The sequence below is a fragment of the Streptomyces avidinii genome (genome assembly GCF_014650695.1).
In the GTDB taxonomy this organism is placed as follows: Bacteria; Actinomycetota; Actinomycetes; order Streptomycetales; family Streptomycetaceae; genus Streptomyces; species Streptomyces avidinii.
This window is the reverse complement of record NZ_BMVL01000007.1, coordinates 452992-508044: the sequence shown is the minus strand read 5'-3', so window position 1 is coordinate 508044 and position 55053 is coordinate 452992. Positions and strand designations below refer to the sequence as shown.

General features: G+C 72.3%; 57 protein-coding genes and 1 pseudogene (1 of these 58 only partly in view). 29 read left to right on the top strand and 29 right to left on the bottom strand.

Translation table 11 applies throughout. The features are described from left to right. The first annotated feature begins 14 nt into the window (after window positions 1-14). From IE257_RS21565 to IE257_RS21545, 5 genes are all read left to right on the top strand, one after another. Window positions 15-845, top strand: a complete 831-nt coding sequence (locus IE257_RS21565) for a phosphatase (protein WP_189970964.1) — start codon at window positions 15-17, stop codon at window positions 843-845. Window positions 846-959: 114 nt separating this feature from the next. Continuing rightward, on the top strand, window positions 960-1169 hold the full coding sequence (locus tag IE257_RS21560) for a helix-turn-helix domain-containing protein (protein ID WP_008738568.1): 210 nt from the start codon (window positions 960-962) through the stop codon (window positions 1167-1169). A gap of 142 nt (window positions 1170-1311) precedes the next feature. Next, window positions 1312-1410, top strand: coding sequence for a 30S ribosomal protein bS22 (locus IE257_RS21555; protein ID WP_003948845.1), 99 nt, complete (start codon window positions 1312-1314; stop codon window positions 1408-1410). Window positions 1411-1505: 95 nt separating this feature from the next. Then, a complete protein-coding gene (locus IE257_RS21550) occupies window positions 1506-2591 on the top strand; it encodes an NAD-dependent epimerase/dehydratase family protein (protein ID WP_189970962.1) in 1086 nt (361 codons plus the stop codon). Continuing rightward, entirely contained in the window at window positions 2591-3571 is a 981-nt protein-coding gene (locus IE257_RS21545) for a lysophospholipid acyltransferase family protein (RefSeq protein WP_189970960.1), read from the top strand. Before IE257_RS21550 ends, IE257_RS21545 begins: the two co-directional genes overlap by 1 nt. Before the next feature lie 93 nt (window positions 3572-3664). On the opposite strand, the gene IE257_RS21540 is transcribed toward IE257_RS21545, so the two are convergent. The 3 genes from IE257_RS21540 to IE257_RS21530 all read right to left on the bottom strand — a co-directional run bounded on the left by IE257_RS21540 (window position 3665) and on the right by IE257_RS21530 (window position 7247). Further along, complete coding sequence (locus IE257_RS21540) at window positions 3665-4870, bottom strand: DUF5667 domain-containing protein (RefSeq protein WP_189970958.1); 1206 nt, start codon at window positions 4868-4870, stop codon at window positions 3665-3667. 228 nt (window positions 4871-5098) lie between these two features. After that, on the bottom strand, window positions 5099-5911 hold the full coding sequence (locus tag IE257_RS21535; protein WP_189970956.1) for an ECF subfamily RNA polymerase sigma factor, BldN family: 813 nt from the start codon (window positions 5909-5911) through the stop codon (window positions 5099-5101). 361 nt (window positions 5912-6272) lie between these two features. Beyond that, window positions 6273-7247 carry an HAD family hydrolase gene (locus IE257_RS21530; protein WP_189970953.1) on the bottom strand — a complete coding sequence of 325 codons (975 nt, stop codon included), beginning with the start codon at window positions 7245-7247 and terminating at the stop codon, window positions 6273-6275. 106 nt (window positions 7248-7353) lie between these two features. On the opposite strand from IE257_RS21530, the gene IE257_RS21525 reads away from it, so the two are divergent. The 5 genes from IE257_RS21525 (at window position 7354) to IE257_RS21505 (ending at window position 13077) form a co-directional block, all read left to right on the top strand. After that, window positions 7354-7632 (top strand): glutaredoxin family protein, encoded by a 279-nt coding sequence (locus tag IE257_RS21525; RefSeq protein WP_189970951.1) that lies wholly within the window; start codon window positions 7354-7356, stop codon window positions 7630-7632. A 273-nt stretch (window positions 7633-7905) separates the two neighbouring features. Then, window positions 7906-8712 carry a redox-sensing transcriptional repressor Rex gene (locus tag IE257_RS21520; protein ID WP_189970950.1) on the top strand — a complete coding sequence of 269 codons (807 nt, stop codon included), beginning with the start codon at window positions 7906-7908 and terminating at the stop codon, window positions 8710-8712. Next, window positions 8709-10448 carry a glutamyl-tRNA reductase gene (locus IE257_RS21515; RefSeq protein ID WP_189970947.1) on the top strand — a complete coding sequence of 580 codons (1740 nt, stop codon included), beginning with the start codon at window positions 8709-8711 and terminating at the stop codon, window positions 10446-10448. Before IE257_RS21520 ends, IE257_RS21515 begins: the two co-directional genes overlap by 4 nt. Continuing rightward, on the top strand, window positions 10445-11413 hold the full coding sequence (gene hemC, locus IE257_RS21510; protein ID WP_189970945.1) for a hydroxymethylbilane synthase: 969 nt from the start codon (window positions 10445-10447) through the stop codon (window positions 11411-11413). Before IE257_RS21515 ends, hemC begins: the two co-directional genes overlap by 4 nt. Next, a complete protein-coding gene (locus IE257_RS21505) occupies window positions 11410-13077 on the top strand; it encodes a bifunctional uroporphyrinogen-III C-methyltransferase/uroporphyrinogen-III synthase (protein ID WP_189970943.1) in 1668 nt (555 codons plus the stop codon). Before hemC ends, IE257_RS21505 begins: the two co-directional genes overlap by 4 nt. Before the next feature lie 76 nt (window positions 13078-13153). Here IE257_RS21505 and IE257_RS21500 read toward each other — a convergent pair whose 3' ends face one another. Further along, the gene (locus IE257_RS21500; RefSeq protein WP_189970940.1) at window positions 13154-14107 is read right to left on the bottom strand and encodes a GlxA family transcriptional regulator; all 954 of its coding nucleotides are present in this window, start codon (window positions 14105-14107) and stop codon (window positions 13154-13156) included. Between the two features lie 125 nt (window positions 14108-14232). Here IE257_RS21500 and IE257_RS21495 point away from each other — a divergent pair, with 125 nt between their 5' ends. Both IE257_RS21495 and hemB read left to right on the top strand, forming a co-directional pair. After that, on the top strand, window positions 14233-15294 hold the full coding sequence (locus IE257_RS21495; RefSeq protein ID WP_189970938.1) for a saccharopine dehydrogenase NADP-binding domain-containing protein: 1062 nt from the start codon (window positions 14233-14235) through the stop codon (window positions 15292-15294). A gap of 76 nt (window positions 15295-15370) precedes the next feature. Continuing rightward, window positions 15371-16372, top strand: a complete 1002-nt coding sequence (hemB, locus tag IE257_RS21490) for a porphobilinogen synthase (protein WP_030869723.1) — start codon at window positions 15371-15373, stop codon at window positions 16370-16372. 216 nt (window positions 16373-16588) lie between these two features. Here the strand turns inward: hemB and IE257_RS21485 are convergent, their stop codons facing one another. Genes IE257_RS21485 through IE257_RS21475 form a run of 3 tightly spaced genes read right to left on the bottom strand, consistent with a single transcriptional unit; the run spans window position 16589 to window position 19059 of the window. After that, entirely contained in the window at window positions 16589-17380 is a 792-nt protein-coding gene (locus IE257_RS21485; RefSeq protein ID WP_189970936.1) for an ABC transporter permease, read from the bottom strand. Next, complete coding sequence (locus tag IE257_RS21480) at window positions 17377-18381, bottom strand: ATP-binding cassette domain-containing protein (protein ID WP_189970934.1); 1005 nt, start codon at window positions 18379-18381, stop codon at window positions 17377-17379. The genes IE257_RS21485 and IE257_RS21480 overlap by 4 nt, the downstream gene beginning before the upstream one ends. Window positions 18382-18393: 12 nt before the next feature. Then, complete coding sequence (locus IE257_RS21475; protein WP_189970932.1) at window positions 18394-19059, bottom strand: DUF4097 family beta strand repeat-containing protein; 666 nt, start codon at window positions 19057-19059, stop codon at window positions 18394-18396. Window positions 19060-19309: 250 nt separating this feature from the next. Between IE257_RS21475 and IE257_RS39485 the strand changes: the two genes are divergently transcribed. The 4 genes from IE257_RS39485 (at window position 19310) to IE257_RS21455 (ending at window position 21716) form a co-directional block, all read left to right on the top strand. Next, a complete protein-coding gene (locus tag IE257_RS39485) occupies window positions 19310-20041 on the top strand; it encodes a GbsR/MarR family transcriptional regulator (RefSeq protein WP_189970930.1) in 732 nt (243 codons plus the stop codon). A gap of 102 nt (window positions 20042-20143) precedes the next feature. Next, a complete protein-coding gene (locus tag IE257_RS21465; RefSeq protein ID WP_189970928.1) occupies window positions 20144-20743 on the top strand; it encodes a hypothetical protein in 600 nt (199 codons plus the stop codon). A 20-nt stretch (window positions 20744-20763) separates the two neighbouring features. Continuing rightward, the gene (locus IE257_RS21460; protein WP_189970927.1) at window positions 20764-21339 is read left to right on the top strand and encodes a hypothetical protein; all 576 of its coding nucleotides are present in this window, start codon (window positions 20764-20766) and stop codon (window positions 21337-21339) included. A gap of 104 nt (window positions 21340-21443) precedes the next feature. Then, the gene (locus IE257_RS21455; RefSeq protein ID WP_189970925.1) at window positions 21444-21716 is read left to right on the top strand and encodes a DUF1876 domain-containing protein; all 273 of its coding nucleotides are present in this window, start codon (window positions 21444-21446) and stop codon (window positions 21714-21716) included. A 48-nt stretch (window positions 21717-21764) separates the two neighbouring features. On the opposite strand, the gene IE257_RS21450 is transcribed toward IE257_RS21455, so the two are convergent. Then, on the bottom strand, window positions 21765-22520 hold the full coding sequence (locus tag IE257_RS21450; RefSeq protein WP_189970923.1) for an ABC transporter permease: 756 nt from the start codon (window positions 22518-22520) through the stop codon (window positions 21765-21767). Next, window positions 22517-23452, bottom strand: coding sequence for an ATP-binding cassette domain-containing protein (locus IE257_RS21445; protein ID WP_189970921.1), 936 nt, complete (start codon window positions 23450-23452; stop codon window positions 22517-22519). Before IE257_RS21445 ends, IE257_RS21450 begins: the two co-directional genes overlap by 4 nt. 101 nt (window positions 23453-23553) lie before the next feature. On the opposite strand from IE257_RS21445, the gene IE257_RS21440 reads away from it, so the two are divergent. Next, window positions 23554-24315: a TetR/AcrR family transcriptional regulator gene (locus tag IE257_RS21440; protein WP_189970919.1), complete on the top strand. Its 762-nt coding sequence runs from the start codon at window positions 23554-23556 to the stop codon at window positions 24313-24315. A gap of 18 nt (window positions 24316-24333) precedes the next feature. Here the strand turns inward: IE257_RS21440 and IE257_RS21435 are convergent, their stop codons facing one another. Next, window positions 24334-24513 carry a DUF397 domain-containing protein gene (locus tag IE257_RS21435; protein WP_189970917.1) on the bottom strand — a complete coding sequence of 60 codons (180 nt, stop codon included), beginning with the start codon at window positions 24511-24513 and terminating at the stop codon, window positions 24334-24336. Further along, a complete protein-coding gene (locus IE257_RS21430; protein ID WP_189970915.1) occupies window positions 24510-25334 on the bottom strand; it encodes a helix-turn-helix domain-containing protein in 825 nt (274 codons plus the stop codon). Before IE257_RS21430 ends, IE257_RS21435 begins: the two co-directional genes overlap by 4 nt. 113 nt (window positions 25335-25447) lie before the next feature. On the opposite strand from IE257_RS21430, the gene IE257_RS21425 reads away from it, so the two are divergent. The 3 genes from IE257_RS21425 to IE257_RS21415 all read left to right on the top strand — a co-directional run bounded on the left by IE257_RS21425 (window position 25448) and on the right by IE257_RS21415 (window position 28694). After that, a complete protein-coding gene (locus IE257_RS21425) occupies window positions 25448-25846 on the top strand; it encodes an ATP-binding protein (protein ID WP_229920552.1) in 399 nt (132 codons plus the stop codon). A gap of 68 nt (window positions 25847-25914) precedes the next feature. Next, on the top strand, window positions 25915-26283 hold the full coding sequence (locus IE257_RS21420; protein WP_189970913.1) for a hypothetical protein: 369 nt from the start codon (window positions 25915-25917) through the stop codon (window positions 26281-26283). After that, complete coding sequence (locus tag IE257_RS21415) at window positions 26283-28694, top strand: ATP-binding protein (protein ID WP_189970911.1); 2412 nt, start codon at window positions 26283-26285, stop codon at window positions 28692-28694. The genes IE257_RS21420 and IE257_RS21415 overlap by 1 nt, the downstream gene beginning before the upstream one ends. A 195-nt stretch (window positions 28695-28889) precedes the next feature. On the opposite strand, the pseudogene IE257_RS39480 reads toward IE257_RS21415, so the two are convergent. From IE257_RS39480 to IE257_RS21400, 3 genes and pseudogenes are all read right to left on the bottom strand, one after another. Then, window positions 28890-29147: pseudogene (locus IE257_RS39480) on the bottom strand (DUF3995 domain-containing protein); the annotation flags it as partial. A gap of 82 nt (window positions 29148-29229) precedes the next feature. Next, window positions 29230-30027, bottom strand: coding sequence for a VOC family protein (locus IE257_RS21405; protein WP_189971057.1), 798 nt, complete (start codon window positions 30025-30027; stop codon window positions 29230-29232). Window positions 30028-30181: 154 nt separating this feature from the next. Beyond that, entirely contained in the window at window positions 30182-30529 is a 348-nt protein-coding gene (locus tag IE257_RS21400; protein WP_189970909.1) for a DUF6247 family protein, read from the bottom strand. Window positions 30530-30711: 182 nt separating this feature from the next. On the opposite strand from IE257_RS21400, the gene IE257_RS21395 reads away from it, so the two are divergent. Both IE257_RS21395 and IE257_RS21390 read left to right on the top strand, forming a co-directional pair. Next, complete coding sequence (locus IE257_RS21395; RefSeq protein WP_189970908.1) at window positions 30712-30954, top strand: type II toxin-antitoxin system VapB family antitoxin; 243 nt, start codon at window positions 30712-30714, stop codon at window positions 30952-30954. Continuing rightward, the gene (locus IE257_RS21390) at window positions 30951-31355 is read left to right on the top strand and encodes a PIN domain nuclease (protein ID WP_189970906.1); all 405 of its coding nucleotides are present in this window, start codon (window positions 30951-30953) and stop codon (window positions 31353-31355) included. The genes IE257_RS21395 and IE257_RS21390 overlap by 4 nt, the downstream gene beginning before the upstream one ends. A 63-nt stretch (window positions 31356-31418) precedes the next feature. Here IE257_RS21390 and argS read toward each other — a convergent pair whose 3' ends face one another. Then, window positions 31419-33188: an arginine--tRNA ligase gene (gene argS, locus IE257_RS21385; RefSeq protein WP_189970904.1), complete on the bottom strand. Its 1770-nt coding sequence runs from the start codon at window positions 33186-33188 to the stop codon at window positions 31419-31421. 141 nt (window positions 33189-33329) lie between these two features. Here argS and lysS point away from each other — a divergent pair, with 141 nt between their 5' ends. Next, window positions 33330-35096, top strand: coding sequence for a lysine--tRNA ligase (gene lysS / locus IE257_RS21380; protein ID WP_189970901.1), 1767 nt, complete (start codon window positions 33330-33332; stop codon window positions 35094-35096). Window positions 35097-35180: 84 nt separating this feature from the next. Here the strand turns inward: lysS and IE257_RS21375 are convergent, their stop codons facing one another. The 3 genes from IE257_RS21375 to IE257_RS21365 all read right to left on the bottom strand — a co-directional run bounded on the left by IE257_RS21375 (window position 35181) and on the right by IE257_RS21365 (window position 38362). Next, window positions 35181-36491, bottom strand: a complete 1311-nt coding sequence (locus IE257_RS21375) for a DUF2637 domain-containing protein (protein ID WP_189970899.1) — start codon at window positions 36489-36491, stop codon at window positions 35181-35183. 152 nt (window positions 36492-36643) lie between these two features. Further along, window positions 36644-37405, bottom strand: a complete 762-nt coding sequence (locus tag IE257_RS21370; RefSeq protein ID WP_189970897.1) for a DUF3558 family protein — start codon at window positions 37403-37405, stop codon at window positions 36644-36646. 114 nt (window positions 37406-37519) lie between these two features. After that, the gene (locus IE257_RS21365) at window positions 37520-38362 is read right to left on the bottom strand and encodes a DUF3558 domain-containing protein (protein WP_229920551.1); all 843 of its coding nucleotides are present in this window, start codon (window positions 38360-38362) and stop codon (window positions 37520-37522) included. A 190-nt stretch (window positions 38363-38552) separates the two neighbouring features. On the opposite strand from IE257_RS21365, the gene IE257_RS21360 reads away from it, so the two are divergent. Beyond that, the gene (locus IE257_RS21360) at window positions 38553-39746 is read left to right on the top strand and encodes an RtcB family protein (RefSeq protein ID WP_189970895.1); all 1194 of its coding nucleotides are present in this window, start codon (window positions 38553-38555) and stop codon (window positions 39744-39746) included. A gap of 78 nt (window positions 39747-39824) precedes the next feature. On the opposite strand, the gene IE257_RS21355 is transcribed toward IE257_RS21360, so the two are convergent. Then, complete coding sequence (locus IE257_RS21355; protein WP_189971063.1) at window positions 39825-40655, bottom strand: hypothetical protein; 831 nt, start codon at window positions 40653-40655, stop codon at window positions 39825-39827. Between the two features lie 211 nt (window positions 40656-40866). Between IE257_RS21355 and IE257_RS21350 the strand changes: the two genes are divergently transcribed. The 3 genes from IE257_RS21350 to IE257_RS21340 all read left to right on the top strand — a co-directional run bounded on the left by IE257_RS21350 (window position 40867) and on the right by IE257_RS21340 (window position 44326). Beyond that, on the top strand, window positions 40867-42366 hold the full coding sequence (locus IE257_RS21350; RefSeq protein ID WP_189970893.1) for a glycosyltransferase family 39 protein: 1500 nt from the start codon (window positions 40867-40869) through the stop codon (window positions 42364-42366). A 65-nt stretch (window positions 42367-42431) separates the two neighbouring features. Continuing rightward, on the top strand, window positions 42432-43523 hold the full coding sequence (locus IE257_RS21345) for a glycosyltransferase (protein WP_189970891.1): 1092 nt from the start codon (window positions 42432-42434) through the stop codon (window positions 43521-43523). Window positions 43524-43654: 131 nt separating this feature from the next. Continuing rightward, window positions 43655-44326 carry a polysaccharide deacetylase family protein gene (locus tag IE257_RS21340; protein WP_189970889.1) on the top strand — a complete coding sequence of 224 codons (672 nt, stop codon included), beginning with the start codon at window positions 43655-43657 and terminating at the stop codon, window positions 44324-44326. Between the two features lie 43 nt (window positions 44327-44369). Here the strand turns inward: IE257_RS21340 and IE257_RS21335 are convergent, their stop codons facing one another. After that, on the bottom strand, window positions 44370-45134 hold the full coding sequence (locus IE257_RS21335; RefSeq protein ID WP_189970887.1) for an SDR family NAD(P)-dependent oxidoreductase: 765 nt from the start codon (window positions 45132-45134) through the stop codon (window positions 44370-44372). Between the two features lie 210 nt (window positions 45135-45344). Here IE257_RS21335 and IE257_RS21330 point away from each other — a divergent pair, with 210 nt between their 5' ends. Beyond that, complete coding sequence (locus IE257_RS21330) at window positions 45345-45824, top strand: hypothetical protein (protein ID WP_308278985.1); 480 nt, start codon at window positions 45345-45347, stop codon at window positions 45822-45824. Here IE257_RS21330 and IE257_RS21325 read toward each other — a convergent pair. Further along, complete coding sequence (locus IE257_RS21325) at window positions 45821-46549, bottom strand: Mut7-C RNAse domain-containing protein (RefSeq protein ID WP_189970882.1); 729 nt, start codon at window positions 46547-46549, stop codon at window positions 45821-45823. The two genes, IE257_RS21330 and IE257_RS21325, sit on opposite strands and share 4 nt — an antisense overlap. A gap of 42 nt (window positions 46550-46591) precedes the next feature. Next, window positions 46592-47008 (bottom strand): winged helix-turn-helix transcriptional regulator, encoded by a 417-nt coding sequence (locus tag IE257_RS21320; RefSeq protein ID WP_189970880.1) that lies wholly within the window; start codon window positions 47006-47008, stop codon window positions 46592-46594. A gap of 142 nt (window positions 47009-47150) precedes the next feature. Here IE257_RS21320 and IE257_RS21315 point away from each other — a divergent pair, with 142 nt between their 5' ends. Beyond that, window positions 47151-48047: an NADP-dependent oxidoreductase gene (locus IE257_RS21315; protein WP_189971053.1), complete on the top strand. Its 897-nt coding sequence runs from the start codon at window positions 47151-47153 to the stop codon at window positions 48045-48047. Here IE257_RS21315 and IE257_RS21310 read toward each other — a convergent pair. From IE257_RS21310 to IE257_RS21280, 7 genes are all read right to left on the bottom strand, one after another. Next, window positions 48031-48597, bottom strand: a complete 567-nt coding sequence (locus tag IE257_RS21310; RefSeq protein ID WP_189970878.1) for a GNAT family N-acetyltransferase — start codon at window positions 48595-48597, stop codon at window positions 48031-48033. The two genes, IE257_RS21315 and IE257_RS21310, sit on opposite strands and share 17 nt — an antisense overlap. A 39-nt stretch (window positions 48598-48636) precedes the next feature. Continuing rightward, on the bottom strand, window positions 48637-50067 hold the full coding sequence (locus IE257_RS38505; RefSeq protein ID WP_229920550.1) for an NADase-type glycan-binding domain-containing protein: 1431 nt from the start codon (window positions 50065-50067) through the stop codon (window positions 48637-48639). 5 nt (window positions 50068-50072) lie between these two features. Continuing rightward, on the bottom strand, window positions 50073-50636 hold the full coding sequence (locus IE257_RS21300; RefSeq protein ID WP_189970876.1) for a phage tail protein: 564 nt from the start codon (window positions 50634-50636) through the stop codon (window positions 50073-50075). Beyond that, entirely contained in the window at window positions 50633-52603 is a 1971-nt protein-coding gene (locus IE257_RS21295; protein ID WP_189970875.1) for a putative baseplate assembly protein, read from the bottom strand. Before IE257_RS21295 ends, IE257_RS21300 begins: the two co-directional genes overlap by 4 nt. Further along, entirely contained in the window at window positions 52603-53025 is a 423-nt protein-coding gene (locus tag IE257_RS21290) for a GPW/gp25 family protein (RefSeq protein ID WP_189970873.1), read from the bottom strand. Before IE257_RS21290 ends, IE257_RS21295 begins: the two co-directional genes overlap by 1 nt. Then, complete coding sequence (locus tag IE257_RS21285) at window positions 53025-53342, bottom strand: PAAR domain-containing protein (protein WP_189970871.1); 318 nt, start codon at window positions 53340-53342, stop codon at window positions 53025-53027. Before IE257_RS21285 ends, IE257_RS21290 begins: the two co-directional genes overlap by 1 nt. Window positions 53343-53468: 126 nt before the next feature. After that, window positions 53469-55053, bottom strand: the 3' portion of a protein-coding gene (locus IE257_RS21280) for a VgrG-related protein (RefSeq protein ID WP_189970869.1). Its footprint extends 233 nt past the window's final position; 1585 of the gene's 1818 nt are visible here — the last part of the coding sequence; its start codon lies off the right edge, out of view — the gene reads right to left on this strand; it ends in the stop codon at window positions 53469-53471.

Below are 55053 nucleotides of genomic sequence, written 5' to 3'. Positions count from 1 at the left end.
GGCAGCATCGGAGGGTGTTGAGCACCGGCGCGTTGCGTGCGCATCTGCTGGCCGCCCGGTTGGCCGGGCCCGTCGCGACCTCCCGGGAGGAGAGCCTGCGCAGTTACCGGCTGTTCGCTGCGCGGGATCCGCGGGTGATGCTGGGGCTGGATCCGGAGTGGGGCTGGGGCGAGGGTGATCTGCTGAGGCTGATGGCGGACAAGTGCGGGGTCTCGGCGGATCCGGCGCATGTCAGCGGGCCGGACGTGATCGACCCGGAGCGCACGGTGGCCGCGCTGGAGGCCTTCGCGGGGCGGCTGTGCGAGGCGGCGCGGGCGCGGTCGCCCGTGCTGTTCGGGACGGGGCATCCGCATCGGCTCCTGGGCTTCTACGCCGGTTTGGCCGAGGCGATGTCGGCGGCGGGATGTGTTGTCCTCACTCCGGCGCAGGGGGTGCGTGTCGACATGGCGACCCGGTTCGGCGTACGCACGCACAGCATCGAATACGTACGGGGGGTCGCATTGGTGCGGGAACCCGGCGTGCGGGTGCCGGGGAGTGCGACCGGCGTGCACACCCATTCGCCGCTGCCGGTTCGGATGGCGCTGGGGGCCCTCGCGGAGGCCGGCGGGCCGTTGCCGGAGCTGGTGGTGGGGGACCACGGGTGGGTCTGCGGTGCAGGTCAGCTGGGTGTGGAGGCGATCGGGCTGGCTGACACGGATGATCCGGCGCTGTTCGTCGGGGAGGCCGAGGGGCGGGTCTCGGTGGCCGTTCCACTTGATGACGCGGTGCGAGCGGACTACTACCGACCGCTTACGCGCTATGTGCTCGGCCGCGCAAGTCTGACGGGGCGGCAGGAGTGGCCGTAGCTCCTCTTCCCCACTCGTATCACGCGCCCCTACTCTGGGGAGTGAGCGTGCGACGACGAGGAGTAACCGGAGGGGAAGCCGGTGCCCGTCATGCGCGGAAGGTCAAGGTGTGTCATGGCTGCTGGCGAGAGGCCTCTCAGTGAGGTTCAGTTCCTGACCGTGGCGGAGGTCGCCTCGGTGATGCGAGTGTCGAAGATGACCGTGTACCGGCTGGTGCACAACGGTCATCTGCCCGCAATCCGGGTGGGCCGGTCCTTCCGGGTCCCCGAGAACGCGGTCCACGAGTACCTCCGAGAGTCCTATGTGGGGGTGGAGTCGGCCTGAGACTGAGGCTCGGGAAACCCCTGGCTACAACGCGGAAGCGCTCGGATTACAAGCTCAGAGCTCGGGCGGGTAGGCTAGGCCGACGTAGGTCGTGTGGGCCCAGACGCCCCGCACCAGTGAAGAGAAGTGAGCGAGGGTAGTCGTGGGCTCTGTTATCAAGAAGCGGCGCAAGCGGATGGCTAAGAAGAAGCACCGCAAGCTGCTCAAGCGCACCCGCGTCCAGCGCCGTAACAAGAAGTAAACGGCAGCTGTACGTGTTCTCCGCAGCCCCTCCACCATCCTGGTGGAGGGGCTGCGGTGCAGCCGGGGGACTTCTTCGAGGGAGGCGCTGAGCTCGTGGGGAAGGTCGTACTCGTCACCGGGGCAGCCCGGCAGTTGGGCGGCCGCTTCGTGCGCCGGATCCAGCGTGACCCGGACGTCGAGCGGGTGATCGCGGTGGACGCGGTGACACCGCCGCACCGGCTCGGATCGGCGGAGTTCGTCCGTACGGACATCAGGCAGTCGGCGATCGCCAGGGTGCTGGCCGAGCACGCCGTGGACACGGTGGTCCATCTGGCGGTCACCGGAGGCAGCGCGGGCACGGGCGGCGCGCACAGCACCGTCAAGGAAACGAACGTCATCGGGACCATGCAGCTCCTCGGGGCCTGCCAGAAGTCGCCGACGGTCCGACGGCTCGTGGTGAAGTCCAGTACCAGTGTGTACGGGGGCACCTCCCGGGATCCCGCCGTCTTCACCGAGACCACGGAGCCGAAATCGCTGCCGGCGGGCGGGTTCGCGAAGGACGCCGCCGAGGTCGAGGGCTACGTACGGGGCTTCGCGCGCAGACGGCCGGACGTCGCGGTGTGCGTGCTGCGGTTCGCGAACATCCTGGGGCCCTATGCGGACTCGGCGCTCGCCGAGTACTTCTCGATCCCGGTGATGCCGACCGTGCTGGGGTACGACCCGCGGCTGCAGTTCGTGCACGAGGACGACGTCCTCGAAGTGCTGCGGCTGGCGGCGCGGGAGCCGAGGCGCGGGACGTTGAACAGCGGGACCTTCAACATCGCGGGCGACGGCGTGCTGCTGCTGTCGCAGTGCTCGCGGCGGCTCGGGCGGCCCACGCTGCCGCTGCTGCTGCCCGCGTTGAACTGGGTGGGATCCGCGCTGCGGGCGGTCGGAGCCACCGATTTCTCGCCGGAGCAGATAAGGCTGCTCACCCACGGCCGGGTCGTGGAGACCACGCAGATGCGCGAGGTCCTCGGCTTTGAACCGCTCTACACGACCGCGGAGACCTTCGCGGACTTCGCCCGGAGCCGGGGGAGCGGTCTGCTGCCGCCGGAGCGGGTCGGACGGGCCGTGGACCGGGTGGCGGCCATGCTGGACGCAGACGGGCTCGACGGGCTCAAGGACGACGCCTACGCGGCTGAAGGAGCGAAGCGATAGTGGCGGACGCCAAGGTCATTCCCTTCGACGAGGACCGGCCGCGGCGGCGGATCCCCCGCCGGGTGCGGGCGGTGCCCGCTGCCGATCCGGTGGTGGAGCCGCCGGCGGGCCCCGAGCCGGCGCCGGCGGCGGCGCCGGGCGACAGCTGGGACCGGCGGATCGCCGGCGGGCTGGCCTTCCTGCGGCGGCGGGTCACCGGGGATTACGAGGTCGACGACTTCGGATACGACAAGGAACTGACGGACCAGGTCCTGATGTCCCTGATGCGGCCGCTGTACGACAAGTACTTCAGGGTCGAGGTCAAGGGCATCGAGAACATCCCGGCGGAGGGCGGCGCGCTGATCGTGGCGAACCACTCCGGGACGCTGCCGCTCGACGGGCTGATGCTCCAGGTCGCCGTGCACGACCACCACCCGGCGGAGCGGCACCTGCGACTGCTGGCGGCGGACCTGGTGTTCATGCTGCCCGTGGTCAACGAGCTGGCCCGCAAGGCGGGGCACACCCTGGCGTGCGCGGAGGACGCGCAGCGGCTGCTGGAGGCCGGAGAGCTGGTCGGTGTGATGCCGGAGGGCTTCAAGGGGATAGGGAAGCCGTTCGGGGACCGGTACAAGCTGCAGCGGTTCGGGCGGGGCGGGTTCGTGTCGACGGCGCTGCGGGCGGGGACGCCGATCGTGCCGTGCTCGATCGTGGGGGCGGAGGAGATCTACCCCATGGTCGGCAACGCGAAGACGCTGGCGCGGCTGCTGGGGGTCCCGTACTTCCCGATCACGCCGACGTTCCCGTGGCTGGGGCCGCTCGGGGCGCTGCCGTTGCCGACGAAGTGGACGATCCAGTTCGGCGAGCCGATCCCGACGGACGGGTATGCCGCGGAGGCGGCGGAGGACCCGATGCTGATGTTCAACCTCACGGACCAGGTGCGGGAGCAGATCCAGCACACGCTCTACAAGCTGCTCGTGCAGCGGCGGTCCGTGTTCTTCTGAGGCGTGCCGGAGCAGCGCCCGAGCCGGAGCGGGCCGGGGGCGGGCGGGGCGAAGGAAAGGGCGGGGCCGCCTGGGCGGCCCCGCCCTTCCTCCTTACTCGGCGTCCTCCGTGCCCAGGCCCAGGCCCGGGAGGAGGCCCGGGAGCAGGGGCGGGATGGTGATGTCCGGCTGGGGGATCTCCGGATTGCCCGAGGCGGGCGGTGCCGATTGTCCCGCGGGCGGGTTGAGCAGCTCGCCCGTACCGCCCAGGAGGCCGCCGGCGGGAGGCCGGGAGCTGCCCGAGGGGGACGGCGCCGTGGGGCTGCCGGAGGGCGTGCCGGCGGCGGGGGCGGAATGCTGTGTGCCGCTCGGGGTGCCCGGCTTGGCGGACGAGCCGGGGGTGCCTCCGGTGCCGCGGGACTGCTCCGGGGGCTTCGGGAGCAGGCTCTGGAGCGGCGCCACGTCTTCGTCTATGGCCTGGAAGACCGACTCCACCTCTCCGCCGACGTCGGTGAGCTGCGCCGGGAGCTTCTCCCGGAGCTTGCCCCACGCGTCGCGGTGCGAGCGGGAGAACGACGACAGCTTCTGGATCGGGCCGAGCGAGCCGTCCCGTTCGTACGCTGCCTGGAGGAGGCGGTGGCCTGCCTCCGCGTCGTGCTTCACACCCGCCAGTGCCCGGCGGATCGCGCCCAGGGACTCGTGGTCCAGGTCGCCGAGCCGGCCTCGTTCCATCAGCCTGCGGGCTTCCGACAGGCGACTGGATGCCTGGTCGAGATAGAGCTCGCCCCGGTCCGCGTCGTCGTCGGCCATCCCCAGCTTCAGGTCCTCCATGCCCCGCTTCACGGGGTAGAGGTGGTCACCGGGCAGGGCGTCGGAACTGGCAGCGGCCACTCCGCTGAAGGCCCCTGCGGCCACACCCACGGTGAGGCCGCCCGCTGCGATGCCCTTGGACCAGCGGGAGCGGGGCCGCAATTTCCGGAGCGGGGTCGCCCGGTGGGCGCCGCGGCCGGTCCGCTGTTCGGGCACCTGAGGGTCCGAGGCGGCACCGCCCCCGGCCCTCTCCTCCAGCACCATGGCCTCCATGGCGGCAATGAGCTGGGCTCGTTGCACCACTTTGACCTCGGGGTCCAGCACTGGGCGCGGCATTCTTTCGCCGAGCACGCTCGCCAGGGCCAACAACCGGTCGTGGTCGGCAGGTTCGGCAGGTGCCTCGGACTGCTCGGCCGCCGAGTCCGGTTCCGAAAGGTCGGACGGGGTCCGATCCTCCAGGGCCTGGGCGAAGGCGTTCGCCCGCCGGTGCGGGGTCACGTTCGCGATCACTGGCGGCACCTCCTCTCGTCATGACGATCGACTCCCCAAGGTGTCCGGAAGGTTGCCTTCCTTGAGCGCATCCACACTTTCGAGTGAGCGGCTTCGGGCAAAGCGTGTCCACAGGGAGCCTGCATTCCGCACAACGAGCGTCGCGGCACTTGGGTTACGGACGAAGGATGATCTGACCACAGCGTCATCGAGGGGTCACCGAGTGTGAGGTTGTGTGGTGTCGGAGGGTCAGCGGGCGTCTTCGGGAAGGAGGCGGGCCAGGGTGCGGACCGCCCGGTACTGGAGCGTCTTGATGGCGCCCTCGTTCTTCCCCATCACCCGGGCCGTCTCGGCGACCGAGAGGCCCTGCAGGAAGCGCAGGGTCACGCACTCCTGCTGCTGTGGATTGAGCTTGCGCACGGCTTCCAGCAGGGCCGCGTTGGAGAGGGACTCCAGGACCGAGTCCTCGGGGCTGCGCTCGACCTCGTTCGCGTCGAGCATCTCGCCGGTGGTGACCTCCAGCCGGAAGCGGCTGGACTTGAAGTGGTCCGCCACCAGGTTCCGGGCGATCGTCACGAGCCAGGCGCCGAAGTCGCGGCCCTGCCAGGTGAAGGTGGAGATCCGGCGCAGGGCGCGCAGGAACGTCTCGCTGGTGAGGTCCTCCGCGGTCGCCTTGCCGCCGACGCGGTAGTAGATGTACCGGTAGACCGTGTCGCTGTACTGGTCGTACAGGCGGCCGAAGGCATCGGCCTCGCCCGCCTGGGCGCGTTCGACCAGGTCCATCATGCGGGCCTGGTCGCTGTCCGCCGTGGGACGGCGGTGGGTGGCCTGGGTGGCGGTGCCGGCGGCGTTCGAGCCGCCGGCGGCGCGACCTCGTCTGCCCACCGTCGCGCCGCCGTCGGTCAGGGCATAGCAAGGACCGGCCGGGCCGAGGCCGGCAGGGACCGCGGCGGCGAAGGCGGGGACGGCGTACGCGGTGGGGACGAAGCCGCGCAGGTGGTCGAGGACCGTTGCGCGCAGCTGAGCCAGGCCCGAGGCGTCAACCCCGACAGGTGGGTACACGGGACTCCCAGAGGCAGAGCTTCCATCACGTGCAGTGCGGGACCGTTCACCCGTCGTGGCGACAGATGACCGGTGGCATGCGTTTGAGGAGAATAACGCTTCGTACAGGCAGCGCTACACCCAGTTGCTCAAATCACCGGTTCCGACACTTCTGTTGCGTGTCGAGGGCATATTCAGTCGCAGATGGTGATCGATTCTTGATCGCTTGGGTGCGCGGAATGGACGCTTCCATGGGGGCTCGCGACCGAGTCGGGCATGCCGGAGTGCCGCGCCGGGGGCGCGGGTAGAGGTGAGCGAATGCCCGTGGCAGGGCCGTGCCGGGCGGCGGCCCCGGGGCTCGCGGGCCCCGGGCCTGGGGTTGTTACTTGCGGCGGCGGTGCAGGGCGATGGCGGCGGCCGCGCCGCCCGCGATCGCGCCGACGCCGGCGGCCGCCGGGACGCCGACCTTCACGGCCTTGCGACCGGTCCGATAGTCGCGCAGCCGCCAGTCGTTGGTCCGGGCATGCTTGCGAAGTTTTGTGTCGGGATTGATCGCGTACGGATGTCCGACCAGCGACAGCATCGGGATGTCGTTGTGCGAATCGCTGTACGCCGCGCAGCGTTCGAGATCGAGCCCCTCGGCGGCGGCCAGGGCGCGGACCGCCTCTGCCTTGGCGGGGCCGTGCAGCGGCTCGCCGACCAGGCGGCCGGTGTAGACCCCGTCGACGGACTCGGCGACGGTGCCGAGGGCCCCGGTGAGGCCGAGGCGGCGGGCGATGATCGTGGCGGTCTCCACGGGGGCGGCCGTGACCAGCCACACCTTCTGGCCGGCGTCGAGGTGGGCCTGGGCCAGGGCGCGGGTGCCGGGCCAGATCCGCTCGGCCATGTACTCGTCGTAGATCTCCTCGCCGATCGACATCAGCTCGGAGACCTTGTGGCCCTTGACGATGGACAGGGCGCTGTCGCGGGCGTCCTGCATGTGCTCGGGGTCCTCGACGCCGGCCAGCCGGAACCAGGCCTGCTGCCAGGCGAAGCGGGCGAGTTCGCGGCGCCGGAAGAACTCGCGCTTGTAGAGGCCGCGGCCGAAGTGGAAGATCGCGGCGCCCTGCATGACGGTGTTGTCGAGATCGAAGAAGGCGGCGGCGAGATCGTCGCCGGCGACCGGGAAGGCGGGCTCTTCCGGGGTCGGTTCGGGGCCCTCCTCGGCGCGGGTCCCCGGTTCCGTTTCGGGCCCGGTGAGCGGTGGGGCCTCGGTCAGAGCGGTCTTGCGGGCGGCCTCGGCCGAGGCCTCGCCCGCCAGCACGCTGCGTGCGGTGGCGGAGCGCCGACGAGGGGGGAGCCATCCGAGAGCGGCCATGACGCGAGCATAGCCACTGTGTTCGGGAGTTCCCGAACCGATGGGATGCGGAGGCGTGAACTCTTCGGGGCGCTCCTGTTACGCGAGGGCGCGGGAGAATGGCCGCATGAGCCCTTTGTTTCGCCGTAAGGAAAAGAAGCGTCCCGGGGAGCGGATGGTCACGCTCATCGGGAAGCCGGGGTGCCACCTGTGCGACGAGGCGGAGGAGGTGGTCGCCCAGGTGTGTGCCGAGACCGGTGCGCAATGGGAGAAGAAGGACATCTCGCAGGACGAGGAGCTCTACCGGTTGCACTGGGAGCAGATTCCGGTGGTGCTCGTGGACGGCGAGCAGCACACCTTCTGGAGGGTGAACCCGGACCGGCTCCGGCGGGCGCTGGAGGCCTGACCCTCCTCCCGGTTACCATCATGGGCGTTTTATGGGGTCTCGGGGGCGTATCTGTGAGGAGTGTGCACGGTTTTGCCCCCTTTGGGATTTGAACGGGTTCGGCGTGCCGCTGGTTCCGGCTTTGTCTGCCGAACTCGCGTGACCCCGGTCACTTTGGTCGGACAAACCGGACACAATCTTTGTGCACGCGTTCACAAAGGCATAGCCTGCTGTCGACGGGGCGGTCCTGGGACAAGTGGCCGCCTGCAGCCCCGCTCATCCCGCAGGAGCATCGTGGCAACTGGCCGAACTCACCGACCGGCGACCCGCAGCCGAGGTATTCCCGAGGCCACTGTCGCCCGGCTTCCGCTGTACTTGCGTGCCCTCACCGCGCTCTCCGAGCGATCGGTGCCCACGGTGTCCTCCGAGGAGCTCGCGGCCGCCGCCGGAGTCAACTCCGCGAAGCTGCGCAAGGACTTCTCGTACCTGGGTTCCTACGGGACCCGCGGCGTCGGCTACGACGTCGAGTACCTCGTCTACCAGATCTCCCGCGAGCTCGGTCTGACCCAGGACTGGCCGGTCGTCATCGTCGGCATCGGTAACCTCGGCGCCGCGCTCGCCAACTACGGCGGCTTCTCCGCGCGCGGCTTCCGTGTCGCGGCCCTCATCGACGCCGACCCGGCGATGGCCGGCAAGCCCGTCGCCGGCATGTCCGTGCAGCACACCGATGATCTGGAGAAGATCATCGAGGAGAACGGCGTCTCGATCGGCGTGATCGCGACCCCCGCGGGTGCGGCGCAGCAGGTCAGCGAGCGGCTGATCGCGGCCGGCGTCACCTCCATCCTGAACTTCGCGCCCACCGTGCTGTCCGTGCCCGAGGGCGTGGACGTGCGCAAGGTCGACCTCTCCATCGAGCTCCAGATCCTCGCCTTCCACGAGCAGCGCAAGGCCGGTGAGGAAGCGGCCGCCGCTGCCGCCGGCGGCTCCTCCGTGGGCGGCGCCGCCCCCGCCGCGGCCGTGGTGCCGCCGGCCGGGCGCAGCGCCGCCGAGACGCGCAAGGGCGGGCCCGAGGGTGACGTTCCGGCGGTGATGCCGGCATGAGTCTGCTCGTCGTAGGGCTGAGCCACCGCAGCGCGCCCGTGAGCGTGCTGGAGCGGGCTTCGCTGTCCGCCGATGCCAAGGTGAAGCTGCTGCACGACACCCTCGCCGCCGAACCGGCGACCGAGGCGACCGTGCTCGCCACCTGCAACCGGATCGAGCTGTACGCGGACGTGGACAAGTTCCACGCCGGCGTCGCGGAGCTGTCCACGCTGCTCGCGCAGCACAGCGGGGTCGGGCTGGAGGAGCTCACCCCGTACCTGTACGTGCACTACGAGGACCGGGCGGTGCACCACCTGTTCTCGGTGGCGTGCGGACTGGACTCGATGGTCGTGGGCGAGGGGCAGATCCTCGGCCAGATCAAGGACGCGCTGGCGCTGGGGCAGGAGCTGCACACCGCCGGCCGGCTGATCAACGATCTGTTCCAGCAGGCGCTGCGGGTCGGCAAGCGGGCGCACTCCGAGACCGGGATCGACCGGGCGGGCCAGTCGCTGGTGACCTTCGGGCTGGAGCAGCTCGCCGTGAACGCGCCGGTGGGCGAGTGGGCCGCCGGCAAGCGGGCGCTGGTGATCGGGGCCGGGTCGATGTCCTCGCTGGCCGCGGCGACGCTGGCGCGTGTCGGTGTGGCCGAGATCGTCGTGGCGAACCGGACCGCCGACCGGGCGGAGCGGCTTGCGGAGATTCTGGTTGCCTCGGGCACCGGGGTCTCGGCCGTGGCCGTGCCGATGGCCCGCGTCGCCGATGAGCTGACACGAGTCGACGTGGTGGTGTCCTGCACGGGCGCGACCGGGCTGGTGCTGACCGCCGACGACGTGCTGGCCGCCGTGTCCTGGGGCGCCGGTGGGCTCGCGCCGGCGGAGCAGGACGAGGCCGGGGCTGCGCCCCGGGCCTCCCAGGGGCTCCGCCCCCGGACCCCCGCGCCTCGAACTCCCCCGGCTACCGCTGGGAGGGGCCCCCTGGCGGGGCTGGAACTGGCTGATGTCGTGGCTCGTCTTGCGGCCGCTGCCGAAGGCGGGAGGCGCCTGGCCGATGCCGGGGCGGCTCGGACCATCAGCGCTCCCGTGGACGACGGGTGTCCCGTCGGGCCGGACGGGCGCTCCGCGCTGACCGGGGTCGACGCCAACTCCCTCGAACTGCACGGGACCTGGGCCGACCAGGGCGAGGCCGCCGCGCAGCGGCAGCCGCGCAGGAGCACCCGTACGCAGGACCGGCCGGCCGCCGTCCGGCTCGCGCTGCTCGACCTGGCCATGCCCAGGGACATCGACGCGGCCGTGCACCGGATCCCGGGCGTACGCCTCGTGGACATCGAGTCGCTCGCGGAGGCGTCCGCCGACGCCCCGATGGCGGCCGACGTCGACGCCGTGCGCGCGATAGTCGCCCAGGAAGTGGCGGCCTTCGGGGCGGCGCAGCGGGCGGCGCACATCACGCCCACCGTCGTCGCCCTGCGGGCCATGGCGGCCGAGGTCGTGGCCATGGAAGTGGCGCGCCTCGACGGGCGGGTGCCCGACCTCGACGAACGGCAGCGTGCCGAGGTCACCCAGACCGTGCGCCGCGTCGTGGACAAGCTCCTCCACGCGCCGACCGTGCGCGTCAAGCAGCTCGCGAGCGAGCCCGGCGGCGCCGGGTACGCGGAAGCGCTGCGCGAACTCTTCGACCTCGACCCTCAGACGGTTGCTTCCGTCAGCCGGGCGGACGCGGCCGATCCGATGAACGACGACGACCCAGGACGGGCATCATGAACACACGTCCCGACCAGCCGCTGCGGCTCGGTACGCGGCGGAGCAAGCTGGCCATGTCCCAGTCGGGGCACGTCGCCGACGCGGTACGGGCCGTCACCGGCCGGGCCGTCGAGCTCGTGGAGATCACGACCTACGGCGACGTCTCGCGCGAGCACCTCTCGCAGATCGGCGGGACGGGCGTGTTCGTCACGGCCCTGCGCGACGCGCTGCTGCGCGGTGACGTCGACTTCGCCGTGCACTCGCTGAAGGACCTGCCGACGGCGCAGCCCGACGACCTCGTGATCGCGGCCATGCCGCGCCGCGAGGACGCGCGGGACGCGCTCGTCGCCCGGGACGGTCTGACCTTCGAGCAGCTGCCCGACGGTGCCCGGATCGGTACCGGGTCGCCGCGGCGCACCGCCCAGCTCAACCACCTGGCGCTGTCGCTCGGCAAGCGGATCGAGACGGTGCCGATCCGCGGCAACGTCGACACCCGGATCGGCTTCGTCCGTGACGGTGAGCTCGACGCCGTCGTGCTGGCGGCCGCCGGACTGAACCGGATCGGGCGCGGTGACGAAGCGACCGACCTGCTGCCCGTCGACAGCGTCCTGCCGGCTCCCGGCCAGGGCGCCCTGGCCGTGGAGTGCCTCGCGTCCGACACGGACCTCGTCGCCGCGCTCGGCGAACTCGACGACCCGCACACCCGGGCCGCCGTGACCGCCGAGCGTTCCCTGCTCGCCGCCCTGGAGGCAGGCTGCAGCGCACCCGTGGGCGCGTTCGCCGACCTTCTGGCGGACGGGGAGATTGTCAATGAAATGCGCCTGCGCGGCGTCGTCGGAACCCTCGACGGCACGACGCTGGTGCAGCTGTCCACCACCGGTCCCGTGCCCCAGTCGTACGACGAGGCCATGGCGCTCGGCCGCGAACTCGCGGACGAGATGCTGGCCAAGGGCGCGGCCGGTCTGATGGGGGAGCGATCGCTTTGAACCCCTCAATTCCGACCACCTCCGCCTATCCGGCCGTCGCCGCCCACGGACGCGTCACCTTCCTCGGTGCCGGCCCGGGCGACCCGGGTCTGCTGACGCTGCGCGCCGTCGAGGCGCTCGCCGCCGCGGACGTACTGATCGCGGAGCCCGAGGTGCTCGAGGTCGTACGGACGCATGCGCGCGCGAATGTCGACACGCCGCAGCTGACGATTGCTGACGAGGTGTCAGCAGCCGCCGGGGTCCCGGTGATCCGGGACGCGGCCAATCTTGTCATGGAGGCCGCACGCTCCGGCAGGCGGGTCGTACGTGCCGTCACGGGCGACCCCGGACTCGACGGGAACGCCGCCGAGGAGATGCTCGTCTGCGCCACCGCGGGCATCCCCTTCGAGGTGGTGCCCGGTGTCGCGACCGCGGTGGGCGTACCCGCGTACGCCGGTGTCCCGCTGCGCGACAAGCAGGGCGCGGACGTGCGGTTCGTCGACGCGCGAACGGCCTCGGCGCGCTGCTGGAGCGAGGTGGGCGCGAGCGACGGCATCCTCGTCGTGTCCGCGACGCTGGAGACGGTCTCGGCGGCCGCCGCCGAGCTGGTGGGCGCCGGGCGCAAGCCCGACACCCCGCTGACCGTGACCGTCGCCGGTACCACCACGCGGCAGCGGACCTGGTGCGCGACGCTGGGCACGATCGCCCAGGTGTTCAAGCAGGGCAAGGTGCTCCCCTCGCCCGAGGGCGCCCGGCCCGTCATAGCCGTGGTCGGTGAGCACAGCGCCGTCGCGCGGCGCGAGGACCTGTCCTGGTTCGAGTCGAAGCCGCTGTTCGGCTGGCGGGTGCTCGTCCCTCGTACCAAGGAGCAGGCCGCTTCGCTCTCCGACCAGCTGCGTTCGTACGGCGCGGTGCCCCACGAGGTGCCGACCATCGCCGTGGAGCCGCCGCGCACCCCGCAGCAGATGGAGCGGGCGGTGAAGGGCCTGGTGACGGGCCGCTACGAGTGGATCGCCTTCACCTCGGTCAACGCCGTGAAGGCCGTCCGCGAGAAGTTCGAGGAGTACGGGCTCGACGCGCGCGCCTTCGCGGGCATCAAGGTCGCCGCGGTGGGCGAGCAGACCGCCGCCGCGCTCGTGGAGTTCGGCGTCAAGCCGGACCTGGTGCCCAGTGGCGAGCAGTCCGCGGCCGGACTGCTGGAGGACTGGCCGCCGTACGACCCGGTCTTCGACCCGATCGACCGGGTGTTCCTGCCGCGCGCCGACATCGCGACCGAGACGCTGGTCGCCGGGCTGATCGAGCTCGGGTGGGAGGTCGACGACGTCACCGCCTACCGGACGGTGCGCGCGTCGCCGCCGCCGGCGGACACGCGTGAGGCGATCAAGGGCGGCGGTTTCGACGCCGTGCTCTTCACGTCCTCCTCCACGGTCCGCAACCTGGTCGGGATCGCCGGGAAGCCGCACAACGTGACCGTCATCGCCTGTATCGGGCCGGCGACGGCCAAGACGGCGGAGGAGCACGGGCTGCGCGTGGACGTACTGTCCCCGGAGCCTTCGGTGTCGAAGCTGGCGGAGGCTCTCGCCGAGTACGGTGCGGCACGCCGCGAGGCGGCCAAGGAGGCCGGCGAGACGGTGTTCAGGCCGAGCGAGCGACGGCCGGGGGCGCGGCGACGTCGTACGACGTGAGCGGTTTAAGGATCGACCGTCGGAGAGGGGCCCGGGTGCGGTGAGCACCCGGGCCCCTTTCCGTTTCCGGTCGCCGTCAGGCGGGGTTCGCGCTGCGGAAGGCGCGGCGGTAGCTGTCGGGCGGGACTCCGACGACCCGTTTGAACTGGCGCCGCAGGGTGGTGGCGGTGCCCATGCCGGTGGCGACGGCGACCGCTTCGATCGTCTCGTCGGTGGACTCCAGCAGCTCCTGGGCGCGGCGCACGCGCTGGGTCAGCAGCCATTGCAGCGGGGTCTGCCCGGTGACCGCCCGGAACCGGCGTCCCAGGTGGCGCGGGCTCGTACTGGCCCGGCGCGCCATGTCGGTGACGGTCAGCGGCCGGTCGAGGCGCTGCTGGGCCCAGGCGAGCAGGTCGGCGAGCTGGTGGTCGCCGCCGCCCGACACCTGGACCGGGGTGGACACGAACTGGGCCTGACCGCCGGGCCGGTGCGGCGCCATGACGAGGCGGCGGGCGATGGAGTTGGCGACGGCGGCGCCGTGGTCGAGGTGGATCAGGTGCAGGCACAGGTCCACGGCGGCGGCCTTGCCCGCGGCCGTGAGCACGCTGCCGTTGTCCGTGTAGAGGACGTCCGCGTCGACCTCGGCCCGCGGGTGACGTGCGCTCAGCTCCGCGGCGTGCGCCCAGTGGGTGGTGGCCCGCCGTCCGTCGAGCAGGCCCGCGGCGCCGAGGACGAAGGCTCCGGTGCACAGGGAGGCGACCCGGGCGCCGGCCGCGTGGGCCGCGCGTACGGCCTCGACCAGTTCGGGCGGTGGCGGCTCGTCCACGTCGGCGCAGGCGGGCACGATCACGGTGTCGGCCCGGGCCAGGTGCTCCAGCCCGTGGTCGGGCTCGACGGTGAACGGGCCGACGCGCACGGGTCCGGGGCCGCACAGCAGTACGTCGTACCAGCCCTGCGGGGCGTCGAGCGGGGGATTGCCGAAGATCTCGTAGGCCACCGCCAGCTCGAAGTGCAGCATGTGGCCGGCAGCCGCCAGGGCGACAGTGGGCATGTCCGAAAGTGTACGGGTGATGTCGTTCCGGACCATCACGGCGGGGGCCCGCCCGCCCCGAGACTGGGTTCATCGAGCCGCAGAGGACACAGCGGGCACGGCGGCCACAGGGGACGGGGAACGCGATGAGCACGAAGAGCACGGTGGGTACGACGGGCGCGACGGGAGCCGTGGTGGTCTACGGGGCGACGGGACACACCGGCCGCTTCATCGTCGCCGAGCTGCGCAGGCGCGGTATCGCCACCATCGTCTCCGGCCGCAGCGCGGACCGTTTGGAGGCGCTGGCCGCCGAGGGAGCGGCGGACGTGCTCGTCCGCCCGGCCGCCGTGGACGACCCGGCCTCGCTGGACCGGGCGCTCGCCGGAGCGGCGGCCGTGATCAACGCCGCCGGACCGTTCGCGACGACGGGAGGCCCGGTCGTCGAGGCGGCCCTGCGCGCGGGGATCCCGTACGTCGACGTCGCGGCGGAGATCGAGGCGAACGCGGCGATGTTCGCCGACCGCGCGGAAGCCGCCCGCAAGGCGGAGGTGCCCGTGGTGCCGGCCATGGCCTTCTACGGGGGCCTGGGCGACCTGCTGGTCGGCGCGGCCATGGGCGAGTGGACGGGGGCGGACGAGGTGCACGTCGCGTACGGGCTGAGCAGCTGGCAGCCCACGGAGGGCACCCGGGTGGCCGGCGAGGTGTCCCACGAGCGCCGCGGCGGCCGCCGGGTGCGGTTCGCGGACGGCGCGCTGCAGTACCACGAGGACGAGCCGGCGGAGCAGGAGTGGCTCTTCCCGGAGCCGCTGGGCCGCAGGACGGTGATCGCGGAGTTCTCCATGGCCGATGTCGTCACCGTGCCCAGCCACGTGGCCGTGCCACTGGTGCGTACGTACATGGCGGTGGAGGCCGCGCGGGACCTCGCCGGGGCGGACACGCCGGCGCCGGAGGCGGTCGACGAACTCGGCCGGTCGGACCAGACCTTCGTCGTCGACGTCCTGGTTCGCGCGGGCGGCGTCCGGCGCCGGGCCACGGCCCGGGGTCGGGACATCTATGCGGTCACGGCGCCGCTGGCGGTGGAGGCCGTGGAGCGCCTGCTGTCCGGGCGCACCCGGACGACGGGGGTGGCCTCGGCCGCCGCGATGTTCGACGCGCCGGACTTCCTGCGGGCGCTGGCACCGTACCTGTCGGTCGATCTCTCGTACTGACCACCGGGCGGGTGGCCGGGTGGCCGGGCTCTACCCTTGTCCGGACTGCTGTCGATGCTCGAAGAGGCGACTGAAGATGAGCGCGTACGGATCCTTCCCCGGTTCGCGGCCCCGCCGGCTGCGCACCACCCCGGCGATGCGGCGGATGGTCGCGGAGAACCGGCTGCACCCCTCGGACCTGATCCTCCCGGCGTTCGTCCGGGAGGGCATCAGCGAGCCCCTGGCGATCTCCGCGATGCCGGGCGTCGTGCAGCACACCCGGGACACGCTGCGGAAGGCCGCCGTGGAGGCGGTCGAGGCCGGGGTCGCCGGGATCATGCTGTTCGGTGTTCCGGCCGACGAGAACAAGGACGCGCTGGGCACGGCGGGCACCGAGCCGGACGGGATCCTGCAGGTCGCGATCCGTGACGTGAAGGCCGAGGTCGGGGACGACCTGGTGATCATGTCGGACCTGTGCCTGGACGAGTACACGGACCACGGCCACTGCGGCGTGCTCGACGAGCACGGACGCGTCGACAACGACGCGACGCTGGAGCGGTACGCCGAGATGGCGCAGGTCCAAGCGGACGCGGGCGTCCATGTGGTCGGGCCCAGCGGGATGATGGACGGCCAGGTCGGCGTCATCCGTGACGCGCTGGACGAGACCGGGCACGAGGACGTCTCGATCCTCGCCTACACGGCGAAGTACACCTCCGCCTTCTACGGCCCCTTCCGCGAGGCCGTGGCCTCCTCGCTGCAGGGTGACCGCAAGACGTACCAGCAGGACCCGGCGAACGCCCGGGAGTCCCTGCGGGAGCTCGCCCTCGACCTGGAGGAGGGCGCGGACATGGTGATGGTCAAGCCGGCCGGTCCCTACCTGGACATCCTGTACCGGGTCGCGCAGGCGGTGGACGTACCGGTGGCGGCGTACCAGATCAGCGGCGAGTTCGCGATGATCGAGGCGGCGGCGGAGAAGGGCTGGATCGAGCGCGACCGGGCCATCCTGGAGACCCTGCTGGGCATCAAGCGGGCGGGCGCCGACACGATCCTCACCTACTGGGCCACCGAGGTCGCGGGCTGGCTGCGCGAGACCCGCTGACGCACGGCCGTGGCCACGGCGCCGGCGTTGTCACGGCGCCGGTGTTCCTACGGCCGGTCGACGAGGCCGTGGAAGACGACAACCGGTCGGCCCGAGCGGGGACATGAGTGCGGGTGCTCCGGCGGTGGTGGGGCGGAACGCCGACGGGCGGCGCACTCCGACCGTGGTGTCGGGGCACGCCGCCCTGGGGCGGAACGGGTCGTACTGTCATGGCGGTTACTTCGGGTCGCGGTGGAACGAGGCGGTCGACCAGCGGTAGCCGAGGGCCGCCAGGGCGATGGACCAGGCGACGGCGAGCCAGCCGTTGTAGCCGATCTCGGTGCCGAGGAGCAGGCCGCGCAGGGTCTCGATGGCCGGGGTGAAGGGCTGGTACTGGGCGATCGGCTGGAACCAGCCCGGCATCGCCTCGATCGGGGTGAACGCGCTGGAGATGAGCGGGAGCAGGATCAGCGGCATCGCGCTGTTGCTGGCGGCCTCGGCGTTGGGGCTGGCCATGCCCATTCCGACGGCGATCCAGGTGAGTGCGAGGGCGAAGAGCGAGAGCAGTCCGAACGCCGCCAGCCACTCCAGGGCGGTGGCGTCCGTGGAGCGGAAGCCGATGGCGACGGCGACGGCGCCGACGAGGACCACGCTGGCGATCGACTGGAGGACGCTGCCGACGACGTGCCCGATGAGCACGGAGCCGCGGTAGATCGCCATCGTGCGGAAGCGGGCGATGATGCCCTCGGACATGTCGGTGGAGACGGACACCGCGGCACCGATGACGGTGCTGCCGATGGTCATCAGCAGGATCCCGGGGACGACGTACGCGATGTACTCGGAGCGGTCGGCGCCGCCGCCGCCCATGCCCGCGCTCATCACGTCTCCGAAGATGTAGACGAAGAGCAGGAGCAGCATGACCGGGGTGAGCAGCAGGTTCAGGGTCAGCGACGGGTAGCGCCGGGCGTGCAGGAGGTTGCGGCGGAGCATCGTGGAGCAGTCGCGGGCGGCGAGGGAGAGGGTGCTCATCGGACGTTCTCCTTGGTCTGGCCGGTCTGACCGGTCCGGCCGGTCCGGTCCGGCCGGTCGGTCTGTTCGGGGATGCGGGTGCTGCCGCCGGTGAGGGCGAAGAACACGTCGTCGAGGTCGGGGGTGTGCACGGTGAGTTCGTCGGCCTCGATGCCGGCGCTCTCCAGCCGGTCGAGGAGGGAGCGCAGCTCGCGCTGGCTGCCGTCGCTCGGGATCTGCAGGGTCAGTGCCTCGTCGTCGCGGGTGACTCGGGGCAGGGCGAGGGTGGCGGACCGGTAGGCGGCCGGGTCGGTGAAGCGGAGCCGGACGTGTCCGCCGGGGATCAGCCGCTTCAGCTCTGCGGCGGTGCCCTCGGCGGCGATCCTGCCGTCGTCGAGGACGGCGATGCGGTCGGCGAGCTGGTCGGCCTCCTCCAGGTACTGGGTGGTGAGGAAGACCGTCACTCCGTCGGAGACGAGCTCGCGGATGATCTGCCACATGTTGTGGCGGCTGCGCGGGTCGAGGCCGGTGGTCGGCTCGTCGAGGAAGATGATCCGCGGGTTGCCGACCAGGGTCATCGCGATGTCGAGGCGGCGTTTCATGCCGCCGGAGTAGGTGGCCGCGGGCTTCGATGCGGCTTCGACGAGGTCGAAGCGCTCCAGGAGTTCGGCGGTGACCCGCCGCCCTTCGCGGCGGGACAGGCGGTGCAGGTCGGCCAGGAGGAGCATGTTCTCCTCGCCGGTGATCAGGCCGTCGACGGCGGAGAACTGGCCGGTGACACCGATCGCGGCGCGGACGGCCTGCGGGTGGGTGGCGAGGTCGTGGCCGGCGACGCGCAGGTCGCCGGCGTCGGGGGTGACGAGGGTGGAGAGGATCTTGACGGCGGTGGTCTTGCCGGCGCCGTTCGGGCCGAGCAGGGAGAAGACCGTTCCTTCGGGGACGGCCAGGTCGATGCCGTCGAGAACGGTCTTGTCGCCGTAGGACTTGCGCAGCCCGTTCGCCGCGATCGCCAGGTTGGTCATGAGGGGTTCTCCTTAGAGGCTGCGGGCGGTGATGTCGCCGTAGGCGGTGGTGGCGTGGATGGTGAGGTCGGCGGTGCCGTTGCTCCGGAGCGAGTTGTGGATGCGGCCGTAGCTCGTGCCGGCGTCGAGGGAGGCGGAGACGCCGCGGGCGGCGCCGACGGTGATGTCACCGGCCCGGGTGGAGAGTTCGACGGCTCCGTGCTGGGCCTCGGCGATGCTCAGGTCGCCCTTCTGGGTGCTGATCCGTGCGGGGCCGCCGAGTCGGCCGACCGTGATGTCGCCCGCGAGGAGGGTGAGGTGGGCGCCGGCGGTCTCGTCGACCTTGACCGTGCCCTGGGCCCCCTCGAAGGCGAGGTCTCCGAGGCGCCCGACGCCGCGGAACTCGGCGGCGGCCGTCTTCGCCTCGACGCGGGAGCCGGCCGGCAGCTGGACGGTGACCTCGACGGATCCGGAGTTTCCGAGGATCCGGTTCTTGGGGGCCGGTGCCTCGATCCGCAGGACGCCGTCGCGGTATCCGATCCGGATCTCCTGCGCCGCCTTCACGTCGCGGCTCTTGCCGGCGTCGGCGGGGAGGACCTCGACGGTGGTGTCGGCGCGGTCGGCGGCGATGAGCCGGATGCGTCCGGCGGGGATGTCCAGGACGGCGGTGACGGGGGAGGTGGTGGCGAACTTCTGCATGGTGCTTCTCCTTCTTCCTCAGCGGGCGCTCCGTGCGCCGCGCCGTTTCTGATGAGTGAAAAGCTACGTTGCGTTCGAGACTCTGGCAACGGACTCGTTGCGCAGAATCTGCATTCATGCAGGTCAAGCGCTAGATTTCATTGCAATGGTTTCGCGCTTAATGCAACAGTGCACCCGCTGTTCGTTGCAATGAAATGAAAGTGAACGCTATAGTGGGAGACACCACGGACCCACCACGAAGGAGACCGCGATGCCGGGAGGCAGGCTCACCCAGCAGGAACGCCAGCAGATCGCGCTGGGACTGGCCGACGACCTCGCCTATGCCGAGATCGCCAGGCGCCTGGACCGTCCGACCTCGACGATCTCGCGCGAGGTCATGCGCAACGGCGGCCCCAACGCCTACCGCGCCGAGCTGGCGCACCGCGCCACCGAACGCCGCGCGCACCGCAGGCAGGCCGTGCCCCGCGGTGCCGAGGCGCCCCCGCAGGCCCACGGGCGCGACCCCGAGGCGGTGCGCGAGTACGAGGAGGCGTTCACGGACGTCCTCGTCCAGGCGGGGACGCCCAAGATGATGGCCCGGGTGATGGCATGCCTGTACATAACCGACACGGGCAGCCTCACCGCGGCAGAACTCGTCCAGCGCCTCCAGGTCAGTCCGGCGTCCATCTCCAAGGCGATCACGTTCCTCGAAGGCCAGGGCCTCGTCCGCAGGGAACGTGACGAGCGCCGCCGCGAGCGCTACTTCGTGGACGACGACGTCTGGTACCAGGCGACGATCGCCTCCGCCCGGGTCAACGCCCAGATCATCGCGACCGCCCGCCAGGGCGTGAGCATCCTCGGGCCCGACACCCCGGCCGCCAACCGCCTGGAGAACATCGCCCGCTTCATGGACTTCGTCTCCGAGGGCATCACCCGCGCCGCGGAACAGGCCCGCGCCGTCCTCCACACGAAGCCCGCGACGCCCCCGGACGACCCGGCCTGAGCCCGAACCTGAGTACGCGCACTCAGGCGCGCGGCCCGCCGAACTGCGAACCTCGTAGGCGTACGTGCGCATTTGGCGCGGCAGTGCCACAGAGGGGCGGACATGCAGGACGGCGATCTCAAGGTCTCCAAGGTGTCTTGGGAAGCGGCGGTGCGGCACCTGTACGAGGACGCGTTCACCTTCAGCGCCACCGGTCCGCGGGGGCACGAGGACTGGCGGGCCGACGTGCTCGCCGTCATGGAACGCGCCGTCCCCGACCCGCGCGGCTGGGCCGGGCTCGACGACACCGCGAACGAGCGCACGGCGGAAGGGCCCGCCTTTCCCTTCCGCCCGCCCTTCAAGGCCGATCCCCAACGTCGGCTCACCCCGGCGGACGTCGGCCAACGGTTGTACGAGATCGACCGTGCGAGCGCCGAGAATCTCCTCCTCGCACTCACCGACGGGGGCTGCACCCTTCGGAACCTCGAAAGGTTCACCGAGAGCTTCGAAGAGCTGCAGGACATGGCCCGCACTCTCCTCGCCCGCTACGGGGACACCTTCACCTGCTACACCAACGTCAGCGTCGGCACGCGCAGGAACGGCACGCTGGACTTCGAGTCCTCCCAGTGGGGCTACATCCCCATGACCTTCTACTGGGAGGACGCCGGCCTGGTCGTCGTCTCCGACACCGAGGTCGGGCTGTTCTGGACATTCGATTGCTGAGCCCGCAGTGGGAGGTGGCCATGCCGACCCGACCCATCCGAGCCGCCACCTGGGAAGCCGCGCTGCTGCGGCTCCTGGAGGACGTCTACACCTTCGTTTGGAGCGGCCCCCGCTTGCACGAGGACTGGGCCGAGGACGTCCGCGCCGTCATGGAGCGGTCGGTCGCCGACCCCCGGGGCTGGTCCGTCCTGGAATGGCAGATCGACAAGGTGGGACGGGAGAGCGGCTATCCCTTCCACCCGTTCCGTGCGCTGAACGCCGAGGACCTGCGCTCCGGCCTCCGGCCGATCACGGCGGGCGCTGCCGTCGAGCTGCTCGCCTCGTTCGCGCAGGAGTGGTGGTTCGAGGGCTCCCCGGTCCGGTTCCGGGAGGACCGGGACATGGTGCTCGCGGACGCCCGGACCGTGCTGGACCGGTTCGGCCCCGACGCGGCGTTCTGGACCTCCTCCCTCCTCGCCCGCACCTGCGACGCGCCCGACTTCCTGGCGCGGGACCTCGAAGGCGGCCACCCCTTCACCGACCTCATGATGGACCTCGGTCTGATCGCGGTGTCCGCGGACGAGGTCGGCGTCTTCTGGTCGTTCAACGCGCATTGAGACGCCCCCCGCCACCCCACCCCGGCCCGAAGGCCACCCGGCTCGCGTCGTGTCCGCCGCGGGCGCACCCTGGAGGGAAGGGTGACCCCTGGAGGTGATGCACCATGGCCACGCTCGTCGGGTGGCATGTGGAGCTCGAATTCACCGAGGAGGGCCACCGCACCAGTGCGGCGGCCCTGGTAAGGCTCGGGGACGGCTCCGAGATCAAGGCGCGGGGCTATGCCTTGCGTCACCCCTCCGACCCGGAGCAGTTGAGGGTCGGGGAAGAGATCGCGGGCGCTCGCGCGCTCATGGATATCGCGTCGCAGATGCTGCAGAAGGCCCACTCGGAGATCGACGAGGCGACGGGCCGTACTTCCTACCCGCTGGGCGGCTGAGCGAGCGGTCGCACCATCGACCCGTTGAGGGGCTCCGACAGGGGTCCCTCAACGGGTCCTGTTGCGGAAGAGCGCGCCGGCGAGGGTCACCGCGACGGCCGTGATGCCCGCGCACCAGGTCAGCGCGATCCACGGCGCGTCACCGGCGGGCTGCGCCAGGAGCAGGGCGCGCAGGGATTCGATCACCGGGGTCAGCGGCTGGTGGTCGGCGAAGCCGTGGAGCCAGCCGGGCATGGTCTCGATGGGGACGAAGGCGCTGGAGGGGTACGGCAGGAACATCATCAGGAAGGTGAACCCGCCCGCTGCCTCGGGCGACTTGGCGAGCAGCCCGAGTGCGGCGGCCAGCCACGAGATCGCCGTGATGTACGCGAGGAGCAGCCCGGCGGCGCCGAGGAACGCGGTCGGGCCGGCCTGGGGCCGGAAGCCGATGGCGAGGGCGACGGCGAGGACCAGGGTGGTGGAGATCAGGTTGCGCACCACCGAGGCCGCGACGTGCCCGGCGAGGATCGGGACGGCGCCCACGTCGAGGGAGCGGAAGCGGTCGATGATGCCGTTGGTCATGTCCTCGGAGACGCTGACGGCGGTGGAGGCCGCGCCGAAGCCCGCGCAGAGCAGCATGGCGCCGGGGACCACGTACGTCACGTACGCCGTTCCGGTGTCGATGGCTCCGCCGAAGAAGTAGACGAAGATCAGCATCAGCATGACGGGCAGCATCAGGGCGACGATCAGCGCGTCGGGCCGGCGGCTGCTGATGCGCAGGCTGCGGCCCGCCAGGGCGAAGGCGCTCACGGGCAGGGTGGTCATCGGTCGGCTCCCGTCAGGGCGAGAAAGACGTCGTCGAGGGTGGCGCTGCGCAGGGTGAAGCGCTCGATGTCGGTGCGGTCCGGGTCGAGTTCGTCGAGCAGGGCCCGGACGTGGGCGGCGGTGCCGTCCGTGGGCAGGCCGAGGGTGAGCTCGTCGGGGGCGAGGTGGACGGCGCGCGGGGCGAGGGCCTCGTAGGCGGCGCCGGTGGTGAGGGTCAGGTCCAGCCGGTGTCCGGCGACGCGGGACTTCAGTTCGGCCGGGGTGCCCTCGGCGGCGATGCGGCCGTCGGCGAGGACGGCGACCCGGTCGGCGAGCCGGTCGGCCTCCTCCAGGTACTGGGTGGTGAGCAGGACGGTGGTGCCGTCGGTGCGCAGTTCCCGTACGAGTTCCCACAGGTCCTGGCGGCTGCGCGGGTCGAGTCCGGTGGTCGGCTCGTCGAGGAAGAGCACCTCGGGCCGGGAGACGAGGCTCGCCGCGAGGTCGAGGCGCCGCCGCATGCCGCCCGAGTACGTCTTCGCGGTGCGGCCGGCCGCTTCGGTGAGTCCGAACCGGGCGAGCAGCTCGTCGGCGCGGGCGCGGGCGGCACGCGGGGAGAGTCCGGCCAGCCGCCCCATCATGTGCAGGGTCTCGGTGCCGGTCCGGAGCTCGTCGACGGCGGCGAACTGGCCGGTGAGCGCGATGAGTCGGCGGACCCGGGAGCGTTCGGTGACGGTGTCGAGCCCGGCGACGCGGGCGGTGCCGGAGTCGGCGGCGGTGAGGGTCGCGAGGATCCGGACGGTGGTGGTCTTGCCGGCGCCGTTGGGGCCGAGGAGTGCGAGGACGCTGCCCCGCGGGACGGCCAGGTCGATGCCGTCGAGGACACGGAGGTCGCCGTAGGACTTGGTCAGACCGGCGGCGTGGATGCCGAGGTCGCCGGAGGCGTGCGTGGTCATGGGGGACGGTGCTCCCTTCACTGTTCTGCGTATGCCTTACGCTTTACTGTGTAAGTAATACACAGAACTAGGATGGGGGGTCAATCGAGGAGTGGGCGGTCATGGCGGACGAGGACAGCGGGACCGGACTCCCGGCGAGCCTGGAGATGGCCTGGGGTCTGCGCGAACGCCCCGGCAAGGGGCCGCGCCCCACGCTCACGCTGCCGAAGATCGTGGAGGCGGCCGTGGCGCTGGCCGCGGGGGAGGGGATGGACGCCGTCTCCATGGGCCGGGTGGCCAAGGAGCTGGGCGTCTCGACGATGTCCCTCTACCGGTACGTCGCCGCCAAGGAGGAGCTGTACGTCCTCATGTCGGACGCGGGGGTCGGCACCCCGGCGCCGTTGCCGCCGGAGGCGGAGGGGTGGGGATGGCGCGAGCTGCTGACGAACTGGGCGTACGCGCAGCGGGCGGTCCTGATGGCCAACTCCTGGATCCTGCGCATCCCGATCACGGCCCCGCCCGCGACCCCGAACCAGCTGGCCTGGATGGACCGGGGGCTGGCCGCGATGGCCCGTACGGGCCTGAAGGAGGGCGAGAAGCTCTCCACGATCACCCTGATCGGCGGCCTGGTGCGGAACGAGGCCACGATGGCCGCGGACATGATCGACGCCATCGTGAAGTCGGGCGTGGCCCCGGAGCAGGCCCTGGCCCAGTACGCACGCACGCTGCGGCTGCTCGCCGGCCCGGACAGCCACCCGGCGGTGACGCGGCTGCTGGCCTCCGACGCGTTCGGCGGCGCCGGCGAGCCGGACTTCCAGTTCCGCTTCGGCCTGGACCGCATCCTGGACGGCCTCGCGCCGCTGGTCGCCGAGCGGTCGGAGTGACCGCCGTCGGCGTCGCTACTACCGGCTGACCCAGCCGGTCAGCTGTGCCCAGCTCGCCGGGGCGAGATCCAGGACGGGACCGTCCTGGACCTTCGAGTCCCTGACGTGGACCTGGGTCGGGGAGGCAGCCACCTCGACGCAGTCGCCGCCCTCGCTGGCGCTGTAGCTGGACTTGAACCACGCGAGTGGGGTGCTCATGGGTCTCCTAGGAGCCGTTTCAACAGGTCCCTGGTTTCCTCGGGGTTGAGGGCCTGTGTCCGCAGCATCGCATACTTCATCGAGAGGATGCTGACCTCGTCGAGGTCGGAGACGACCAGGCTGCCGCGTTGCGTTTCGAGGTACGCAATGTGCTGATGCACCGGGGTTTCGAGCAGAACGAAGGGGCCGTCCAGGGCTGGATGGAGGGTGCGGTCCAGCGGGAGGATCTGGATGGACACCCCCGTCAGCTCGGAGCAGGTCAAGAGGTGGCGGAGCTGCTCGTGGAGTACTGCTCGGCCGCCCAGAGGGCATGTGAGGGCCGGTTCCCAGATGACGAAGCTGGCGACCATCGGCTTCTCGCGCCTCAGGGTGGTCTGACGGTCGAGTCGGGCCGCAGTCTGATCTGCGACCTCGCTGTCGGTGTACAGCGGGACGCGGCTGCGGAAGACCGCCTCCGCGTAGGCCTGGGTCTGGAGCAAGCCCGGAACTACCTGATTCTGGTACGAGGACAGCGTGACTGCCTTCTGCTCCAGGTTGATCAGCGGCTCGGCCCACGGCGGGATCACGTCGACCTGCGGCATCTTGTGCGCCGCGACCGTGAGCACCCCGGGCAGCCCCAGGACTTGGTCCATCAGCTCGGCGACGTTCGGCATCAGGGCCCGCCGACCTTGCTCAATGGAGGCGATGGTCTCGGCGTCCAGCCGGACCAGCTCTCCGAGCTGCTTCTGGGTCAGGTTCTTGGCGATCCGCGCGGCGGCCACCATCGCGCCGACCATCTTCATGGTCGTCGCGTTCGGCCGTACTCGTTTCCTCGGTGGCATGACTGCGAACTCCCCACCCGCGCAAGCGGAATACCCCGTGCGGACCCGTACTCATCAAGGAGTACGGGTCGGCGCTCAGCCACACGCTAGTCACGCAACGCGACGATCGTCCGGTGAATCCAACTATTCAGGCGGCGCTCGTGCGCGAGCGTCTCTACCTGCGCTCGCCCCGATCCGTCGCAGCTGCGCGGCAGTTCACACGTGACACCTTGCACGCGTGGGGCGGCACCGACCGCCTCGACGACATGTTGCTCTGCGTGAGCGAGCTCGCGACCAACGCGCTGCGGTACGGCGTCCCGTCCGGCCGCGGATACCTGCTGCGGCTGTTCGGCTTCGAGGACGCGACGATCCGCGCCGAGGTGCACGACAGCGGGCCCGGGTTCTCCCGGATCACCGGGAGGCCGCACGGGCAGGGGCTGACCCTCGTCGCCGCACTCGCCGATGACTGGGGGGTGCTGCCCCGGACGCCCGGGAAGGTCGTCTGGTGCGAGTTCCGCGGGGGTGTTTGCTAGCTTCGGATGCTCGGGGAGTCGGTCGGTCAGGGGGGCCAATGTCACGTCCGTTGCGGTGGGTTGTCGTCATGGGGGGCACGGCGCTCGTGTTCCTGCTCAGCTTCAAGCTGGGCCAGGCGGACCCCTTCGGCTGGCTGCCGGACAAGGACTCGGACAACGTGGCGGCCGCCGCCGGCTTCGGGGGGGCCATGGCCGCCGCCTTCGGGCTCGCCGGAGCCTGGTGGGCGGGTGGCGGCCAGGACGGGGAGGGAGGCACCGCCGTACGGCAGCGGGCCCGCGCGTCCGGGTCGGCGCGGATCACCCAGTCCGGCGGGGCCGCCGCCCCCGACCGGCTCGACCAGCGGGCGCGGGCCGACGGCGATTCCCGGGTGCGTCAGAGCGCGGGCGGTGAGCAGGACCAAGGAGCCGAGCAGGCCGAACAGGGCGAGTCCGCGTAGTGCCCGCCGAGCAGTGGGCCCGGGCCTCCGACGGGGCCCGGATCACCCAGGTCGCCGGGGACTACGTCACCTACGCGCCCGGGGCCGGCCCCGCGCCCCGGGCGCTGCTCGGCCTCCCCGACGCACCCGGCACCCTCGTCGGCCGGGACGGGCCGGTCGAGGAACTGACGGCGCTGCTCGCGCAGGACGGGCCCGTGGTCGCCGTGGTGGCCGGGCTGGCCGGCGTGGGCAAGAGCGCGCTGGCCGTGGCGACGGCCCACCGGGCCGTGGAACTGGGCTGGTTCGGCGACCGGGTGTTCTTCCTCTCGCTGCGCGGCTACGCCCCCGACGGCGGGGTGAGCGGCCCGCAGGCCGTCCAGGAGATGCTGCGGCACCTGGGCGTCCGGGACACCGACATGCCGGCCTCCCCGGAGGCGCGGGTGGCGCTGTACCGGGCGGAGCTTGCCGCCTTCGGCCGCGCCGGGCAGCGGGTGCTGATCGTCGCCGACGACGCGGGCTCGGTCGCCCAGGTACGGGACCTCGTACCGGCCGGGGGCGCGCACCGGCTGCTCGTGACCTCGCGGCACCGCCTCGTCGCTCCGGGCTTCGCGGGCCGCGTCCTCGTGCTGGACGAGCTGGCGGCGCGGCCCGCGGCCCAGCTGCTCGCGGACGCCCTGCTGCGGGCCCGGCCGGACGACCCCAGGCCCGCGCGGGAGCCCGACGCGCTCGCGGAGATCGCGCGGCGGTGCGGGCGGCTGCCGCTGGCCCTGACGGTGGCGGGAGCGGTGCTGGCGGGCGATCCGGGCCTCTCCGCAGGCGAGTTGGGCGCGCGGCTGGCCGAGGCCCGGAGCCGGCTGGAGGCGCTGACCTTCGACGACGGCGGGGTACCGGTGGGGGTGCGGGCCGCCTTCGACCTCTCGTACGCGCGGCTGCCCGCCGACCAGGCGCGGGCCTTCCGGCTCCTGACGGTCAACCCGGGGCCGGACTGCCGCACCGAGTACGCGGCCCTGCTCACCGGCCGGCACGCGGACGCCGACGCGGGCGCGGGTACGGACGTACGCCCGCGGCTGGCCGCGCTCGTACGGGCCAGCCTGCTCACCGAGCAGCCCGTCGGGTCGGGTCGCTGGCGGATGCACGACCTCGTGCGGCTGTACGCGCTGGAGCGGGGCGAGGAGTGCGCCGAGGAGGACGGGCGGGAGGAGGCCACCGACACCTTCCTGGACAGCCTGGTCTTCGACACGGAGGTGGCGGGGAGCGTGCTGGGCGTGGACGGCCGCGCGGCCGCCGGGCCGGGGCTGCCCTCGGTGGCCGAGGCGCTGCACTGGCTCGACGCGGAGCGGGCGCTGCTCGTCGCCGCCGTGGGCTTCGCCGCCGACACCGGCCGGCCGGAGTCGGCGAGGGAGCTGGCGCACCTCCTCGCGCCGTACCTCAAGCTCTACGGTCACGCCCAGGAGGCCGTGGTGGTGATGGAGCGCGTGCTCGCGCTCGTACGGCGCTCCGGGCGCCGGCAGGACCTGGGCGGGGCGCTGTACGACCTCGGCTACACCCTCCTCGACGCGCACCGCACGCAGGAGGCGGTGGAACGGCTGACCGAGGCGCTCGCGCTGTTCCGGGAGGGCTCCCACCGGGCGGGTGAGGGCAAGGCGCTGAACATGCTGGGGTCCGCGTACCGCAGGCTGCTCCGCTTCGAGGAGGCCCGCGAGGCCCACGAGGCGGCGTTGCGGATCATTCGCGAGCAGGGGATCCGGCACGCCGAGGGCACGGCGCTGGCCGCCCTCGCGCACTGTCTGCGGGAGTTGGGGCGCCTGGACGAGGCGATCGACGCGTACCGCACGTCCGTCGCCCTGATGCGGGAGGTGGGCGACCGCCACCGTGAGGCGTCCGCGCTGGATTTCCTCGGGGGAGTGCTGGGGGAGGCCGGTCACCGGGAGGAGTCCCTGGCCGTACGGGAGGAGGCGCTCGCCATCCTGCGGGACCGGGGCAGTCGGGCACGGGAGGCCTGGGTGCTGGGCGGGATCGCCGACACGCTGCGGGACGCCGGGCGGCCCAAGGAGGCGCGGGCCCGGTACGAGGAGGCCGTCGCCCTGTTCGAGGAGGGCTGGGGCCGGCGCGGGCAGGCGACGATGCTGGGCCTGCTGGGCGTGCTCCACCGGCAGGAAGGCCGCTTGGAGGAGGCGCTGGAGGCCCAGGAGCGGGCCTGTGCGCTCTGGGCCGGTACGGCGGACCGCCGGGCCGAGGCAACGGCCCTGTGGGGGCTGGCGCCCACGCTGAGCGGGCTGCGCCGCCCGGCCGAGGCGGCGCGGGCGTGCGAGCGGGCGGCGGTGCTTTTCGCCGGGGCCGGTGAGGAGTTGCTGGCCGGGGAGTGCCGCGAGCAGGCCGCCCGCCTGGACGGGGCGGCGCGGCCGCGGCGGTGGTGGCGGCTCAGGCGCTGACGGCGGTGCCGGCGGTGCGGGCGAGGTGGGTGGTACGGGCGAGCTGCGCCGCGGCCCGGCCGGCGGTGAGGCAGAGCGGGGTGTGGAGCGCCAGGTTGAGGAGCCTGAAGGGGCTGTGGCTGTCCGGAGGGCTGGGGAGGAGCCGGCGGCCCGGCCGAGGCCCGCGAAGCCCCGTACGGTCAGGCCGGCCGCGACGGCGGCCGTGACGGCGCGGGTCGCCCGGCCGCCGTGGCCGCGGGTGTGGGCGAGGACGGCCCCGGCCGCGGTCAGCAGCACGGCGGCCAGCGGGAGCACCGTGCCCGGTCCGAAGGACGTCTCGATGCCGAGGACGGCCGGCGAGAGCGCCCGTTCGTCGGCGGCGGGCCAGGTCGCGCCGGTGGCCCAGTACAGGTGCGCCAGCCCGTCGGCCGTGAGCAGTGCGGCGACAGCCGTCCCCGCGCGCTTGTTCCTCATGTGAGCCCCCTTCGTGGTGAACGAACCGTCACCGGAAAGGAGGAGGCGCACAGGGGGAACATGCCCTGTGCGCCGGGTCGCATCAGGCGGTCGGCTCCGGCATGGTCGCCGTGATCACCGCGAAGGGCCCGCCCTGAGGGTCGGCCAGGACGGCCATGCGGCCCGCCACCATGTCGAAGGCGGGGGCGAGGACGTTGGCCCCGGCCCGTTCGGCGGCGGCCTGGATCTCGTCGACGTTGTCGACCTGGAAGTACGGCAGCCAGTTCGGGGGAGTGCCGGGCGGTGCCTTGTCCAGGTTCATCATTCCGCCCACCACGCGGCCGGCGACCTTGAACTCCGTGTACCCCTCGGCGCCCGGCATGTGGGAGGCGGCGGTGGTGATCGGCAGGACGGCGGAGTAGAACGCGGCGGCGGCGGGGACGTCGCGGGTGCTCAGCTCGTTCCAGATGAGGGCGCCGTGCTCGTTGACGATGCCGGCGCCGTCGAAGGTACCCGGCTGCCAGAGGCCGACGACGGCGCCGGTCGGGTCGGCGACGACGGCCATCCGGCCGAGGTCCATCACGTCCATCGGGCCGACCATGACCGTGCCGTGGGCGTCGGTGACGGCCTTGAGGGTGGAGTCGATGGCGTCGGTGGACAGGTACGTGGTCCACACGGTCGGCGGCATCGGGTCCGGGACGGTGCCGTCCGGGTTCATCGCCTTCATGATGCCGGCGACGGGCTGCCCCTTGAGCGTGCAGACGGAGTAGCCGCCCTGCTCGGCCGGGCCGACCTCGCCCTGCCAGCCGAACAGGTCGCAGTAGAAGTCGAGGGCGGCCTGCTGGTCGGGAACCATCAGGTCGATCCAGCACGGGGTGCCGGGCTTGTAGGGGCCGTTCATGTCGGGCACGGATGCCTCCGGTGGCGGATGGGGGAAGGACGGGCCGTCCCCTACCCGGTCCCTACGCCCCGAATCGGGCCGTACGGGTGAACAGCTGAACCGTCCGGGTTCCACGTTCTCCCCGCGGCTCACGGCGGCCCGGTGAACTCTTCGCTCACTCGCCGGGCTCCCGCTCGCGCAGCTCGTGGCGGATGCGAGAGGCCTCGTCGAGGAGTTTGCGGGCCGCCTCGGCGTCCGTGGCTTCGGCCGCCCGCTTCTCGAGATCGCTGACGTGGCGGTCCAGCTCGGGGTCGCGTGCAAGGGCGTACTCGCCCCACCAGCGAGCCATGAACGCGGGCACCGGCGCGATGTCGTAGGCGTCGGCGATCTGCTGCCGCCAGGTGTCGTCGAAGTCGGACAGCAGATCCGGGGTGTGGGCGGCTATGGCGGCGCGCAACGCCTTTGGCGTGTACTCCGGCATCGGCGGCACGGATCCGCCGGGCTCAGGTGTCGCGGTCGTCATTTCCGGTTCCTCCTCGGATCGGACACGTCCACCCTAGCCTTCGGGGGCTGGCCGCGGCCGGGGAACGCGATGGCCCCCGGGATGGATGCTCCGGGGGGCGTCGGATGGAACCTTGGTGTGGCCGACACGCCGTTGATATCCTTTTCCCGAATCGTATATACGGCGATGCTCGGGAGGCGGCCATGTCCAGAACGGTGATCGACCTCGACGACGACGCGCTGGCCGAAGCCGCGCAGCTCCTCGGCACCACCACGAAGAAGGACACCGTCAACGCCGCACTCCGCGAGGTCGCGGACCGCAGGCGCCGGGCGGCGGCCATCGAGCGGATGCGGCAGATGGTCGACGAGGGCGAGATCGACTTCGGGGCGATCGGGCACGGTGACACCGACGGTCCGGCCGACGGCAAGGGGCAGTCGGCCGCGTGAGCGAGGACTTCCTCATCGATACGAGCGCACTGGTGCGCTTCTACCGGCGTCAGGCCGGATCGGAGTGGGACCGACTGGTCGAGTCCGGACGCGTGGGGTTGTGCGAGCCGGTCCGGCAGGAGTTCCTGCGAGCGGTCGGCGGTCGGCCCGCCTACTACGAGGCCGATGACCTGCTCCGTGCCGTGTTCCCCTACTGGGCCGCACGCGATGCGGTGTGGGCGGAGACGGAAGCCCTCCAGCGGCAGTTGGCGGACGCCGGTGTGCACCAGTGCGCGAGCCCCGTGGACCTGCTCGTGGCGGTCATCGCGCAGCAGCACAGGCTGACCGTCCTGCACCAGGACGCCGACTTCGAGACGATCGCCCGGGTCACCGGACAGCCCGTACGGCGCATCCTCGGCTGACGGGAACGCGATGGCCCCCGGGGCGGATGCGCCGGGGGCCATCGGGTGGAACGGGCGAGGAGGTCAGAGCTTCTCGGGGGTGCGGATGCCCAGGAGGGACATGCCCTTCGACAGCGTGCGGGCCGTCAGGTCGCACAGGAACAGGCGGTTCTCGCCCACGACGAGCTCCGGCTCCGGCTTCACGACCGGGCACTGGTCGTAGAACGTCGTGTACAGCGAGGACAGCTGGTAGAGGTACGCGGCCAGCTTGTGCGGGGCGTGGTCCGCGGCCGCCTCGGCGATCAGCTCGCCGAAGTGGTCCAGGTGCAGGCCCAGCGCGCGCTCGGCCGGGGCCAGCTCCAGCTCCGGGTGCGCGACCGGCTTGCGGTTGCCCGCGTTGCGCATGATGGACCTGATCCGGGCGTACGCGTACTGCAGGTACACCGAGGTGTCGCCGTTCAGCGAGACCATCTGGTCCAGGTCGAACTTGTAGTCGCGCGCCGCCGAGGTCGACAGGTCGGCGTACTTCACCGCGCCGATGCCGACGTACTGGCCGTTCTCGACGATCTCCGCCTCGGTCAGGCCCACCTTCTCGGCCTTCTCGCGCACGACGGCCGTCGCCCGCTCGACGGCCTCGTCCAGCAGGTCCACCAGTCGGACCGTCTCGCCCTCACGGGTCTTGAACGGCTTGCCGTCCTTGCCGAGCACCGTGCCGAAGGCCAGCTGCACGGCCTTGACCTCGTCGTTCAGCCAGCCCGCCCGGCGCGCCGTTTCGAAGACCATCTTGAAGTGCAGGGACTGCCGCGCGTCGACCACGTAGATCAGCTCGGTCGCGCCGAGGTTGCCCACCCGGTCGCGGATCGCCGACAGGTCGGTCGCCGCGTAGCCGAAGCCGCCGTCCGACTTCTGCACGATCAGCGGGGTCGGGTTGCCGTCCGGGCCCTTGACGTCGTCGAAGAAGACGCAGAGCGCGCCGTTGGAGCGGACGGCGACGCCCGACTCCTCCAGCAGCTTGCAGGTCTCCACGAGCATGTCGTTGTAGCCGGACTCGCCGACCACGTCGGGGTCCTGGATGTCCATGTCCAGCTTGTTGAAGACGGAGTAGAAGTAGATCTTCGACTCGTCGACGAACCGCTGCCACAGGGAAAGGGTCTCCGGGTCGCCGGCCTGGAGGTCCACCACCCGGGCCCGGGCCCGCGTCTTGAACTCCTCGTCGGAGTCGAAGAGCGCGCGCGAGGCCTTGTAGAGGCGGTTCAGGTTGGACATGGCCTCCTCGCCGGAGACCTCCTCGTCCGACTTGTGGTCCAGCTCGTGCGGGTGCTCCAGCAGGTACTGGATGAGCATGCCGAACTGGGTGCCCCAGTCGCCGATGTGGTGGCGGCGGACCACCTTCTCGCCCGTGAACTCCAGGATCTCCACCATCGCCGCGCCGATGACGGCGGAGCGCAGGTGCCCGACGTGCATCTCCTTGGCGACGTTCGGCTGGGCGTAGTCGATCACCGTGGTGCCCGGGTTCTCCGCGAGCGGGACGCCGAGGCGGTCGTCGCCGGCCCGTGCGGCGAGGGTCTCGATGATCGCCCGGTCGGTGATGGTGATGTTGAGGAAGCCGGGTCCGGAGACCTCGATCTCCTGGATCAGGTCACCGGTCGGGATGCCCTCGACCACGGTCGTCGCCAGCTCGCGCGGGTTGGCCTTGGCCTTCTTCGCGAGAGCCAGGATGCCGTTGGCCTGGAAGTCGGCCCGGTCGCTTCGTCGCAGCAGCGGGTCGGTGGCACCGGCCTCCGGCAGCGCGGAGGCGAGGGCGTCCGCGACGCGCTGATTGACGGAAGAAGCGAGGGAAGGGACCGAGGCCATGAGCTGCCGTTCCTGTGAGGTTGTGCCGGTGGGTGCACTTGGTTGTTCCGACAAGTGCCGAGTATCCCACGCGGCCGCTGCCGGTTCTTCTGGATATGGGGCCGTGGAGCAACCCCGGAGCGGCCCGATCCGTCTGGGAGAATGGCTGAAGCCAGCATTCGAGTAGAAGGACGTGTCGTGGCTCAGAGCAGCACCGAGACCGACTGGGTCTCCCGTTTCGCGGACGAGGTCATCGCCGAGGCGGAGCGCCGAGCACCCGGCAAACCTGTCGTCGTCGCGTCCGGAATCTCGCCTTCCGGCCCGATCCACCTGGGCAACCTCCGCGAGGTCATGACCCCGCACCTGGTCGCGGACGAGATTCGCCGCCGGGGCATCGAGGTCAGGCACCTGATCTCCTGGGACGACTACGACCGCTACCGCAAGGTGCCCAAGGGCATCCCTGGGGTGGACGAGGAGACCTACGGCCAGTACATCGGCCGCCCCCTGACCTCCGTCCCCGCTCCGGCCGGATCCCCGTACGCCACCTGGGCCGAGCACTTCAAGGCCGCCCTGATCGGTGCCCTGGACGAGCTGGGCGTCGAGTACGACCCGATCAGCCAGACCGAGCAGTACACCTCCGGCGTGTACCGCGAGCAGGTGCTGCACGCCATGAAGCACCGCGGCGACATCGACGCCGTCCTCGACCAGTACCGCACCAAGCAGAAGCCGGGCGGCAAGAAGCCCCAGCAGAAGCAGGCCGACGAGGCCGAGCTGGAGGCCGCCGAGGGCTCCGGCGCGGCCGCCGAGGACGACGGCAGCACCGGCGAGGGCGGCTACTTCCCGTACAAGCCGTACTGCGGCGAGTGCGGCAAGGACTTCACCAAGGTCACCTCGTACGACGACGAGACCACCGAGATGACCTACGTCTGCACCGAGGACGAGTTCACCGAGACGGTCAAGCTCAGCGAGTTCAACCGCGGCAAGCTGGTCTGGAAGGTCGACTGGCCGATGCGCTGGGCCTACGAGGGCGTGATCTTCGAGCCCTCCGGCGTCGACCACTCCTCGCCCGGCTCGTCCTTCCAGGTCGGCGGCCAGATCGTGCACATCTTCGGCGGCGAGCAGCCGATCGGACCGATGTACGCGTTCGTCGGCATCAGCGGCATGGCGAAGATGTCCTCCAGCAAGGGCGGGGTCCCGACCCCGGCCGACGCGCTGAAGATCATGGAGCCGCAGCTGCTGCGCTGGCTGTACGCCCGCCGCCGTCCCAACCAGTCCTTCAAGATCGCCTTCGACCAGGAGATCCAGCGGCTCTACGACGAGTGGGACAAGCTGGAGGCCAAGGTCGCCGACGGCTCCGTCCTGCCCGCCGACGCCGCCGCGCACACCCGCGCCGTGCGCACCGCGGCCGCCGAGCTGCCGCGCACCCCGCGGCCGCTGCCGTACCGGACGCTCGCGTCCGTCGTCGACATCACGGCCGGCCACGACGAGCAGACCCTGCGGATCCTGACGGACCTCGACCCGTCGCAGCCGCTCACCTCCCTCGACGAGGTACGGCCGCGCCTGGATCGTGCCGAGAACTGGATCACCACCCAGGTCCCGGCCGACCAGCGGACCCTCGTACGCGAGGAGGCCGACGCCGAGCTGCTGTCGTCCCTGGACGACGAGGGCCGCGAGTCGCTGCGGCTGCTGCTCGAAGGGCTCGACTCGCACTGGTCCCTGGACGGGCTGACCACGCTCGTCTACGGCGTCCCGAAGGTCATGGCCGGACTGGAGCCCGACGCCAAGCCGACGCCGGAACTCAAGGTCGCGCAGCGGACGTTCTTCGCACTGCTGTACCGGCTCCTGGTGACGCGCGAGACCGGGCCGCGACTGCCCACGCTGCTGCTGGCGGTGGGCGCCGACCGCGTGCGCAAGCTGCTCGCCGTCTGAGCCCGTAGGAAGCATGCGGAAGGGCCCGCACCCCTCGGGGTGCGGGCCCTTCCGCATGGCGGTACTTCGGGACGGGGCCTGCCGCTACGCGGGCTCGGCCTCCCGGTCCTTGTGGTGCTGCTGCCGGAACGACGGGATCATCCGGCGCAGGAGCGAACCGCTGCGCGGGTGCGTCACGCCGAAGCGGTCCGAGAGCGTTATGTCGAGAACCTCGGCGGACGGGTAGTCCTGCGTCTCCTGGACCAGCGCGCAGAACACCTTGTACGCCGCCTCGGCGAACTCGGCCTCGTCCGGGGTCTCGGGGCCGTCCTCCTCGCGCTGGGCCGGAACCAGGACCTCCTGCTGCGTCGGCCGCTCCTCGTCCGGGCCCATCGGGGGCAGGACCGGAGTCGGCTCCAGGCCCTCCACGTACTGGGGGTTGTAGCCGCCCTCGTACGCCGCCTGCGGGGCCAGCGGCGCTGCGAACCAGGCGCTGTTGTGGGCCGCGGGCATGGCCGTGGGGTCCACCGCGAACGGCGGCGCGGCCTGGTGCGCGGCGCCGGCCTGGTTCTCCGGCTGCTGTTGGGCCTGGGCCTGGGCCTGTTGGGCCTGCTGCTGCTGCGGCTGCTGGACCTGCTGCTGCTCGGCCGTCTGCCCGGGCGCGGCCGCCAGGGCGGCCGGGGTCGGCTGCTGGCCGAGCTGCTGCTCCACCGGCGGCAGCACCGCCGGCTCGATGCCCGTCGCCGCCAGCGCGTCCGGGGTGGTCTGCGCGAGCGGCACGCCGATCTTCGCCAGCTTCAGCGGCATCAGCGCCTCCACCGGGGCCTTGCGCCGCCACGAGCGCCCGTACCGCGCCTGCAGGCGGGCCTGGTAGATCAGCCGGTCCTGCTCCATGCCGACCGCCTGCTCGTAGGAGCGCAGCTCCCACAGCTTCATCCGGCGCCACAGCTTGAAGGTGGGTATCGGCGACAGCAGCCACCGCGTGATGCGCACGCCCTCCATGTGCCGGTCCGCGGTGATGTCCGCGATCCGGCCCACCGCGTGCCGGGCGGCCTCCACCGTCACCACGAACAGTATCGGGATCACGGCGTGCATCCCGACACCCAGCGGGTCCGGCCAGGAGGCCGCGCCGTTGAAGGCGATCGTCGCGGCTGTCAGCAGCCAGGCCGTCTGACGCAGGAGCGGGAAGGGGATCCGGAGCCACGTCAGCAGCAGGTCCAGCGCGAGCAGGACGCAGATGCCCGCGTCGATGCCGATCGGGAACACCAGCGAGAAGCTGCCGAAGCCCTTCTGCAGGGCGAGGGCACGCACCGCGGAGTACGAGCCCGCGAACCCGATCCCCGCGATGACCACGGCGCCCGCGACCACGACGCCTATGAGTATCCGGTGCGTACGAGTCAGTTGCATCGCGGCCACCCGCGATCCCCTCCCCTTGTCGAGCACATACCGAGCGCAGAGTGCTGGTGCTGCGTGCGGGGCACTTACCGCGCCTTTACCGAGCTGCAGCAGGCACAGCGTACGGGTGACCGGATGTCAGCGCCCAAGGAGGCCCCGCCCCGCGACCGCTCCTACTCGGGCTGCGGGGACGCCGGCTGCTCCGCCGGGGCCTTGTTCGCGGTGTCCACCGAGGCCACGGCCTCCTTGGCCGCGGTGATCGCGTCCTGGAGCAGCTTCGCGTGGTCCGGCGCGCCGGCCCCCTCGTACGCGGCACCGTTGTAGTCGAGCGTGATCACCACGTTCTGGATGCGCGCCACGACCGTCGTGTTGAAGGAGTCGACGTCCTTCTTCACCGTGTAGACGACCGACGTCGCCTGTTCGCCGACCCCCTCGGCGGCCGCGACCTTCGGGTCCTGCGCGCCCTCGGTGGCCTTCGCCGTCTCGACCTGCTTGTTGTACTGCTCCTCGGCGCGCTTGTTGGCGTCGCCGAGCGTGGCGTCCGAGTCGGAGCGGGAGTAGGAGAGGGAGAGCCAGCGGTACTGCGAGCCCTTCAGACCGTCCTCGTCCAGACCGTTCCAGGAGCACCCGGCACGGCTCTTCAGGTCGTTCGACTTGGCAGCGAGGCCGTTCTTGTCCTTCACCTCCGGGACGAGCGTGTCTATCGTCCCCGGCTGGAGCGCCTTGCACGGGTCCGGGAGGGTGGCGAAGGTCGCCTTCGCCAGGGTCTTGGAGGACTTCGGGTTGGGCTTGGCGGAGGAGGACGAACCGGACTTCTTGCTGCCGTTCGAGCCCGACTCCTTGCCCGAGTCGGACGAACATCCGGCGACGGTGAGGATCACCGGGACGGCTGCGCAGGCGAGAACGCGGGTGAGGCGCGAGGCTGATCGGTGCATGGTTCCTTCAGTACGTTTGTCGGTCGTTCTTCGGACGCGGGACCCGGGCAACGGTAGCCCGACCGGGTGGCAGGCTGCTGTGCGCGCCGTCACCCCGGGGCGTGGCGCGCACCACTACTCGCTGAAACGCTCGGCCAGGGCCTGGGCCAACTGCCGTGTCCTGTCCTGGGTTTCGGTGCTCGGCGGGACCGTGCCGGGCAGTGCGGGCTGCACGCTGTGCTCGATGGTGACGATGACATTCGAGGTGCGGAACACAATCCGCACGGTGCGCGACTGCGCGGCGCTGGCCCCGGCGGGGCTGAGCTTGTCCTCCAGGAAGGCGTCGCTGCCGAGGCCCTCCAGGACGCGGGATCCGAGCTCGACCGGGGCGGAGGGGCTCGCAGCGGGGGACGACGGCGCCCCGCCGGCGGGCGTGGGCGAAGCCGGCGGCGCGGGGGCGGGAGCCGCCGGGGTCGGGCTCGCGGCCGGGCTCCCGGTCGGGCCGGGGAAGGGCAGCTTCGCGTCGGTGAGCCGACGGACGTAGACCTGCTTGGCCTTGTCGTCGTCGCTGGTGGCGGTCCGGTCGTAGGAGACCACGCGCTCGAAGCGGACCGACAGCAGCCGGGTCTCCTCGGGGCTCTGCCCGGTCCAGCGGCAGCCGACGTGCCGGTCGCCGTCGTACGAGGCGTCCGCGACGCCGGTGTACATCTGGTCGCGCTGCTCCTGGGTGAGGCTGTCGCCGGCCGGGAGCATGCCCTTGAGCTTCTTGCTGTCGGCGACGGCCTTGCAGGGCGCGGGCAGACTGCGGTACTTCCCCGGTTGGGCGGGCACGGCGGCGCTCCCGCCGGCCTTGGAGTCGCTGGTGCCCCCGCCGCCGCTCCCGCCGGTGCACCCGGTCAGGCCGGCCGCTCCGGCCGCGAGCGCGGTGAGCATCGCGATGCCCGGCAGGACTCGCCGCCGTACCGCCTTGAGCTGCACGTCCACTGGCTCCCTTCGACCGGCGGGCCCCCGACGGTCAGGAAAATGCGTTGCCGTGACTCGGGCACGGCTGGACACAATGTCTATCGCACACGCTGGTGCCGGCGCCGGTCCTCTGTCGTATTTGGGATCAAGAGCGAGGCTTTTGCGCTTTCTGACTTTTCTTTGGTTTTCGGGGGATTGATTCCTTATGTCGTACGTAGAGGTGCCCGGGGCGAAGGTCCCGATCCGGATGTGGACCGACCCGGCGTCGGTCGAGGACGGCGCGATGCAGCAGCTGCGCAACGTCGCCACCCTCCCCTGGATCAAGGGTCTGGCCGTCATGCCTGACGTCCACTACGGCAAGGGGGCCACCGTCGGGTCGGTGATCGCCATGAAGGACGCGGTCTGCCCGGCGGCGGTGGGCGTGGACATCGGCTGCGGCATGTCGGCGGTGAAGACGTCCCTGACGGCGAACGACCTGCCCGGGGACCTGTCGGTGCTGCGGTCGAAGATCGAGCGGGCGATTCCGGTGGGGACGGGTCTCCACAAGGAGGCCGTGGACCCGTCGCGGCTGTACGGCTTCTCGGTGGAGGGGTACGAGGACCTCTGGAGCCGTTTCGACTACCTCACCGACTCGGTCAAGTTCCGTCATGAGCGTGCCTTGAAGCAGATCGGAACGCTCGGAAGCGGCAACCACTTCATCGAGTTCTGTCTCGACGAGTCGGGCTCGGTGTGGCTGATGCTGCACTCCGGCTCCCGGAACATCGGCAACGAGCTCGCGGCACACCACATCGAGGTGGCCCGGGGGCTCGACCACAACCAGAACCTGGTCGACCGGGACCTCGCGGTCTTCCTCGCGGCCACGTCCGAGATGGCGGCGTACCGCAACGACCTCTTCTGGGCCCAGGAGTACGCGAAGTTCAACCGCGCGGCCATGATGAGCCTGTTCAAGGAGGTCGTCCGCAAGGAGTTCCGGAAGGCGAAGGTCTCCTTCGACCGCGAGATCAGCTGCCACCACAACTACGTCGCGGAGGAGCGGTACGACGGCATGGACCTGCTGGTCACGCGCAAGGGCGCGATCCGGGCCGGCAGCGGTGACTACGGGATCATCCCGGGATCCATGGGCACGGGCTCGTACATCGTGAAGGGGCTCGGCAACGAGAAGTCCTTCAACTCGGCCTCGCACGGCGCGGGCCGGAAGATGAGCCGGACGGCGGCGAAGAAGCGGTTCTCGGCGCGGGACCTGGTGGAGCAGACCAAGGGCGTGGAGTGCCGCAAGGACTCGGGCGTCGTGGACGAGATCCCGGGTGCCTACAAGTCCATCGAGCAGGTCATCGACCAGCAGACCGACCTGGTGCAGGTCGTCGCCAAGCTCAAGCAGGTCATCTGCGTCAAGGGCTGAGGCCCGTACGCGGACCTGCACACGCGTGCCGTGCCCGGAAGGTTCCGGGCACGGCGCGGGCGTGGGATCCCGGCCGGGTCAGGGCCGCGCGGAGCTCTTCGAGAGGCCCTTGTCGACCGGGGCAGCGCCGATGCCGGGCTTCAGCTGCGGGCTGCCGTGCTTGCGCATGAGCGCCCCGGGCTGCGGGTTCGCGGGTGTCCAGACGACGGGGTCGGGGCAGTTCAGCAGGTCCGGCTCACCCCGGTCCACCGGGCACTCCGTCTCCCAGACCGCTCCGGCCGTGGTGAGCACCTCGACGATGACCCTGTTCGCCGTCTCGGCGATCGTGATGCCGCACGGGTCGGCCGGATAGTCCGTCGCGCCGGTGGTGAGGTCGTACCAGGTGTAGGCCGGTACGGTCGGGTTGGGCGCGTTGAAGTCGTACACGCCCGCCCAGGCGATGCCGTCCGGGGCGAGGACGGCCTTGTACTTGACCTCTCGCTCGTCCCACGAGGTGGAGATGTCGACGCACGGGCCGGTCGCTCCCGTGGCCCCGGTCGCTCCCGTCGCTCCCGTCGCGCCCGTGGCGCCCGTCGGTCCGGTCGGGCCCGTCGGTCCGGTCGGTCCGGTCGCACCCTTGCACTGGTCCTCGTGGCCCCCGCCGGAGCCCTTGACCTCGGGATCCTCGTCCTCCTCCCAGTCCTCCTCCTCGTCCTCCTCCCAGTCGTCGTGGTCCGCCTTGCACTTGTCCCCGCCCATCGCGGAGGCCGGAGCGGCGCCGGACGGTTGAGGTCCGTCGGCGACCGCCAGTGCGGGAGTCGTATAGCCGAGCATCACGACGGCCAGGGATGCCACCGCGCTGCCGACCCGCCACTTGCCCTGCCGGGGCAGCGGGCCCAGACGCGACGGCGCCCAATTCTCGGGACTCATTGCATTGCTCCTCGTGGAACCGATGGGGGTTGATCCTGCACCGGCAGCATTCGGGCGGCGCCCGGTATCCCGAGGCAGGCGCGCAGGCATATCAACACATTGGCCCATGCGTCGTGGCCCGATCGGGGAGCGGGGCTGATCAGGCGAAAGGGTCCCCCGTCCGTTCGTGGCGACCCGTCGGCGCCCCCGCGTCGCAGCTATCACTGTCTGCGTGACGACTCTTATCCGACCGGCGCGGGACACGGAGACCGGGCCGGGGACAGCGAGGCGACAGCTCCCCGGAGCGTCCTTCGGCCTGTGGCTGTGGCTGTGGCCGGCGCTGGCCGCTCTGGCGTGCACGCTCACCGGGATCCGCGGTCCGCTGCTGGGCACCGACGAGATCGTCACGTGGGACGTCGCCGGACGGAGCACAGACCGGATCCTGGCGATGCTGCACCACGTCGATGCGGTGCACGGCACGTACTACCTGCTGATGCACGGGTGGACGGCCGTCTTCGGGGACTCGCACACCAGCCTGCGGATGCCCTCGGCGCTGGCGATGGGTGCCACGGCCGCGGTCGTCGCCCTGATCGGCCGACGGCTCTTCGGCGAGCGGGCCGGCCTGTACGGGGGAATGCTCTTCGCCGTCGTCCCCGTGGTGAGCCGCTACGGCCAGGAGGCCCGTGGCTACGCCCTCGTGGTCCTGGCCGCCACCGTGGCCACGCTCCTGCTGCTCCGGGCGTTCGACAGGCCCCTGAGCCCGGCCCGCTGGGCCGGGTACGGCGCGTGCCTGGCCGTCGTCGGCCTGCTGCACCTCGTGGCGCTCACGGTCGTGGCGGGCCACCTGGCGGCGGTGCTCCTGCGCGCGCGCCACGAACGCCGGGTCCTGTGGGGCTTCCTGCCGTCGGCCGCGGCCGGCGCCGCCTGCGCCCTGCCGGTGATCCTGCTCGGCCGGTCGCAGGCGTCCCGCCAGCTCTTCTGGATGCCGCAGCCGGACCTGTGGGCCCTCGTCGGCATCTGGCCCCAGATGTTCGCGTCGAGCCTGTGCGCCGGAGCGGTGGTCGCGCTGGCCGCGCTCGCGGGAAGGGAACGCCGCGAGGTCCTGCTGCCGTGCGTCGCACTGGTCGTGGTGCCCCCGCTGGTGCTGTGGGCGGCCTCCCACGGCGAGGTCTCCTACTTCCGCTTCCAGTACGTCATGTTCACCGTGCCGTGCTGGGCGGTACTGGCGGGAGCCGGGCTCGCCGCAGCCGCCCGGTCCTGGCGCGTCGCCGCCGTGGTCCTGGCGGTGCTCTCGCTGCTCCTCCTGCCCGACCAGCGCAGGATGCGGGAGCCGTTCGAGCACGACGTCCCCCACGGGGCGGACTACGCGGGGGCGGCGCGGACCATCGAGAAGTACCACCGGCCGGGCGACGGGGTGGTGTACGTCCGAGGAGCGCCGTGGATGCTCGACCGCGGGGTCCGTTACTACCTCGGGCGGGATCTGGAGCTGAGGGAGGTCTTCCTCGCCAGGTCGGCGGCCGAGAACGACGAGTTGTACCCGGTGCACTGCACGCAGCCGGCCCGGTGCCTGCGGGGCGAGAGCCGCATCTGGGTGGTCGTCCCCGGAACCGGTCCGGATCCCCTGGAGCCGGTCCCCGCGGAGCAGGCCCGGGCCCTGCGCGCGCAGTACACGACCTACGGGACGGAGCGGCTGAGCGGGCTGACCGTCGCGCTCCTGCAGCGCAAACCGTAGGCCGCCTTCCCCTGTCGGCACTCACCTCGGTTGGACGGGCTGTGAAAGCAAAAGTCTGCCTGAACATGATCGTCAAGGACGAGGCGCCGGTCATCCGCCGCTGTCTCGAATCCGTGCGGCCGCTGATCGACCGCTGGGTCATCCTGGACACCGGCTCGACGGACGGCACCCAGGACGTGATCCGGGAGGTCCTCGGCGATCTGCCCGGAACCCTGCACGAGAGCCCGTTCAGGGGCTTCGACAAGAGCCGCAGCGAGGCGATCGACCTCGCTCGCGCGGACGCGGACTACCTGCTCTTCATCGACGCCGACGACCTGATGGAGGTGGAGCCGGGCTTCCGCATGCCGGAGCTGACGGAGGACGCCTACCGGGTGGCGCTGCACGACGGCCCCCTCGTCCACTGGCGTCCGGCGCTGGTCTCCACGCGGCTTCCCTGGCGCTACGTCGGCGTCCTGCACGAGTACATCGACTGCGGGGGCCCCTACGGCATGGGGACGCTGACGGGCGCCCACATCCTCTCGGTGGGCGGCGGTGCCCGCCTGGTGCGGGACGGCCAGCGGAAGAAGTACCTGCACGACGCCGCCGTCCTCGAAGCGGGTCTGGCCGAGGAACCCGACAACGCCCGCTACGTCTTCTACCTCGCCCAGAGCTGGCGCGACGCGGGAGAGCCGGAGAAGGCCCTGGCCGCCTACGACCGCCGGGCGGGCATGGGCGGCTTCGCCGAGGAGGTCTTCTGCGCCCGCCTCTACGCCGCACGGCTCGCGGCGAGCCTCGGCCGGCCGCACGCCGAGGTGATGGACCGCTACCTGGGTGCGCACGAGAGCCGCCCCCAGCGTGCGGAGGCTCTGGGCGACCTCGCGCGCCTGTGCCGGGTCGAGGGGCAGCGCTGGCCGCTGGCGCACCTGTTCGCGCGGGCGGCGGCGCAGATCCCGTACCCGAGCGACATCCTGTTCGTCGAGTTCGACTGGTACGAGTGGCGGGCCCTGGACGAACTGGCGGTCGCCGCCTACTGGATCGGGGCGTACGAGGAGTCGGCGCAGTGCGGGCAACGGCTGCTCGCGGGGGACAAGCTGCCTCCGGCGGAGCGGGACCGGGTGGTCCGCAACCTCGCGTTCGCCCGGGACAAGCTCGGTGTGAAGGACCTCGTGGAGGTCTGATCCCGGCCCGGCCGGTGCGGTGGGGTGGGGTGGGGTGGGGAGCAGCGTGGTGGGGGGCCCGCGCCTACGCCGGAAGGAACTCCCGACCGGGGTATTGACGCTGCGAGTTGGTCTAGACCAAGGTGTGCGGCATGTGGAGATCCCGCGTGCTTGTCGCCGCGCTCGCGTCGTTGTCACTCGCCCTCGGGGCCGCCGGATCCGCGCAGGCGAAGGCGGGGCTGCCGCCCGTCGTGTCGCACGTGCCGACCGGGGAGCGGGTCGTCTTCTTCACCATCGACGACGGCTGGAGCCACGATGCGGCGGCGGCCCGGATCCTGCTGGAGGAGCGGGTGCCGGCCGCGCTCTTCCTGCTGCCGGGGGCGACCTCGTACGACACCGGGTACTTCACCCGGCTCGCGGAGGAGGGGAGGGCCACCGTCGAGAACCACACCGTCAACCACCCGGACCTGACGACCCTCGACGCCGCCGGCAAGGACGCCGAGGTGTGCGGGGCCGGGGAGCAGCTCCGGGCCGCCTTCGGGCGGACGCCGAAGCTGCTGCGGCCGCCGTACGGGGCGGTGAACGACGACGTGCGACTCGCGGCCAAGGCGTGCGGGGTGAAGGCGCTGATCACCTGGACGCACGACTTCACCACCTGGGGCGGGACCCCGCTCACGCCGCGGCTGGAGGCCGGGGACATCGTGCTGCTGCACTTCACGCCGACGCTGGCGGCGGACCTCCGGCGGGCCCTGGACGCGGCGAGGGCCGCCGGGCTGAAGCCGGCGGCCCTCATGCCGCACCTGAAGGCGGCGGGAGTCCTCTAGGTCGTTTCCTTCGGATCTTGCCGGGCCCGCGGCGCCCGGCACCCTAGAGCTCGCGGTGGACCTTCGTGTTCGAGGCCTGGGCGCGGGGGCGGACCACCAGGAGGTCGATGTTGACGTGGCTGGGGCGGGTGACCGCCCAGGTGATGGTGTCGGCCACGTCGTCGGCCGACAGCGGCTGGGCGACGCCCGCGTAGACCTTCTCCGCCTTCTCCGCGTCGCCGCGGAACCGGGTCTTGGCGAACTCCTCGGTCTTGACCATGCCCGGGGCGATCTCGATGACGCGGACGGGCTGGCCGACGATCTCCAGGCGCAGGGTCTCCGCGAGGACGCGGGCGCCGTTCTTGGCGGCGACGTAGCCTGCTCCGCCCTCGTACGTGGAGTGGCCGGCGGTGGAGGACAGGACCACGACCGTGCCGTCGCCGGAGGCGGTGAGGGCGGGGAGCAGGGCCTGGGTGACGTGGAGCGTGCCGATGACGTTGACCTCGTACATCGTGCGCCAGTCGGCGGGGTCGCCGGTGGCGACGGGCTCGGCTCCGATGGCGCCGCCCGCGTTGTTGACGAGGACGTCACAGCGGTCGAGGGAGGCCGCGAAGGCGTCGACGGCGGTGCGGTCGGTGACGTCGAGGGCGTATGCGGTGGCCCGGTGGCCGGCCCCGGTCAGCTCGGCGGCGAGGGCCTCGATGCGGTCCTTGCGGCGGGCGGTGAGGACGACGTGGTAGCCGGCTGCGGCGAGCTGCCGGGCGGTGGCCGCGCCGATGCCGCTGCTCGCGCCGGTGACTACGGCGGTTCGGGTGGCGGCCGTGCTCATGTGCGGGCTCCTCGGTCGTTCGTACGGGCGATTACCCGCCAGCATAGGCGGGGCCCAGGAGCCGCGCGGGCGTGCGCGTCGAGGCCCGGCCCGGCGCCGGCGCGGCCCGAGGGCGCGCACGCAGATGGGGGTGGGCGCGCCCTCGTTCGTGTGATGGTCCGACCGGCCCGGGGCGCGGCTGGCTAGCCTCCGCGCGAGGAGGTGGTGTCGGTGCGCCGTGGTGCCGTACGAAGTGTGGTGGTGGCGGGTTTGCTGGCGCTGGGTGCGGGTGTCCCCGGGGCGGCGCAGGCATCGCCGGGGGACGGCCCTGAGGCCGATGTGGCCTACCACGGCCGGGTGGCCCTGTCCGGGGCACGGCTGCGGATCTGGCTGGTCCCGGAGAACGACGGGCCCGCCGCGGTGCCGAACGCGACGCTGCGGGTGCGGCTGTCGGCCGAGCTCGCGGACCGGCAGCAGCTGGCGGAGGGCTGCGCACGGGCGGGTTCGCGCGAGGTGGTGTGCGAGACGGGGCCGTTGCCGCTGCACGGGCGGGGCCGGCACATCGCGCTGCGGCTCGAACTGCGGGAGCGGGCCCCGGAGGTGGCTGTGCGGGTCGACACGTGGTGGGACGGCGGTGCGATCGACCGGAACCACACCAACAACGAGCACGTGGTGCTGGCGCTGGACACGGGCGACGCGTACGCCTTCTAGGCGGTGCCGAACTCCACGAGGGCCTCGTCGACGATCCGCTCCAGGCGGGCGTGGTGGGCGCCGCGCCAGTAGACGCGCTCGCACGCCGCGCACTGCGCGAAGACGTCGTAGGAGCGGTGCGTGCCCTGTTCCAGGCGGTCGCCGACGCTCTCCTTGTCGGCCTCTTGGAGCGGGCCGTTGCAGGCGGTGCAGCGCGTCCACGGGGCGAGGGCGGGTGCGAACCGGCCGAGAACATCACGCAGTTGCTCGTCCGGGTTGTCGCTGTAGACGTACGCGCCGGCGAACAGCTCGCGGCGGCGCAGCAGGCCGCGGTCGCGCGAGAGCAGGACGCGCCGCTCGGCGGCGGAGCGGGTGGCGAGGGCCGGGTCGCCGATGTCCTCGTTCTCGTAGGCGGCGTCGACGCCGAGCAGGCGCAGGCGGCGGGCGAGGGTGCCGAGGTGGACGTCGAGGAGGAAGCGGAGCGGGGCGCCGGGCACCTGTTGGGGCCGCTCGACGCTGAACACCTCGACGTTCTGGCCGTCCTGGGGAACGTAGGAGACGGGTACCTCGCGGCCGTCGACGAGGAGGCGACCGACCTCGGTGAGCGGGACGCCGGCCGATTCGACGACGTGGCCGAGGCTGGAGGCGCCGTCGGTCGCGGTCGGTACGCGGTCGGCGCGCCGGCTGGGCGGGGCGAAGAGGCGCAGTTCAGGGGCGAGGGTGAGCTGAATGCCGGGTCCGTTCACCCTGTCAGCATGCCACTGCCGGGGCATCGGTCGCGGCTGAATTTACGAGGTCGCGGTGGCCCGGTCGTAGGTGTCGCGATGGCTGCTGACCTCGTCGAAGTGGTTCTCGGCCCAGAGCTTCACGGAGGCCAGGAGGCAGCCGAGGCTGCTGCCGAGGTCGGTGAGCCGGTAGTCGACGCGGGCGGGGACGGTGGGGGTGACGGTGCGGGTGACGAGACCGTCGCGTTCGAGGGAGCGGAGGGTCTGGGTGAGCATCTTCTGGCTGACGCCGGGGATCTTGCGGCCGAGGTCGCTGTAGCGCATGGAGCGGTCCTCGGCCTGGCCGAGGGCGCTGACGATGAGGCCGACCCACTTGTCGCTGATGCGGGCCAGGAGTTGGCCGGTGGGGCACTCCCTCAGGAACGCGTCGTAGGCGGCTCGGGCTTCCTCGCGGCGGGCCGCGGCGGTGCTGGTGGCCATGGGTGCCCCACTTCCGGGTCGGGTACGCACCTTGGAGTGCGTACTTACGGAAAGAGAGTAACTCTCCCTAGGTTAGTGCTCACCAGGAACGAACGAACAGACGAACACTCGAACGGGAGAGACGGAAATGAGCGAGCAGACGATGCCGGCGGCCGTGGTGAGCGAATTCGGCGGCCCGGAGGAGGTCGCACTGGCCGAGGTCCCCGTCCCGCGCCCCGCCGCCGGACAGCTCCGCGTCAGGGTCGCCGCCGCCGGGCTGAACCCGGTGGACGGCGCGGTCCGCGCCGGGGTCTTCGGCGGCGCGGGACAGCGGCTCGGCCTCGGCTGGGAGCTCGCCGGCGAGATCGACGAGGTCGGCGCCGGCGTGACGGGCTGGAAGACCGGAGACCGGGTCGTGGGCCTGCACCACGGGACGGTGAAGCCGCTCGGCACGCACGCGCAGTACGCGGTGCTCGACGCCACCGCCGTGGCGGCCGCGCCGACCACCGTGGACGCCGTGGCCGCGGCCGGGCTCCCGCTGGGCGGCCTCACCGCCGCCCGCGCGGTGGACCTGCTGGGGCTCGCCCCCGGCTCCTCGGTGCTGATCACCGGCGCCGCGGGCGTCGTCGGCGGCCTGGCCGTCCAGCTCGCCGCACGGGCCGGCCTGGTGGTGACGGCCCTCGCGGGCGAGGGGGACGAGGAGCTCGTACGGTCCCTGGGCGCCGCCGACTTCGTCCCGCGCGGCGGGGCTCCGGCCGGGCCCGTGGACGGGGTCCTGGACGCGGCCGTACTGGGCGCGGCCGCGCTGGGCTTCGTACGCGACGGCGGGGTCTACGTCGGCCTGATCCCGAACCACGCCCCCGCCGCGGAGCGCGGCATCCGCGTCGAGGAGCAGGAGGTCGCGGCGGACGGGCCGCACCTGGCCCGGCTGGTGGCCCTGGTCGACGCGGGCGTGCTGAACCTCCGGGTCGCGGAGACCTTCCCGCTCGCGGAGGTCGCGAAGGCCCACGCCCACCTGGGGACCCCGGGGGTCCGCGGCCGGATCATCCTGACGGTGTGACCGGAACGACCGGAACGACCGGAGTGACCGGGGCCTGCGGCCGCCCCACCCGGTAGCGCCAGTCGCAGCTCGGGTGGGGCACCCCCGGCGGGTACTCGAAGTCGACGTCGCCCAGGTACTCGAACCCGGCACGCCGGCACACCGCGTTGCACGCCGGGTGGTCGGTACCGGGGAAGGCGTGGACGCTGTCGCGGGAGCCGTGTTCGCGGACGTGGGCCAGGAGCTCGGTCAGCGCGGCCACGGCCAGGCCCTGGCCCTGGAACTCGGGCAGGATGCCCCAGCCGGTCTCGTAGACCTGCTCGCCCCGCCACTCCCGCTCCCAGAAGCCGACGGACCCGACGCTCTCCTCGCGTTCGGTCCACACGACGCGGAACATCCGCCCCGCGGCGGGCTCCCGCGCGCTCAGGGCCTCGTAGCGCCGCTGCCGGTCGAGGAGCTTCGCGGCCGGCTCGGGACCGCCCAGGAACTCGGTCATGGCGGGCTCGTTCTCGCGCTCCAGCAGCCAGAAGTCCCCGGCCGACCAGGGCTCCAGCCGTACGTGCGTCTCCACCCGGACACGCTACTCCGGCGCGGCCCCGCCCGGGGGCCGTCAGCTCCGCTGGAAGAACTCCACTTCGGCCAGGGCGAGATGGCGTTCCGGTGCGGCTCCGGCGGGTGCCTCCAGGGTCAGCCGGATCGTCGTGGCGTCGCTGATGCCGGTGGGGAAGGTCTGGGGACCGGGCTTGTCGCTCAGGGCGAGCTTCCTGCGGACCGTCCGGCCGTCCTTCGAGGTCACCTCCATGTCGATCTGGAGCGCCCGCGCCTGCCGCGCGTACTCCTCGGGCGTCGACGAGGCGCCATTGGTGATGATCACGTCGACCAGGCGGAACGGCTTGGCGAAGGTGTACGTCACCGAGGCGCCGGGGCCGGGCGCGCCCCAGTAGCGGTTGCTGAGTCCGTCCGTGCTGTCGCCCACCGGATGCCCGGGCACCTCGGCGCTCGCCTCGACGCGGGTGGCGGTCACCGCCTTGGCCTTGCCGAGTTTGTCCAGGGTGTCCTCGATCAGGTGGCGTCCGGCCGGCAGCAGCAGGAAGCCGCCCGCGCAGAGCGCCAGTACGACGGCCAGGACCACCAGGAAGCGCGCCGCCCGGCCGGAACCGGCGCGCGTGCGGCGGCGGAACGGCCACATCGTCCGCCACCACGGCAGGGGCGCCGGTGCGGTGGTGGGCGTCAGCGGGGCCGCGCAGCGGCGGCAGAACCGGCGGTCCGGCGGGTTGGGCGTGCCGCAGGCGGGGCACGGCACGCCGGACACGTCGTCGCTCACCGCGGCGGTACGCACGACCGGGCGCGGCCGGGCCGCCTTCGCGGGCCGGACGGGCTGCGGCGACGCCGGTGCCTGCGGCGCGGCGGCCCGGGGCGCGGCGGGCGGCGCGGCGGGCGGCCGCGCCGGGGGTGCCGGGGGTGCCGGGGGTGCGGCCGGTGTCGGCGACACGCTCGCGGACGCGGACGCCCCACGGCCGGTCCGGTCCTCCCGGCCCGCCGGCGGGCCGGGGGCCGCGGCCGGGGCCGATTCCGTGGCGGCGGGCCCGGCCGGGCCGGGCTCCGCCCCGGCGGGCGCGGCGGTGCGGCGCACTTGCTGCCGATCTGCGTCGGCCGTCGTGGGCAGGGCCGACTCCGCCCCGGAGGGCGCAGGCCGGGCCGAGCCGGACTCGGCGGGCGCAGCCGCCGGCTCCGCCGCGGGGGTCGCGGACGGGACCGCGGACGGGGCCGACTCCGCACGGGAGGGAGCAGCCGGGGCCGACCCGGCCCTGCCGGGCGCAGGTGGGGCCGACCCGGTTGCGGCGGGCGCGGCCGGCGGCTCCGCCGCGGGTCGGGCGTCGTCGGCCGGGTCGGGGGCGCCGGCCGGGTCGGGGGCGCCGGCCTCCGGAGCGGCCGGGCTTCGCGCCGGGGCGGAGCCCGACCAGCCCAGATAGGCGCCGCAGTTGCCGCAGAAGTCGTCCGTCGCGCCGTTGGACGACCCGCACACGGGACACGCACGCACCGCTGTCACTTCCCTTCGTCCGCAGGCGGTCCGGACAGGACCTCGATCCGGCAGACCGTGTGGACGGGGCACAGGGTGCGCACGAGCGCGCGGACCCGGTCCGCATCCACCGCAGCCCCGCGGTACGGCCACACCCGGATCAGGACCTCGTCGGCCGGAGCGGCGGGCAGCTCGGCACCGGCCGTTCGGGACCAGGCGGCCCCGCCGTCCCCGCTGACCTCGGCGGACACGCCCAGCACCAGGCGCAGGGCCTCGGTCAGGCCGCGCCGGGTGCCGCGCCAGCGGTGCAGTTCCACCGCCCGCGCCACCGCCTCGCGCCGCAGCCCGGTGGGCCACCCGGGGTCGTCGATGCCGCCCACCCAGGAGGCCAGCCAGGACAGGAAATCGGCCGGGGCCAGCCGGGGGTCGAAGTAGGAGGGCAGGTTGTCGAGGGTCGAGAACACCGGGGCGAGGACGGTGTCCAGCCCCGCCGTGAACCGCTGGGCGAAGTCGTCGTCGGCGTACAGCGCGGGCAGTTGCCCGCCGATCGGATGCCGGCTCGGCAGGCCGGGGACGGCGGCCCGGCTCATCCGTGCACCCCCGTCTCCGGCTCCGTCACGACCACCTGGTGCTGGTAGGAGAAGACCAGCGCGCCCGCACCGATGTCGATCCGGTCGACGGGGGCGCCGCGCCGCCCCGTGATCGGGTCGGCGGCGAACATCCGGATCTCCTCCACCAGGATGTCTCCGACGGCCCGTTGCAGTACGCCGAACACCTCGCCGTACTGGACGGGCCGCCCGAACGGCCAGCCGGCGCCGTCGGGCCCGCCGCGCAGGGGGTTGAGGTGGCGGAACAGCGCGGCGAGTGCCGCCTCGCGCACCCGATCGGCGTCCGCGGCGGGTGCCGACAACCGGGCGACGACGGTGACGCCCTGGTAGACGGGCGGCTCCACGACGAGGCGCGTGCCGATCAGCCGCCGTTCGTCGAGGGTGCCGGTGATCGCGGCGAGCACCTGGTCGGAGGGGATCAGCTGCTCGAAGCGGAGCCGGTCGTCGCCTTCGTCGGCCACCGCGTCCGGCACCACCAGGACCCGTACCGCGCCCGCGCCGCCGGAACCGTCCGCGGCGGGCAGGCAGCGGACCCGGCGGACCGAGGGCGCCGCCTGGCGGGCGATGATCTCGTAGTCCTCGGCGGTCACCGCACGCTCCTGCATGCGCAGCGTCTCCGGCGCCCGCAGCTTGGCGTTGTCGATCGTCTCCCCGGCGACGCCGCCGCGCGCCGCCTCCCGGTTGATGACCCGGGCGACGTACGGGACGGAGCTGCGCAGCACGGAGATCGCGCCGCGCGAGACGTTGCCCGCGGGGCCGCCTCCGGTGCGGTAACGGGCCACGCGGACCTGGGAGCCCTTGGGAGGCACCGCGCCGCAGGCCCGCAGGCTGCCGTCGGCCTCGCGCAGTACCGGCGGGAACGCGAACTCGCCGGTGGTGGCGTTCACGCGGACGTGCCGGTCGTCGGGACCCGAGCGGCCGAAGTGCTCCACCACCTCCCAGCGCTGCCATCCTTCGGCCGAGGACACCTCCACCGCCGGCGGTTCGCCGTCGAGCAGCACGGGCGGGCGGCCGAGCCGGAAGGTCTGCCCCGCCACCCCCTCCGACGCGCCGAGCGGTACGTCGGTCACGCGCTCGGCGTGCTCCACGGCCATCGTGCCGCCGACGGTGAAGACGGCGGCCTCGCGCACGGTCGGGGACTCCGAGTAGAACGGCTGGCCGGGCTCCGGCTCGGTGACCCGGCAGCGCAGCCAGCCCGCGCGGGTGCCGCTCAGCAGCGACGCGGTGTGCCCGGCCGGTACGTACACGATGACCTCACCGGGCCGGTTGAGACCGCCGGTGCTGTCCGAGTCGGTCTCGCAGCGCTGCCATCGACCGCCGTCCCACGCCTCCCACACCAGCGGGGGCTGGCGCGGGTCGACACCGACGCCCTCGACGCGGCTGTCGAGACGGACCGCGACCACGCAGCGCGGCACGGCCGTCGGCAGGCCGAACAGCAGGGCGTCGCCGGGCTCGGGCGTCGCCCGGAAGCACGGGATGTCGCGGCCCTCGGCGAGCTCGCCGGTGCGGTCGGTCATGTCCCCGCTGCGGGGCGCGGTGACCAGGCGCATCAACTCGCTCGGCACGATGCGCAGATCGCCGGTGGTCGCGAACACCACGGCTTCCTCGGTCTCGCCGGCGGCGGTCGTCACCTCGGTGCCCGCGGGCAGCGTCACCGTGTCGGGCTGCGGGGCCGACAGCCAGAAGTCGACGTCGGCCACGGCCGCCGAGGGCGGATACAGCTGGATGTCCAACAGGTCCAGGAACGCCAGGTAGTTCTTGTCCGGGACCCGGTTCAGCCGGTACAGCAGCTGGTCCACGAGGTAGGCGAACGTCTCGATCAGGGTGACGCCCGGGTCGGAGACGTTGTGGTCGGTCCACTCCGGGGCGCGCTGCTGCACGTACCGCTTCGCCTCGTCGACGAGTTGCTGGAACCGCCGGTCGTCCAGGTTGGGGGAGGGCAGGGCCATCAGTCCGCGACCATTTCCTCGGCCCCCTCCTCGGAGGGGATCGTGTAGAAGGGGAAGACCAGGTTGCGCCGGTCGTTGGTGGTGCGCACCGTGTAGTGCACATCGATGTAGAGGGTGCCCGCCTCCACGGCGTCGAAGGCCACGAGGACCTCGTCCACCGCGATCCTGGGCTCCCAGCGCTCCAGGGCCTCGCGCACCTGCTGGGCGACCCGCCCGGCGGTGTCGCCGTCGCCGGGGGCGAAGACGTACTCGTGGATGCCGCAGCCGAATTCGGGCCGCATCGGCCGCTCGCCCGGAGCGGTGCCCAGGACCAGCCGGATGGCCTCTTCGAGCTCCCGTTCCCGCTCGACCATGGCGATGCCGCCGGTCGGCCCGACCCGCAGGGGGAACGCCCAGCCGCGCCCGATGAACCGTTCGCTCATCACATACCGCCGATCAGGACGTTCTGGGCGCCGGTCAGGACCATCGCGCCGCATGCGGTCTGGTCGCGCGCCCGCGCGGCGGGCAGCCCGCCGATGAGCACCGTGCCGGTGGCCAGGCCGGCCGGGTTGGGCATGATCACGTTGGCCGGGCCCATGGCCGCGTGCGGCGGGACCACGCAGACGTGCAGGCTGCCCACGACGGCGGCGGGACGGCCGCCGATCAGCACCGTCGCCACCGCCGCGGCGGCGCCGGGCGGCGGCGTGGCGAGCCGGCCACCGTGGTTGGTGGGGTCGCCGGTACGGGCTGCGGCTGGCATCGGGTTCTCCTCGGGGAAGGCGGTCCTGGTGCGGGGTCGCGGTGCAGGGTCGCGGTGCGGGGACGGGATACGGGATCGGGGCACGGGGTCGGGGCACGGGGTCGTCGTACGGGAGCCGCGGGAGCTTCAGTTGATCCGGATGAGCCGGGCCTTGAGGACGGCGAGCAGGCCGCCGTTGACGGTGACGTCCGCGGTGCCGTTCACCTTCACCGACCGGCCGCCGATGCTGACCCCGGCGGTGCCGTCGATGTCCACCTGCCGGCCGGACACCTTCACCGTGCCCTGCCGGGCGTCCAGCGTGATGCCGTTCTTGTCCAGCAGGACCGAGGTCAGCGGGCGGCCCCGCCCCGCGTACACGGTGAGCTCGATGCGGTCCCGGCGGTCGTCCATGCGTACCTCCAGCCGCTCGTCCCCGGTGACCAGGCGCAGCCCGGAAGGTCCGGGCGCCGCCGCGTCCAGCAGTTCCACGCGGTGGCCCGAACGCGAAACCACAGAGCGGCGGTTGACCTTTCCGCTGGTCTTGTCGATCAGCGGCACGTCGTGCGGTGAGGGCTGGTCCACGCCGTTGTAGAGCCCGCCGATGACGTACGGGCTGTCGAGCAGGCCCTGCTCGAACCCGACGAGCACCTCGTCGTTGACCTCGGGGCTCACCACACCGCCGCCGCCCTTGCCGCCCCACTGGACGGTGCGCACCCAGTCGGTGACGTACGTGTCGTCCAGCCAGGGGAACTTCAGCCGCACCGCGCCGCGTTCGGAGCCGTTCGGCTCGCGCACGTCCGTCACCACACCGATCGCGAGTCCCGGGATGCGCGGACCGCGCCCCGGCGCGTTGGCGCCGGTCACCAGGCCGGCGAGGGAGCGGTCCGGGCTGGAGCTGACCCACACGGTGGTGCGGTAGCCGCCGTGCGGCTCCAGGACGTGCTGGACCGCCGTCGCCGTGTACCGGCCGGAGAACGCCTGTCCCACGTTGCCGAGCGCCACCGCCTTGCCCGCCCGCAGCAGCGGGTTCCCCTCGGCCACCGCCTCCAGCTCGCCGAAACCGGAGCTGATCCGGTCGGCCGCCGCCTTGGCGACCGCCGTGGTCTCGGCCTGCGTACGGTACGGAGTGTCGGTGACGGTCACGGCCGACTTGCCGAAGCGCGCGGCGAGCGCGGGGCTGAGGCCCGGCACCACCGTGTCGCTGACCACCGAAGGCTGCTGCGCGACCAGTGGCCGCTTGGTGGTCACGTCCCACCCGCGCACCTGCACGGTCGAGGAGCCGTCGGCGGCCGACAGTGCGGCCCGCAGGGCGAGGAGGTTCCTCCCGTACTCCAGGACCATCGGATTGCGCACGGCCGACGTCGACGGGGCGGGCGCCCCGGCCGCCTTCACGGGCCGGGTGAACTGGAGCAGCCCCTGGTCGTCGACGCGTACCTGTGCGCCGCTCTCGCCCGCGAGGTACTGCAGGAAGTCCCAGTCGGAGACGTTCGCCTGGGACAGCTGCTTGTAGGTCACCGGCGCGGCCTCCACCTTCCCGACGGCGAGGCCCGCTCCGGCGGCCACTTTGCGGACGATGGCGGCGGCCGTCATGTTCCGGTACGCCACGACCTTGCGGCCGCGCTGGAGGCGGTGCGCCTTGGAGTAGGCGCGGACGACGGTGAACGATCCGGTGCGGTCCCGGTCGATCTCCAGGGCCGTGACCTCGCCGTTGAACAGCCGCTCCCGCGCCTGC

Bases quoted from the DNA above. Each gene is read 5' to 3' on its own strand.
- IE257_RS21560 (WP_008738568.1), top strand. From the start codon at position 960: ATGGCTGCTGGCGAGAGGCCTCTCAGTGAGGTTCAGTTCCTGACCGTG.
- IE257_RS21530 (WP_189970953.1), bottom strand. From the start codon at position 7,247: ATGGCCGCTCTCGGATGGCTCCCCCCTCGTCGGCGCTCCGCCACCGCA.
- IE257_RS21525 (WP_189970951.1), top strand. From the start codon at position 7,354: ATGAGCCCTTTGTTTCGCCGTAAGGAAAAGAAGCGTCCCGGGGAGCGG.
- IE257_RS21515 (WP_189970947.1), top strand. From the start codon at position 8,709: ATGAGTCTGCTCGTCGTAGGGCTGAGCCACCGCAGCGCGCCCGTGAGC.
- hemC (WP_189970945.1), top strand. From the start codon at position 10,445: ATGAACACACGTCCCGACCAGCCGCTGCGGCTCGGTACGCGGCGGAGC.
- IE257_RS21500 (WP_189970940.1), bottom strand. From the start codon at position 14,107: ATGCCCACTGTCGCCCTGGCGGCTGCCGGCCACATGCTGCACTTCGAG.
- IE257_RS21495 (WP_189970938.1), top strand. From the start codon at position 14,233: ATGAGCACGAAGAGCACGGTGGGTACGACGGGCGCGACGGGAGCCGTG.
- hemB (WP_030869723.1), top strand. From the start codon at position 15,371: ATGAGCGCGTACGGATCCTTCCCCGGTTCGCGGCCCCGCCGGCTGCGC.
- IE257_RS21485 (WP_189970936.1), bottom strand. From the start codon at position 17,380: ATGAGCACCCTCTCCCTCGCCGCCCGCGACTGCTCCACGATGCTCCGC.
- IE257_RS21480 (WP_189970934.1), bottom strand. From the start codon at position 18,381: ATGACCAACCTGGCGATCGCGGCGAACGGGCTGCGCAAGTCCTACGGC.
- IE257_RS21475 (WP_189970932.1), bottom strand. From the start codon at position 19,059: ATGCAGAAGTTCGCCACCACCTCCCCCGTCACCGCCGTCCTGGACATC.
- IE257_RS39485 (WP_189970930.1), top strand. From the start codon at position 19,310: ATGCCGGGAGGCAGGCTCACCCAGCAGGAACGCCAGCAGATCGCGCTG.
- IE257_RS21465 (WP_189970928.1), top strand. From the start codon at position 20,144: ATGCAGGACGGCGATCTCAAGGTCTCCAAGGTGTCTTGGGAAGCGGCG.
- IE257_RS21460 (WP_189970927.1), top strand. From the start codon at position 20,764: ATGCCGACCCGACCCATCCGAGCCGCCACCTGGGAAGCCGCGCTGCTG.
- IE257_RS21455 (WP_189970925.1), top strand. From the start codon at position 21,444: ATGGCCACGCTCGTCGGGTGGCATGTGGAGCTCGAATTCACCGAGGAG.
- IE257_RS21450 (WP_189970923.1), bottom strand. From the start codon at position 22,520: ATGACCACCCTGCCCGTGAGCGCCTTCGCCCTGGCGGGCCGCAGCCTG.
- IE257_RS21445 (WP_189970921.1), bottom strand. From the start codon at position 23,452: ATGACCACGCACGCCTCCGGCGACCTCGGCATCCACGCCGCCGGTCTG.
- IE257_RS21440 (WP_189970919.1), top strand. From the start codon at position 23,554: ATGGCGGACGAGGACAGCGGGACCGGACTCCCGGCGAGCCTGGAGATG.
- IE257_RS21435 (WP_189970917.1), bottom strand. From the start codon at position 24,513: ATGAGCACCCCACTCGCGTGGTTCAAGTCCAGCTACAGCGCCAGCGAG.
- IE257_RS21430 (WP_189970915.1), bottom strand. From the start codon at position 25,334: ATGCCACCGAGGAAACGAGTACGGCCGAACGCGACGACCATGAAGATG.
- IE257_RS21420 (WP_189970913.1), top strand. From the start codon at position 25,915: ATGGGGGGCACGGCGCTCGTGTTCCTGCTCAGCTTCAAGCTGGGCCAG.
- IE257_RS21405 (WP_189971057.1), bottom strand. From the start codon at position 30,027: ATGAACGGCCCCTACAAGCCCGGCACCCCGTGCTGGATCGACCTGATG.
- IE257_RS21400 (WP_189970909.1), bottom strand. From the start codon at position 30,529: ATGACGACCGCGACACCTGAGCCCGGCGGATCCGTGCCGCCGATGCCG.
- IE257_RS21395 (WP_189970908.1), top strand. From the start codon at position 30,712: ATGTCCAGAACGGTGATCGACCTCGACGACGACGCGCTGGCCGAAGCC.
- argS (WP_189970904.1), bottom strand. From the start codon at position 33,188: ATGGCCTCGGTCCCTTCCCTCGCTTCTTCCGTCAATCAGCGCGTCGCG.
- lysS (WP_189970901.1), top strand. From the start codon at position 33,330: ATGGCTGAAGCCAGCATTCGAGTAGAAGGACGTGTCGTGGCTCAGAGC.
- IE257_RS21370 (WP_189970897.1), bottom strand. From the start codon at position 37,405: ATGCACCGATCAGCCTCGCGCCTCACCCGCGTTCTCGCCTGCGCAGCC.
- IE257_RS21360 (WP_189970895.1), top strand. From the start codon at position 38,553: ATGTCGTACGTAGAGGTGCCCGGGGCGAAGGTCCCGATCCGGATGTGG.
- IE257_RS21355 (WP_189971063.1), bottom strand. From the start codon at position 40,655: ATGAGTCCCGAGAATTGGGCGCCGTCGCGTCTGGGCCCGCTGCCCCGG.
- IE257_RS21345 (WP_189970891.1), top strand. From the start codon at position 42,432: ATGATCGTCAAGGACGAGGCGCCGGTCATCCGCCGCTGTCTCGAATCC.
- IE257_RS21340 (WP_189970889.1), top strand. From the start codon at position 43,655: ATGTGGAGATCCCGCGTGCTTGTCGCCGCGCTCGCGTCGTTGTCACTC.
- IE257_RS21335 (WP_189970887.1), bottom strand. From the start codon at position 45,134: ATGAGCACGGCCGCCACCCGAACCGCCGTAGTCACCGGCGCGAGCAGC.
- IE257_RS21320 (WP_189970880.1), bottom strand. From the start codon at position 47,008: ATGGCCACCAGCACCGCCGCGGCCCGCCGCGAGGAAGCCCGAGCCGCC.
- IE257_RS21315 (WP_189971053.1), top strand. From the start codon at position 47,151: ATGCCGGCGGCCGTGGTGAGCGAATTCGGCGGCCCGGAGGAGGTCGCA.
- IE257_RS21300 (WP_189970876.1), bottom strand. From the start codon at position 50,636: ATGAGCCGGGCCGCCGTCCCCGGCCTGCCGAGCCGGCATCCGATCGGC.
- IE257_RS21295 (WP_189970875.1), bottom strand. From the start codon at position 52,603: ATGGCCCTGCCCTCCCCCAACCTGGACGACCGGCGGTTCCAGCAACTC.
- IE257_RS21290 (WP_189970873.1), bottom strand. From the start codon at position 53,025: ATGAGCGAACGGTTCATCGGGCGCGGCTGGGCGTTCCCCCTGCGGGTC.
- IE257_RS21285 (WP_189970871.1), bottom strand. From the start codon at position 53,342: ATGCCAGCCGCAGCCCGTACCGGCGACCCCACCAACCACGGTGGCCGG.